52 protein-coding genes (2 of these 52 running past the window's edge) are annotated in these 57671 nt (G+C 64.8%); 28 read left to right on the top strand and 24 right to left on the bottom strand.

Features of this window, described 5'->3' with window-relative positions; all coding sequences use genetic code 11:
* On the top strand, positions 1 to 536 hold the 3' portion of the coding sequence (locus CH268_RS01375) for a 1-aminocyclopropane-1-carboxylate deaminase (protein ID WP_032381509.1). It extends 469 nt beyond the left edge of the window; only the last 536 of its 1005 coding nucleotides appear in the window; its start codon lies off the left edge, out of view; its stop codon occupies positions 534 to 536.
* Between the two features lie 108 nt (positions 537 to 644).
* Positions 645 to 1634, top strand: a complete 990-nt coding sequence (locus tag CH268_RS01370; protein WP_037219067.1) for an Lrp/AsnC family transcriptional regulator — start codon at positions 645 to 647, stop codon at positions 1632 to 1634.
* A 27-nt stretch (positions 1635 to 1661) separates the two neighbouring features.
* Here the strand turns inward: CH268_RS01370 and CH268_RS01365 are convergent, their stop codons facing one another.
* A complete protein-coding gene (locus CH268_RS01365; RefSeq protein WP_080729091.1) occupies positions 1662 to 3236 on the bottom strand; it encodes an AbgT family transporter in 1575 nt (524 codons plus the stop codon).
* A gap of 251 nt (positions 3237 to 3487) precedes the next feature.
* Here CH268_RS01365 and CH268_RS01360 point away from each other — a divergent pair, with 251 nt between their 5' ends.
* Positions 3488 to 4912: an amidase gene (locus CH268_RS01360; protein WP_094662098.1), complete on the top strand. Its 1425-nt coding sequence runs from the start codon at positions 3488 to 3490 to the stop codon at positions 4910 to 4912.
* A 19-nt stretch (positions 4913 to 4931) separates the two neighbouring features.
* On the opposite strand, the gene CH268_RS01355 is transcribed toward CH268_RS01360, so the two are convergent.
* Entirely contained in the window at positions 4932 to 5507 is a 576-nt protein-coding gene (locus tag CH268_RS01355) for a TetR/AcrR family transcriptional regulator (RefSeq protein ID WP_032381506.1), read from the bottom strand.
* Between the two features lie 79 nt (positions 5508 to 5586).
* On the opposite strand from CH268_RS01355, the gene CH268_RS01350 reads away from it, so the two are divergent.
* Entirely contained in the window at positions 5587 to 6192 is a 606-nt protein-coding gene (locus CH268_RS01350; protein ID WP_094662096.1) for an NAD(P)H-dependent oxidoreductase, read from the top strand.
* A gap of 29 nt (positions 6193 to 6221) precedes the next feature.
* On the opposite strand, the gene CH268_RS01345 is transcribed toward CH268_RS01350, so the two are convergent.
* Entirely contained in the window at positions 6222 to 7400 is a 1179-nt protein-coding gene (locus tag CH268_RS01345) for an acyl-CoA dehydrogenase family protein (protein WP_032386445.1), read from the bottom strand.
* Positions 7401 to 7551: 151 nt separating this feature from the next.
* On the opposite strand from CH268_RS01345, the gene wrbA reads away from it, so the two are divergent.
* Positions 7552 to 8151 (top strand): NAD(P)H:quinone oxidoreductase, encoded by a 600-nt coding sequence (gene wrbA, locus CH268_RS01340; protein ID WP_027495694.1) that lies wholly within the window; start codon positions 7552 to 7554, stop codon positions 8149 to 8151.
* 227 nt (positions 8152 to 8378) lie between these two features.
* A complete protein-coding gene (locus tag CH268_RS01335; RefSeq protein ID WP_094662094.1) occupies positions 8379 to 10589 on the top strand; it encodes a sensor domain-containing protein in 2211 nt (736 codons plus the stop codon).
* A 24-nt stretch (positions 10590 to 10613) separates the two neighbouring features.
* Here CH268_RS01335 and CH268_RS01330 read toward each other — a convergent pair whose 3' ends face one another.
* On the bottom strand, positions 10614 to 11237 hold the full coding sequence (locus tag CH268_RS01330) for a TetR/AcrR family transcriptional regulator (RefSeq protein ID WP_032367318.1): 624 nt from the start codon (positions 11235 to 11237) through the stop codon (positions 10614 to 10616).
* A 105-nt stretch (positions 11238 to 11342) separates the two neighbouring features.
* On the opposite strand from CH268_RS01330, the gene CH268_RS01325 reads away from it, so the two are divergent.
* The 9 genes from CH268_RS01325 (at position 11343) to CH268_RS01285 (ending at position 25298) form a co-directional block, all read left to right on the top strand.
* A complete protein-coding gene (locus CH268_RS01325) occupies positions 11343 to 13367 on the top strand; it encodes an amidase (RefSeq protein ID WP_048317438.1) in 2025 nt (674 codons plus the stop codon).
* Positions 13368 to 13369: 2 nt separating this feature from the next.
* Positions 13370 to 14611, top strand: coding sequence for an MFS transporter (locus tag CH268_RS01320; RefSeq protein WP_094662092.1), 1242 nt, complete (start codon positions 13370 to 13372; stop codon positions 14609 to 14611).
* On the top strand, positions 14608 to 16269 hold the full coding sequence (locus CH268_RS01315; protein WP_094662090.1) for an amidohydrolase: 1662 nt from the start codon (positions 14608 to 14610) through the stop codon (positions 16267 to 16269). The genes CH268_RS01320 and CH268_RS01315 overlap by 4 nt, the downstream gene beginning before the upstream one ends.
* Positions 16262 to 19147 (top strand): aminotransferase, encoded by a 2886-nt coding sequence (locus tag CH268_RS01310; RefSeq protein ID WP_094662088.1) that lies wholly within the window; start codon positions 16262 to 16264, stop codon positions 19145 to 19147. The genes CH268_RS01315 and CH268_RS01310 overlap by 8 nt, the downstream gene beginning before the upstream one ends.
* A 67-nt stretch (positions 19148 to 19214) precedes the next feature.
* Positions 19215 to 20144 carry an aldo/keto reductase gene (locus tag CH268_RS01305; protein WP_094662086.1) on the top strand — a complete coding sequence of 310 codons (930 nt, stop codon included), beginning with the start codon at positions 19215 to 19217 and terminating at the stop codon, positions 20142 to 20144.
* 327 nt (positions 20145 to 20471) lie between these two features.
* Positions 20472 to 21512 carry an ABC transporter substrate-binding protein gene (locus CH268_RS01300; protein WP_370878652.1) on the top strand — a complete coding sequence of 347 codons (1041 nt, stop codon included), beginning with the start codon at positions 20472 to 20474 and terminating at the stop codon, positions 21510 to 21512.
* Between the two features lie 140 nt (positions 21513 to 21652).
* On the top strand, positions 21653 to 22813 hold the full coding sequence (locus CH268_RS01295) for an ABC transporter ATP-binding protein (protein ID WP_094662084.1): 1161 nt from the start codon (positions 21653 to 21655) through the stop codon (positions 22811 to 22813).
* Positions 22813 to 24537, top strand: coding sequence for an ABC transporter permease (locus CH268_RS01290; RefSeq protein ID WP_094662082.1), 1725 nt, complete (start codon positions 22813 to 22815; stop codon positions 24535 to 24537). Before CH268_RS01295 ends, CH268_RS01290 begins: the two co-directional genes overlap by 1 nt.
* The gene (locus CH268_RS01285; RefSeq protein ID WP_217900890.1) at positions 24534 to 25298 is read left to right on the top strand and encodes an SDR family NAD(P)-dependent oxidoreductase; all 765 of its coding nucleotides are present in this window, start codon (positions 24534 to 24536) and stop codon (positions 25296 to 25298) included. The genes CH268_RS01290 and CH268_RS01285 overlap by 4 nt, the downstream gene beginning before the upstream one ends.
* Positions 25299 to 25328: 30 nt before the next feature.
* Here the strand turns inward: CH268_RS01285 and CH268_RS01280 are convergent, their stop codons facing one another.
* From CH268_RS01280 to CH268_RS01215, 14 genes are all read right to left on the bottom strand, one after another.
* Positions 25329 to 26345: an MBL fold metallo-hydrolase gene (locus tag CH268_RS01280; RefSeq protein WP_094662080.1), complete on the bottom strand. Its 1017-nt coding sequence runs from the start codon at positions 26343 to 26345 to the stop codon at positions 25329 to 25331.
* A complete protein-coding gene (locus CH268_RS01275) occupies positions 26342 to 26677 on the bottom strand; it encodes an EthD family reductase (protein WP_032386456.1) in 336 nt (111 codons plus the stop codon). Before CH268_RS01275 ends, CH268_RS01280 begins: the two co-directional genes overlap by 4 nt.
* Before the next feature lie 71 nt (positions 26678 to 26748).
* Positions 26749 to 27372: a TetR/AcrR family transcriptional regulator gene (locus CH268_RS01270; RefSeq protein ID WP_032366851.1), complete on the bottom strand. Its 624-nt coding sequence runs from the start codon at positions 27370 to 27372 to the stop codon at positions 26749 to 26751.
* A gap of 42 nt (positions 27373 to 27414) precedes the next feature.
* The gene (locus CH268_RS01265; RefSeq protein ID WP_094662078.1) at positions 27415 to 28932 is read right to left on the bottom strand and encodes a class I adenylate-forming enzyme family protein; all 1518 of its coding nucleotides are present in this window, start codon (positions 28930 to 28932) and stop codon (positions 27415 to 27417) included.
* A complete protein-coding gene (locus CH268_RS01260) occupies positions 28929 to 30005 on the bottom strand; it encodes an alcohol dehydrogenase catalytic domain-containing protein (protein ID WP_094662193.1) in 1077 nt (358 codons plus the stop codon). The genes CH268_RS01265 and CH268_RS01260 overlap by 4 nt, the downstream gene beginning before the upstream one ends.
* On the bottom strand, positions 30005 to 30763 hold the full coding sequence (locus CH268_RS01255; RefSeq protein ID WP_032366853.1) for an SDR family NAD(P)-dependent oxidoreductase: 759 nt from the start codon (positions 30761 to 30763) through the stop codon (positions 30005 to 30007). The genes CH268_RS01260 and CH268_RS01255 overlap by 1 nt, the downstream gene beginning before the upstream one ends.
* 43 nt (positions 30764 to 30806) lie before the next feature.
* Positions 30807 to 31565: an SDR family NAD(P)-dependent oxidoreductase gene (locus CH268_RS01250; RefSeq protein WP_094662076.1), complete on the bottom strand. Its 759-nt coding sequence runs from the start codon at positions 31563 to 31565 to the stop codon at positions 30807 to 30809.
* Positions 31562 to 32764, bottom strand: coding sequence for an acyl-CoA dehydrogenase family protein (locus tag CH268_RS01245; RefSeq protein ID WP_094662074.1), 1203 nt, complete (start codon positions 32762 to 32764; stop codon positions 31562 to 31564). Before CH268_RS01245 ends, CH268_RS01250 begins: the two co-directional genes overlap by 4 nt.
* A 30-nt stretch (positions 32765 to 32794) precedes the next feature.
* Entirely contained in the window at positions 32795 to 33754 is a 960-nt protein-coding gene (locus CH268_RS01240) for a phosphotransferase family protein (RefSeq protein WP_094662072.1), read from the bottom strand.
* The gene (locus CH268_RS01235; protein ID WP_255182263.1) at positions 33751 to 34959 is read right to left on the bottom strand and encodes an acyl-CoA dehydrogenase family protein; all 1209 of its coding nucleotides are present in this window, start codon (positions 34957 to 34959) and stop codon (positions 33751 to 33753) included. The genes CH268_RS01240 and CH268_RS01235 overlap by 4 nt, the downstream gene beginning before the upstream one ends.
* A 25-nt stretch (positions 34960 to 34984) precedes the next feature.
* Entirely contained in the window at positions 34985 to 36136 is a 1152-nt protein-coding gene (locus tag CH268_RS01230) for a thiolase family protein (RefSeq protein WP_057473604.1), read from the bottom strand.
* Positions 36133 to 36522, bottom strand: coding sequence for a Zn-ribbon domain-containing OB-fold protein (locus CH268_RS01225; RefSeq protein ID WP_032386462.1), 390 nt, complete (start codon positions 36520 to 36522; stop codon positions 36133 to 36135). Before CH268_RS01225 ends, CH268_RS01230 begins: the two co-directional genes overlap by 4 nt.
* 48 nt (positions 36523 to 36570) lie before the next feature.
* On the bottom strand, positions 36571 to 37359 hold the full coding sequence (locus CH268_RS01220) for an enoyl-CoA hydratase/isomerase family protein (RefSeq protein ID WP_032366859.1): 789 nt from the start codon (positions 37357 to 37359) through the stop codon (positions 36571 to 36573).
* A gap of 102 nt (positions 37360 to 37461) precedes the next feature.
* Complete coding sequence (locus CH268_RS01215) at positions 37462 to 38595, bottom strand: acyl-CoA dehydrogenase family protein (protein WP_094662070.1); 1134 nt, start codon at positions 38593 to 38595, stop codon at positions 37462 to 37464.
* A gap of 91 nt (positions 38596 to 38686) precedes the next feature.
* Between CH268_RS01215 and CH268_RS01210 the strand changes: the two genes are divergently transcribed.
* Genes CH268_RS01210 through CH268_RS01190 form a run of 5 tightly spaced genes read left to right on the top strand, consistent with a single transcriptional unit; the run spans position 38687 to position 43972 of the window.
* A complete protein-coding gene (locus CH268_RS01210) occupies positions 38687 to 39058 on the top strand; it encodes a nuclear transport factor 2 family protein (protein WP_032386464.1) in 372 nt (123 codons plus the stop codon).
* Positions 39055 to 39432, top strand: a complete 378-nt coding sequence (locus CH268_RS01205) for a hypothetical protein (RefSeq protein WP_032379296.1) — start codon at positions 39055 to 39057, stop codon at positions 39430 to 39432. The genes CH268_RS01210 and CH268_RS01205 overlap by 4 nt, the downstream gene beginning before the upstream one ends.
* 39 nt (positions 39433 to 39471) lie before the next feature.
* Complete coding sequence (locus CH268_RS01200; RefSeq protein ID WP_094662068.1) at positions 39472 to 40683, top strand: acetyl-CoA C-acetyltransferase; 1212 nt, start codon at positions 39472 to 39474, stop codon at positions 40681 to 40683.
* Positions 40684 to 40719: 36 nt separating this feature from the next.
* Positions 40720 to 42912, top strand: a complete 2193-nt coding sequence (locus tag CH268_RS01195; protein ID WP_094662066.1) for a 3-hydroxyacyl-CoA dehydrogenase NAD-binding domain-containing protein — start codon at positions 40720 to 40722, stop codon at positions 42910 to 42912.
* 40 nt (positions 42913 to 42952) lie between these two features.
* Positions 42953 to 43972, top strand: a complete 1020-nt coding sequence (locus CH268_RS01190; protein ID WP_032386767.1) for an ABC transporter substrate-binding protein — start codon at positions 42953 to 42955, stop codon at positions 43970 to 43972.
* Positions 43973 to 44003: 31 nt separating this feature from the next.
* Here the strand turns inward: CH268_RS01190 and CH268_RS01185 are convergent, their stop codons facing one another.
* Complete coding sequence (locus CH268_RS01185; protein ID WP_094662064.1) at positions 44004 to 45584, bottom strand: MFS transporter; 1581 nt, start codon at positions 45582 to 45584, stop codon at positions 44004 to 44006.
* A gap of 104 nt (positions 45585 to 45688) precedes the next feature.
* On the opposite strand from CH268_RS01185, the gene CH268_RS01180 reads away from it, so the two are divergent.
* A complete protein-coding gene (locus tag CH268_RS01180; protein ID WP_094662062.1) occupies positions 45689 to 46708 on the top strand; it encodes an NADP-dependent oxidoreductase in 1020 nt (339 codons plus the stop codon).
* Positions 46709 to 46742: 34 nt separating this feature from the next.
* Here the strand turns inward: CH268_RS01180 and CH268_RS01175 are convergent, their stop codons facing one another.
* A complete protein-coding gene (locus CH268_RS01175; protein ID WP_094662060.1) occupies positions 46743 to 48107 on the bottom strand; it encodes a DUF1254 domain-containing protein in 1365 nt (454 codons plus the stop codon).
* A 166-nt stretch (positions 48108 to 48273) separates the two neighbouring features.
* On the opposite strand from CH268_RS01175, the gene CH268_RS01170 reads away from it, so the two are divergent.
* Positions 48274 to 49320, top strand: coding sequence for an ABC transporter substrate-binding protein (locus CH268_RS01170; protein WP_094662058.1), 1047 nt, complete (start codon positions 48274 to 48276; stop codon positions 49318 to 49320).
* Between the two features lie 72 nt (positions 49321 to 49392).
* Here the strand turns inward: CH268_RS01170 and CH268_RS01165 are convergent, their stop codons facing one another.
* Positions 49393 to 49764 carry a DUF202 domain-containing protein gene (locus tag CH268_RS01165; protein WP_141215070.1) on the bottom strand — a complete coding sequence of 124 codons (372 nt, stop codon included), beginning with the start codon at positions 49762 to 49764 and terminating at the stop codon, positions 49393 to 49395.
* Complete coding sequence (locus CH268_RS01160) at positions 49761 to 50093, bottom strand: YidH family protein (RefSeq protein ID WP_255182262.1); 333 nt, start codon at positions 50091 to 50093, stop codon at positions 49761 to 49763. The genes CH268_RS01165 and CH268_RS01160 overlap by 4 nt, the downstream gene beginning before the upstream one ends.
* Before the next feature lie 157 nt (positions 50094 to 50250).
* On the opposite strand from CH268_RS01160, the gene CH268_RS01155 reads away from it, so the two are divergent.
* Complete coding sequence (locus CH268_RS01155) at positions 50251 to 51567, top strand: DUF1214 domain-containing protein (protein ID WP_094662052.1); 1317 nt, start codon at positions 50251 to 50253, stop codon at positions 51565 to 51567.
* 80 nt (positions 51568 to 51647) lie between these two features.
* Here CH268_RS01155 and CH268_RS01150 read toward each other — a convergent pair whose 3' ends face one another.
* Complete coding sequence (locus tag CH268_RS01150; RefSeq protein ID WP_094662188.1) at positions 51648 to 52508, bottom strand: methyltransferase domain-containing protein; 861 nt, start codon at positions 52506 to 52508, stop codon at positions 51648 to 51650.
* A gap of 63 nt (positions 52509 to 52571) precedes the next feature.
* Between CH268_RS01150 and CH268_RS01145 the strand changes: the two genes are divergently transcribed.
* The 3 genes from CH268_RS01145 to CH268_RS01135 are packed head-to-tail and all read left to right on the top strand — an operon-like array spanning position 52572 to position 55732.
* Entirely contained in the window at positions 52572 to 53384 is an 813-nt protein-coding gene (locus CH268_RS01145; protein ID WP_176457811.1) for a class I SAM-dependent methyltransferase, read from the top strand.
* Positions 53375 to 54361, top strand: coding sequence for a phytanoyl-CoA dioxygenase family protein (locus CH268_RS01140; protein WP_094662048.1), 987 nt, complete (start codon positions 53375 to 53377; stop codon positions 54359 to 54361). The genes CH268_RS01145 and CH268_RS01140 overlap by 10 nt, the downstream gene beginning before the upstream one ends.
* 54 nt (positions 54362 to 54415) lie before the next feature.
* The gene (locus CH268_RS01135) at positions 54416 to 55732 is read left to right on the top strand and encodes an esterase/lipase family protein (RefSeq protein WP_141215068.1); all 1317 of its coding nucleotides are present in this window, start codon (positions 54416 to 54418) and stop codon (positions 55730 to 55732) included.
* Between the two features lie 34 nt (positions 55733 to 55766).
* On the opposite strand, the gene CH268_RS01130 is transcribed toward CH268_RS01135, so the two are convergent.
* The gene (locus CH268_RS01130) at positions 55767 to 56546 is read right to left on the bottom strand and encodes an SGNH/GDSL hydrolase family protein (RefSeq protein WP_217900889.1); all 780 of its coding nucleotides are present in this window, start codon (positions 56544 to 56546) and stop codon (positions 55767 to 55769) included.
* An 89-nt stretch (positions 56547 to 56635) separates the two neighbouring features.
* Between CH268_RS01130 and CH268_RS01125 the strand changes: the two genes are divergently transcribed.
* Positions 56636 to 57196 carry a PadR family transcriptional regulator gene (locus tag CH268_RS01125; protein WP_094662044.1) on the top strand — a complete coding sequence of 187 codons (561 nt, stop codon included), beginning with the start codon at positions 56636 to 56638 and terminating at the stop codon, positions 57194 to 57196.
* Between the two features lie 95 nt (positions 57197 to 57291).
* On the top strand, positions 57292 to 57671 hold the 5' portion of the coding sequence (locus tag CH268_RS01120) for a nuclear transport factor 2 family protein (protein WP_094662042.1). It continues 31 nt past the right edge of the window; the window shows 380 of its 411 coding nt (coding positions 1–380); it begins with the start codon at positions 57292 to 57294; its stop codon lies off the right edge, out of view.

Genomic DNA, 57671 nt, shown 5'->3' with positions numbered 1-57671 from the left:
TTCCCGCAGGCGGCTCCGACCACAAGCTCGGCGGACTCGGCTTCGCCAACTGGGCGTACGAAGTACAGAAGCAGGAAGAGGAGCTCGGCGTCTTCTTCGACACGATCGTCGTGTGCAGCGTGACCGGGTCGACGCATGCCGGCATGATCGCCGGGTTCGCCGGACAGGAACGGCCACGTCGAGTGATCGGCATCGATGCGTCCGCCAAGATCGCCCAGACCCGCGATCAGGTCGCCCGAATCGCCCGTAACACTGCAGAACTCATCGAACTGGGACGCGAGCTTCGCGACGACGAGATCACCGTCCTCGAAGGCTGGGCCGGCGACTACTACGGAATTCCCGTCGACTCCACGATCGAGGCGATCAAGCTCACCGGCCGTCTCGAAGGCGTGATCATCGACCCTGTGTACGAGGGCAAGTCCATGGCCGGACTGATCGATCTGGTTCAGCAGGGCGATATCGGCAAGGACTCCACCGTTCTCTACGCACACCTGGGTGGCCAGCCCGCCCTCAACGCCTACAGCGGAATCTTCTGAGCTGGACTTCGCGGTACCGGTGCCCGAGGATCGACAGGTGATCCTCGGGCACCGAACCTGTTTCTGCACCGGCCGACCCGAGTCGGCACGACGAGCGAAGGTGTACGCATGAGGCAGCGCTCCGACGAGTTGGACTCGCTGAGTTGCCGAATCACGGCGGCGCTGCAGGTCAATCCCCGGGCGTCCTGGGTCAGCATCGCCGAGGCGCTCGGTGAACCCGAACGCACCGTCACCCGACGCGGCAAGGAACTACTCGATTCCGGAGACGTGCGCGTGGTCGGCGTCATCGGCGCGACAGGCGCGGTCGTTCTGCGAGCTCGATGTCACGTCGGTATGGCACGTGCCGTGGCAGTCGGGTTGGCGCGCCGCGACGACACGATGTTCGTGTACGCCACGTCGGGGCACGAGGAATGCGTCGCCGAAGTCCTGGTCGACGATGCCCATCTGGCGGATCTGATGCTCGACGACTTACCCGGCATCACCGGGATCAGACGCATTCGGGTAGATCCCATCACGCGGGTCTATCGCTCGGTCCGCGAGTGGCGGCCGGCGATTCTCAATTCGCACCAGATCGCGGCTCTGACGCCTCCCGTACACGAGGGCTACCAACCGGACGGCCGTGTGGGACCGGAGATCTCGACCCTGCACCGCAGCATTCTGCGCGTCCTGGCCGAGGATGCCCGGACGCCCACCTCGGACATCGCGCGCGTCGTCGGCGCTACCGAGAACACTGTCCGACGCCACATGGACACTCTGGAACAGACCAACAAATCCCGACTGCGGGTGGTCGTCGAGCCGGCGCTGCTGGGGTATTCGGCGGAAGCCCTTGCCTGGGTCAAGGTTCCGCCTCGACACCACGAAGCACTGGTCGAGCTCTTGCTCGCACATTCGGAGGTTCGATACGCGGTGGCCCTCGCGGGCTCGGACAGTCTGCTCGTCAACCTCGCGTGCCCGGACCGAATGGCGTTGCATCGCATGACAACTGCGTCGGACTGGGCCGCCCTGGCCGACGCGATCTCGGTCGTGTCGATTCTGCGGGCCACCAAACGCAGCGGCAACCGTCTGCTGGCCGCGGACTCCGCGTCGTACCTGTATTGATCCGGTACGACGCGGCAGTCACTGCGGTCAACGGATCGGTGCGCCGGGGCCGAGCGGGATGCCGAGCATGTACCAGACTGCGAACAACGCCGCCCACACGATCAGCATGCCCAGCGCGACGGGGATGGTGAACGAGGCGAGGGTACCGATGCCCGCATTCTTCTTGTAGCGCTGGATGAGTCCGAGGGTGAGCACGAAGTAGGCCGACATCGGAGTCATCGCGTTGGTGCAGGAATCGGCGATTCGGTAGACGGCCTGGGTGGTTTCGGGGTTGACGTCGATGTACATGAGCATCGGCACGAGAACCGGGGCCAACATCGACCACATCGCCGAACCGCTGGTGACGAGCAGGTTCATCACCGAGATCAGCACCAGCATCATGGCGAACACCACGAGGGGGTGTAATCCCCCGGCTTTCAACAGTTCCGCACCCTCGACTGCGACAACGTTGCCGATGCCGGTCCACTTGAAGTAGGCGAGGAACTGCGATATCGCGAAGAACAGCACCAGGATCGGAGCAAGGGTCTTGATGCCGACGGCCATCGATTCCGGAATCTCACGGAGCTGCCGAAGACTGCCGGTGGTGCGTCCGTACACCCATCCGACCAGGACGAAGGCGATCGCGATGAAGAACGCGATGTTCTGCAGCACGATCGACTGTACGAACCCGCCGTCCTCACCACGCAGCGGCGACGAGGGAGGAAGCAGTGCCGCGACGACGACGGCCACGTACACCGCCAAAGCTGCTCCGGCGCGGCGCATTCCCTTCTTCTCGATCGGCTCGAGATCGAGTGCCAGCTTCTCCGCTCCGTCCTCGACGCCCTCGTCGGCATCGAGATTCATGTGCTTGGCCATCACCAACTCCACCACCAGGGTGATGAAGATCGAAATCACCAGTGACGACGCGAGACTGAAGAAGTAGTTGTCCACGGGGGTCACGCTGTAGTCGGCGTCGACGATCTGAGCGGCGGAGGTCGTCAACGACGACATGATGGCATCGCTGGGTGTGATCAACGGTGACGCGTTGTAGCCACCGGCGATGGCCACGAACGCCACCATCATGCCCAGTACCGGACTTCGGCCCGCTGCTTTGAACGCCATTGCCGCCAGCGGAAGGACGACGATGAATGCCGCGTCGAACATGACGTGAGACATGGTCCCGGCGAAGGCAACCGAGAACGTCACCCACTTGGCGGGCAGCTTCACGATGGTGGCGCGCAGCAGCGTGGTGAGCACACCGGAATGCTCGGCGACGGACACGCCGAGGATGACGGTCACGATGATGGGGAGCGGCGCGAACCCCGCGAAGTTGTCCAGTGCCGTCCCGAAGATCATGGCTACGCCGTCACTGCTGAGCAGGCTGCGAACCATCGACACCTCACCGGTGCTGGGTAGCACCACCCCGGTGCCCAGTGCGGCCAGGATCGCGCTGACCACTGCCAGCACTGCGGCCAGAAGCCAGAACAGCAGGAAGGGGTGCGGCAGTTTGTTGCCGACGCGTTCGATGCTGGACACGAGACGGAACAGTGTCTTCAGTCCCCAGGGCATTCGTGTTTCGGGCGCATCCGCAGTTGCCGGTGGACCGTCGATCTGACTGGACATGATTGACTCTCTTTCGCATACCGTCGGATTGCGACCGAGCCCCGGGCTCGGATGTCCTGCTCACTCAAGTCGGTTCACGTTGCCGATATGTTGCATGTGTGAAATTTTCGGCCGTCTGAGCGAAACCGCCAATCCAACGGCGAAAACGCTCAATGGACGACGATAGCCCGGTGGGCTCCGCGCGGTGGTGCAGTCTTGAAACAGGCTTCCGACAACAACTCCGGACGATCCGGATCGAAGCGAGGAGTTTCATGACCGGCGACATTCAGTCACTGTCCCTGCGCGCGCTCGCGGCACACATCCGCGATCGCGAGATCTCGGCCCGCGAGGCGCTCGAGTCGCATCTGGCTCGCATCGACGACGTCAACCCTGTCGTCAACGCGATCGTGACCTTCGACATCGATGGGGCGACCGAACGTGCGAGTGCAGCAGACCGCGCAACGGTGTCCGGCGAGGCACTGCCCGTTCTGCACGGCGTCCCGATGACGCACAAGGACAATCACCTGACCGCCGGTCTGCGCACGACTTTCGGCTCGCCGATTCTGGCCGACAACGTCCCCACCGAGGACTCGGGCATCATCGCCCGCCTCAAGCGCGCAGGTGTCAACACCACCGGCAAATCCAACGTTCCCGAATTCGCTGCAGGTTCACACACTTTCAATCCGCTGTTCGGTACCACCACCAATCCGTACGATCCGACTCGCAGTGCCGGCGGCAGCAGTGGCGGTGCCGCCGCCGCCATCGCCGCCGGGATACAACCGGCGGGCGACGGGTCGGACATGGGCGGGTCGCTGCGCACTCCGGGATCGTTCTGCAACCTCGTCGGATACCGGCCGTCGTTGGGCCGAATTCCGATGCTGCCCGCCAAGAACCCGTGGGCCTGGATCGCTCGGCAGGGCGTGCTCGCGCACGACATCGAGGACGTGCGTTTTCTGATGCGCGCGCTCGCCGGTCCGGATTCGTCCAGTCCTCGTGGTCTCCCGCTCGACGACTCGTACCGCTCGGAGGAGGCCGGCTCGCTGCGTGGGCTGAAAGTAGCGTGGACAACGGATTTCGGTCTCGGCGTACCCGTCGACCGTGAGGTGACCGACGTCCTGAGCCGCCAACTGCACGTGTTCGAGCAACTCGGTGCCAGTGTGGACGTCGATTGCCCGGACCTGTCCGACGCGGACGAGGTGTTCCAGACGACGCGTGCGTTCGACTTCGCCACCGCCTACGGGCACCTGTTGGACGAACACCGGCACCGCATGAAGAGCGCCGTGCAGTGGAACGTCGACAAGGGAATGGCGCTCACGACACGAGACATGATCTCCGCCAACACCGCTCGCAAGAATCTCGATGCCGGAGTGCGGCAGTTCTTCTCGCGATACGACGTGTTGATCGCGCCTGCCGTTCAGGTACTTCCGTTCCCCGCGGACGAGGAGTACCCCGCCGTCGTCGACGGCACGCCGATGAACAATTACCTCGACTGGATGCGGGCCGCTTCGCTGATCTCGGCGACAGGCCTGCCGTCACTGTCGATGCCCGGCGGCTTCAGCTCCTCCGGCCTTCCGGTTGGATTGCAGATCGTCACCGCCGATCGCGCCGATCACCTGCTGCTTCGGGTGGCACATGCATTCGAAGCCGAGACGGCTTTCCACCGTCGTGCGCCCGAATCGGCGGCCGCCACCGTCTGACAGATCCGGCGGGCCGAGTTCAGGACCTGGCGACCGCGGCGACGATCAGATCGGTCAACTCCCCGATCGCTTCGGCCGGTGTGAGTGACCCGGATACGGCACCGTGGGACAACGCGTCTGCGGCACCGAAGACGGCGGTCAGAGATGGCGTGGACATGCCGTCGGCATCGGTGAACGGACGCAGAATCTCCCGACACCGCTCGAAGTAGGCGCGCTCGGCGGTGCGCTTGACCTGTTCGAGTTCGGGCGAACCTTCCAGTGCGGCAAGCACACCCGTCAATTCCCTCCCCTGGGCCAATGTGCACCCCACGTAGGAGTCGGCAATGGCCTTCGCCCGACCGCGGACCGTCATGGGTGCCGAGTCGAGAGATTCCTCCAGCATCGCCGCCTGCCTGGCATCGAATTCGGTGAACAGAGCGGCAAGAAGTTCGGCGCGGGAGGCGAAGTGGCTGTACACCACCGGTTTCGCGACACCGGCATGCTCTGCGAGCCGTCCGAGAGTCAACGCGTCGGCCCCCTCGGCGCGTACGAGAGCCCAGGACACCTCGATCAACTGTGCGTTTCGATCGGAGCGCGACAGCCTCGTCCGTGCCATTCCGCCACCTCCTTGCTTATGTACTAATAGTAACCTACTGTTCGTACATAGCCGATCTTCCCCAGCCGAAGGAACAGCCATGAACACGCTCGTCGTAGTCTCCCATCCCGACCCGCACTCTCTGACCCATCAGGTCGCTCACTCCGTAGTCGAGGCCATCCGATCCACGGGCACCACCGTGGAGACCGCAGATCTCGCCGCGGAGAGCTTCGATCCACGATTTTCGGCTGCAGATCTGAGCCTGTTTCGTGGAAACGGGAGCACACCGTCCGATGTAGCCGAGGAGCAGACACGGATCGACCGCGCCGAACACCTGGTTCTCGTCTTCCCGATGTACTGGTGGTCGATGCCGGCGCTACTGAAAGGCTGGATCGACCGCGTGTTCGTCGAGGGTTGGGCCTACGAATACGGCGACAGAGTATTCGTGAAGAAGCTGGACCGACTCACCATCCATCTGGTCGTCGTCGCGGGAGACGATGCAGACAGCTTCGAGCGCCATGGCGTCCACCAGGCAATTCGAACGCAGATCGAACGCGGCATCATCGAATACTGCGGTGCCACAGTGGGATCCACGAACTTCGTATACGGGTCGGACACCAGGAGTCGCGCGGAACTCGCTGCCGAGATCTCCGCTATCGGTAGCACGGTCGCAGACCGGGTCGCCGCGCAGCGCGCGCTCACCTGACCTGCGACAGCCACGCGGGATGAGTGTGGTCAACGATTCCGCTTCTGCTCGGCACGGATCAAGCCGCCGCCGACGATCAGCCGCTGAATTTCGCTGGTTCCCTCGTACAGGCGGAGAAGACGGACATCTCGATAGATTCGCTCGACGGGAACGCCGCGCATATACCCCGCGCCGCCGTGGATCTGGACGGCAAGGTCGGCAACTGTGCCGACCATCTCGGTGCAGAACAGCTTCACCGCCGACGGCGCGATCCGTCGATCGGTGTTTTCCACCCAGGCCCGGGCAGCCTCACGCACCATGGCCCGGCCTGCCATGACTCCCGTCTGCTGGTCGGCGATCATCGCCTGGACGAGTTGATGATTGCCGATGGGCTCGCCACCCTGCGTGGAAGACGCAGCGTAGGAGACGGATTCGTCCAGGGCACGCTGCGCTTGACCGACGGCGAGAGCTGCGATGTGGACGCGGCCGCGCGCCAACGACGTCATCGCTGCCCGGTATCCGATGTCACCGTTGCCACCCACCAGAGCGTCGGCGTCGACCTCGACGTCGGTGAACGTCACATCCGCGGTTCCTGCTCCCTGCTGACCCATCTTCGCGTCCTTGTCACCGACCTCGACACCCGCAGCGTCGGCGGGGACCAGAAACACCGCGATCCCGTTGCCGCTGTTCGGCTTCGGGTCCACTCGCGCGAACACGACGAACAGGTCCGCGATGGGCGCATTGGTGATGTAGCGCTTGCTTCCGCTGATGATCCAGCCAGTACCGTCCACTACTGCCGTCGTTCTCAACCCTGCCGGGTTCGAGCCGGCACCGTCCTCGGTCAACGCGAACGACGCGACGACGTCGCCGGCCGCCATGCCGGGCAACCACGTTGCCTTCTGCTCGTCGGTGCCGAACCCGACGAGCACCTGGCCCGCGATTCCGTTGTTGGTGCCGAACATCGACCGCAACGACAGTGTGGTGTAGCCGAGCTCCATGGCAATCTCGACATCCTGAACCAAGTCGAGGCCGAGACCACCGAACTCTTGCGGAATCGCGTATCCGAACAACCCCATCTCGGCGGACTGTCTCCGGAGATCGTCGGGAATCGAATCGGCGTTCATGATCTCGAGTTCACGCGGAACCACCCGCGATCGGACGAACTGGGAGACCTGCTTCTTCACGTCCGCGAAGACGTCGTCGGGTACCTCGGCATTGCGCACGGTCATGGCACCACTATCGACGCTGCCCACGGATCGGACAACCGACAACCGACAACCGACAACCGCGAGTAGTTGACACAACAATCATAGTGGGTACCATCGAATACAGTTGACATCGCAACTACTTCGGATGTCCACCCGACGAAAGGTCTCATCGATGACGAAGATCGCAATCATCTACTACTCCGCAACCGGCCACGGATCCACGATGGCGAACAAGCTCGCCGACGCAGCGACGGCAGCTGGAGCCGAAGTACGCGTGCGGCACATCGCGGAGACGCGCGACCCCAGCACCTTCGCCGAGAACCCCGCCTGGTCCGCCAACTACGAGGCAACCAAGGATCTTCCCGCTGCCAGCGGCGACGACATCGTCTGGGCCGATGGCGTCATCCTCGGATCTCCGACGCGTTTCGGTAGCACCGCAGCACCGTTCCAGAACTTCATGGACTCGCTCGGCGGCTACTGGGCCAAGGGTGAACTTGCGAACAAGGCATACGCCGCCTTCACCTCGAGCCAGACCGCGCACGGCGGCCAGGAGACCACGCTCATCGGTCTTTACACCTCGCTGATGCACTTCGGCGGCGTCCTGGTTCCGCCCGGATACACCGACGGACTGAAGTTCGCCGACGGCAACCCCTACGGCGTCAGCCACGTCACCGGCCCCGAGAACAAGAACGAACTGGACGACGCGACCACCGCAGCGCTGACCCACATGGCCACGCGCGTCGTCACCATCGCCGAGGCTCTGGCGAAGTAAAGGCCGGCTCTCGTCACCTCGAGAAGACCGACCGATTCGCGTCCGGGTCCGCACATCGCCAGTGCGGACCCGGACGTAGTACATGCGTGATGACAAACGGCGTGTTTGTCATCTCGGGCGCGCACCGCCATGCTGTGTGCAGGGAACAGCAACTCCGCTGACTTCTGCGAGCGGTCGGTGGCGTCGCCCACCGACTCGTCGCTGCGACGAGTGCGAAACGGACATCGATGAACGATCCCGGCTTCGATCCGCTCGTTCTCCGCGCCCTGTTCGACGAATCCCCCGACGTGGTGGCCCTGTCCGCGTTCTCCGGCAGCGTGATCGACGTCAATCCGGTCGGCCTCCGCCTGGTCGGCCTGGAAGAACTACCGTCGTCAGGCCTGTCCACAGCAGATTTCTTCACCGCCCGCGGGCTCGAAGTCTCCGGTGACGTCGAACATGCGTTGCAGACGACCGGTCACTGGCAGGGTCGTACCGAATTACGCCACTTCGTCTCCGGCGGGGGCATTCCCGTTGCCCTGTCCACGTTCGTCGTCCGACGTTCCGGGCGAGAACCCGACCTGATCGCCACGATCGTCCGTGACCGCACCCGTGGACACCAGCGCGATCTGGACCTGCTGGCCGCGGCTGTATCGGCGGAGAGAATCGCAGTCGAGCAACGGGCACTGGCCGAATTGAGCGCACTTGCCGTCACGGCGGACTTCGATACTGTGCTGACTGCGGCCACGAGCACGGCGGCCAAGTTGGTGGGCGTCGAGTCTGCGGCCCTGGCCCGACGTTCGGAGGACTCGACCGACCCGCTTCTGTCCGTCGACGCGATCACCCGCACGCTCCCACACGATTTCGTGCTTGCCACCGGCGACGGGTCGTTGACCGGTTATGCCTTGGCGCGAAGGGCGATCACCGTGTGTTCCGACGTCGAATCCGAAACACGATTCGACACCTCGGCCATGGCTGCCCTGGGCTTTCGCAGCGGTGCCGCCGTTCCGATCACCATCGGTGCCGGGCTGTGGGGCGTACTGATCCTGTTCGGCCGAGAACCACACGTTTTCGGCGACGGAGACATCGCATTCGTCTCCGCAGTCGCCGGAGTGCTCTCCGCTGCACTCGAACGAGTGGAACTCGACCGCGAGCTGCGCTGGCGCAGCGCGCACGATCCCTTGACCGAACTGCCGAATCGGGCGGTGGCGTACGACGCGATCGACACTGCGCTCGCACAGGTCGCGGACACCGGCGGCCGAGTGGCCCTGCTGTTGCTCGACGTCGACGATTTCAAGATCATCAACGACAGCCTCGGCCACGACGTCGGAGACCGCGCACTCGTGCACTTCTCACGCCGCCTGGCCGCGACCGCGAGACCTGGCGATACCGTGGCCAGGCTCGGCGGCGACGAATTCCTGATGATCTGCAATCACATCGACGACGTCGCACATGCCGAACGCGTCGCCGAGTGCATCCGTTCCGCTCTCGCGGCCCCTACCGCGGAAGACGAGGGCGACGACCCGATTCCGGTGAGCGCCAGCATCGGAGTTGCGGTGTCCACTGCGGGCTCGACCCGACGCGAGCTCCTTCGATCGGCCGACCTGGCGATGTACCGCGCCAAGGACACCAGGGCCGGGCACGCCGTCTTCGACTCGAGCGACCTCTACGACGCCGACCGTGTGCGCTCCATGTCGGTGGACCTGCGCCGCGCCGTGGCCTCCGGCGACCTGACACTGGACTACCAACCCGTGATCGACGTCGAGACCGGACACATCGTTTCCGTCGAAGCTCTGGCGCGTTGGCAGCACCCAAATCTCGGTCCCATCGAACCGTCCGAATTCGTTGCCGTGGCCGAACGCACGGGTGTGGCAACGCTTCTCGACGATTGGGCCCTCACCACCGCCTGTCGACAACTCGTCGACTGGCGCGGGCTGGGCTGCGTCGGCATGCGCGTCAACATCAGCGCGCTGCAACTGCGCGACCCGGCCTTTCCCGATCGAGTGGCTGCCGCCCTGCTCACCACCGGTGCGCACGCTGACGGCGTCGTTCTCGAACTCACCGAGACGGAATGGCTCGCCGACACCGGCACGGTTGCGTCCAATTTGGCGAGACTCCACGAGATGGGAGTTGCGTTGTCACTCGACGATGTCGGGAAGGGCTACAGCAGCCTGGCCTACCTCGAACGATTCCCGGTGATCGGCAGCTTCAAGATCGACCGAACGTACATCGACGCTCTCGACACCGAGCGAGGACGAGAAGTGTTGACCGCCATCGTGTCACTGGCGAAAGCCTACGGCGTGACCGTCGTGGGCGAAGGCGTCGAGACGCAGGCTCAACTCGCCGCCCTCACCGCAGCCGGATGCAATCTGGTGCAAGGGTTTCTGCTGGGTCGGCCCGCCGACGCCGAGCACACGGCGCTACTACTGTCCCGTGACAGCGCAGCGCGACAACGCTGAGCACGTCGAACACGGGCCTCGATCTCACCGCCGGGGGCGCGCCGATGCGACGAGCATCGCCAGACCCATCTCGAAGGCGCGGGTGGCAATGGGATCGTCGGCATCCTCGTGTTGGACGGTCTCGTAGGCCGCGGCCAACCGCGGGAAAGCCTCCTCCTGGCCGGCAGGATCGAATACGACACTCGGGCCGGACATGTCGAGGACACTGCCGAGGATGAACGATTCGAACGCCGTCAGCAGAGGCAACACGTCCCTGCTCGCCCAGCCCACCGCCTCTGCGGCAACAGAGAAATCCTCGTACTCCGCCAACAGCACCGGGGTCGATGCGCGTGTGGTCATGAGGAGGGGAACGGCGCGGTGATGCTCCGCGAACGCCAATCGATAGGACCTCGCCCATTCGACGAGGCCCTCCTCCCAGGGCAATTCGCGTAGCGGTGCCGAGTCGATTCGGGCCGAGACCAGAGCTCGGACGTCTTCGATCATCGCCGCGCGGTCGGCGACGTGGTTGTAGAGGGAAGTAGGGTTCACGCCCAATTTCAGCGCCACGCCCCGCATGCTCGCACCGTCGGCTCCGTGCCGATCGACCAGGGCCAATGCGGTGCGGGCGATCAGGTCACGGCTGAGAATGGCGCGAGGTGGTCGTGCCATGGTCGCCTCCTCTCGGGCGGTCGTCGAGTACGGACAGCCTTGCATGTCGGGATTTTTTTCGATTCACCCGTTCCCAAAACCGACAGTGTGTGTTTTAGTTCTGTCATGACTTCTTCTTCCTTCACCGTGGTCGAGGCCGATGTCGCCGGCGTTTCCGCCGCGCTCGCCGAGGGCACTGTGACGAGCGTCGAACTGGTAGCGCGTTACCTCAATCGAATCGGGCACTACGACCGCACCGGCATCAGCCTCAACGCCGTTCCGGTACTGAACCCCGACGCGTTCGAGGAAGCCCGCGCAGCCGACCGGCGCCGGAGCGCTGGGCAGACCCTCGGCCCGATGGACGGAATCCCCTACACCGCCAAGTCCAGCTACAAGGTGCGCGGCCTCCCTGTGACGGCCGGCTCGCCCGCATTCGAGACCCTCGTCGCGACCGACGACGCCTTCGCCGTGGCCCAGCTGCGAGCGGCAGGCGCCATCTGCCTGGGCCTGACCAACATGCCGCCGATGGCAGCGGGTGGAATGCAGCGCGGACTCTACGGACGCGCCGAAAGCCCCTACTCCGCAGAGTTTCTCACCTCGGCGTTCGGCTCGGGATCGTCGAACGGATCGGGTACTGCGACAGCTGCGAGTTTCGCTGCCTTCGGACTCGCCGAGGAAACCTGGTCCTCGGGCCGCGCACCCGCGTCGAACAATGCGCTCGTCGCCTACACGCCCTCTCGCGGGGTGATCTCGGTGCGGGGCAACTGGCCGTTGGTGCCCACGATGGATGTCGTTGTGCCGCATGCCCGTACGGTCGACGACCTACTGCACCTACTGGACGTGGTCGTGGCCGACGACGCGGTCACCGAGGGCGACCTGTGGCGCATGCAGGAGTGGGTGTCGATCCCCCCGGCCTCGGATGTTCGGCCCGCGTCCTTCACCGATCTGCCGCCACTGCCGTTGCAGGGGCTCCGGCTCGCCGTACCTCGCCTGTACGTCAACGGCGATCCCGACAGCGCATATCCGATCCATACCCGCGATTCGGTGATGACCCTGTGGCAGACCATGCGTGACGATCTGGCGGCTGCAGGCGCAGAAGTGATCGACACCGACTTCCCCGTCGTGGAGAACTACGAAGGCCTGCACCCGAACTCGCAGACCATGGTCGACCGCGGTCTCGTTCCCGCCGAGTTCCTCGACCGCGAGCTGGAAGAACTCTCCGTGTGGGCGTTCGACAGCTTCCTCGCCGCGAACGGTCAGCCAGGCCTGCGCGGCCTGGCCGAGACCGACGGGGCGCGCATCTTCCCGCATCCCACGGGCGCGCTACCCGATCGCTACGGCATTCTGCCGTTCGACACGGCCTACGATCTGGCGGACTACGTTCCCATGGCGAAAGCAGGGGTGACGCCGTTCGATCGCATTCCGTCCGTGGAGGCCGGCATGCGCGGATTGGAAGAGGTCCGCCGCGTCGACTTCGAGAAGTGGTTGCAGGACAACCGCTTCGACGCAGTCGTCTTTCCTGCCGTCGCCGATGTCGGCCCCGCCGACGCCGATGTCGACGTCGCGTCCGCCGATATCGCCTGGCGCAACGGAGTCTGGGTGGCCAACGGCAATCTCGTTCCCCGCCACCTCGGCATACCCACCGTCACCGTTCCCATGGGGTCGATGAGCGACACGTCGATGCCGGTGGGCTTGACCCTGGCCGGTGCTGCCTACTCCGATTCGACCCTGCTGCGTCTCGCCCGTTCCGTCGACGCCCTCGGGGCACGACGAATGGCTCCCGCACGCACCCCGGCACTGACCGACGAGCACGTGTTCGACGGCATCGTCGGTGCCGGTGACTCGGATGCCTCCATCGCAGTGACCGACGTGCAGATTCGGCCGGGCTCCGCGGGCGACGAACTCACCTTCGCCGTCCGGATCGACGGCGGTTCCATCGACGACGTACAGGCTTTCGTCGACGGAGTGCGGGTGCCGCTCCACACGACGGGCAGCGCCGTCACCGGGACAGTGTCGATTCCGCCGGGTTCGTACGACACCCTGCACAGTGAGTGGCGGGCACCGTACGGTCCCCTCGTCGTCGCCGTCGCCCGCTGCGCAGACGGTGGTGTCGCCGGTGCCATGGCGACCACCGACGGATCGCCTCTCTGATCATGACCATTCCACTGACGCCCGACGCCACCCGGCTTCCACTGAACACTCGACGAGCGACGTCGACATTCGGCATGTCCGTACTCGGCCTGCTGACCGCAAACCTGTTGCCGTTCATGGTGATCGCACTCCAGGACTCCCTCGGCGTCAGCGTCGCCGAGGCGGGGACCATCATGACGGGCTCGCTGCTCGCCACCGCGCTGGCCTGTATCGCGGTCACCCGACTGGCCGAGGGGTCGCGGCGGATCGCGGTAGCCCGAGTCGGTCTCGTGGTGACCGCACTCGGATTCGGTGTCGCTGCGTTCCCGCTCGGTGCCACCGTCACTGTCGTCGGCGTCATCGTCGGAGGTGCGGGAGCCGGCGGCGCACTGGCCGCGAGCGGTGCAGCTCTGGCGGCACTGCGCAATCCCAACCGGATGTCGGCCGCCAACGGACTCGTCAACCGAGCCGTCGTGACCCTCGTCCTCGCGGTGATCCCGCTGGTCGGGGTCGGCCTGGGCAGTGTCTACGGATTCGTCGCGGCTCTGGCGGTCGTTCTCCTGGTGACGTCGGGTTGGTTGCCCGCCGCACCCGTACTCGACTCACCCGACCCGGTGCGACGGGCTGTGGAGCCGCCGGCCTCGGTCGGCACGCGGCGCATCACAGTTGCCGGAGTGTCCCTGCTGGTGATGTACGCGGTGTGGGCGATCAGCGAGGATTCACTCTGGGCGATCGCAGGCACCATGGGCGCAGACAATGCGCAGCTGAGCGACGCAGCACTCGGTGTAGTTCTCAGCGCATCCAGCGCAGGGGGATTCTTCGCCGCCCTCGTGCTCATCCTGCTCGGCGACCGGGTGGGCCGCGCACTTCCGATGGCGGTCCTACTGATCGTCGGTGGTGCCCTGAAACTCGGTACGTCCCTCGCCACCGATCCCACGGTGTACGGCGTGCTCCTCGTCGCGTGGAACTCGGTGTACCTGGCGGCCTTCCTGTTCTTCATCGCCACCGCGGCCGCACTGGATGCCAACGGCAGATTCTCGGGTCCCTCGCTCGGCGTGTATCTCGTGGGTACCAGTTTCGCTCCAGCGTTCGGTGGTTGGCTCGTGGAGTCGTTCGGCTACAGCACATTCGGCTGGGTCGTAGGCGTGACCAGTTGGTTGTTGGTCGTACCGGTCGTTCTCGTCGCACGCTTGTCCACCCGCGTCGAACAGGCAGAAAACCCAGCACGGCAATCGGATTCGCTACCGCAGGAGACATCTCGATGACAACCCCGACCACCCGGACCGCACTGGTGAACGGCAGGATCCTCAGTTCCTCCGGCACTCTGGAGGCCGTCGCCGACGGTAGCTTGGCCGAGGCCGATCGTGTGGTGATCGACGGCGACCACATCGCCGAGGTGCACCTGCCCGGCACCACGCACGCGGCGTCCGCCGACGTCACGGTGGACCTCGAAGGCCGATTCGTCCTCCCCGGATTCGTCGACTCGCACGTACACCTGCTGTGGCTCGGTGCCGGGCTCAGCAGCGTAGCCCTCACCGACGCAGGCGATCTCGCGGAGATTCGACGCCGGCTGGTCGACGCACGAGAATCCCTCGGCTCCGAGGCGACCATGCTGCGCGGCCGCGGCTGGCTCTTCGATGCCATCGACGGTGAACCCACCGCAGCCATGCTCGACGAGGTCGTCTCGGACATTCCGGTGCTCCTCGACTCCAACGACATGCACTCGATCTGGGTCAACACCGCCGCACTCGAAGCGATGGGAATCGACGCGACGACAACGGATCCGGCCGGTGGCCGGATCTCGCGTCTTCCCGACGGCTCACCCGCCGGGATGCTGTACGAACGCGCCGCGCACGAATTGGGTTGGGCCTACCTGTCTTCGGTCACCTCGAACCAGGATCGAGAGCGACACATAGGGCGTGCGCTCGACGCGTTCGCGGCCGCCGGTGTCACCTCGGTCGTCGATATGGGGATGGACGAAGACGGCTGGCGCGCGCTGTGCGGTGTCGCGCAGCGCTCGGGAGGCCGGCTACCGGTCCGTGTCTCGGCGCATTGGCTCGTCGTCGATACCGGTGACGCGCAGCGCAATCTGGACCAGGTGAACCGTGTTCTCGAGCTGCGGAACGACCCGACACCGTGGCTCGAGCTCGTCGGTATCAAGCTCGTACTCGACGGTGTCATCGACGCGTGTACCGCAGCGTTGAACTACCCGTACGCCAACGGCACCAACGGAGACCTGCTGTGGAGCGCCGAGGCCCTTCTACCCGTCGTCGTCGCCGCGGATGCTGCACAACTGCGTCTGGCCATCCATGCCATCGGCGATCTGGCCAGCGACATGGCCCTCGATGTTCTCGAGGAGATGATCGACGTCAATCCGCCGTGGGATCGACGACCGCGGCTCGAGCACCTCGAAATCGTCAGCGCTCGGACACCCGACCGAATGGCTCGGCTGGGCATCACGGCATCGGTACAGCCGGTGCACTCCGACCCTGCGATCCAACCGAACTGGCGCGCCCAGTTGGGCGACGACCGCGTCGAACGCGGCTACCCGTGGACGTCGTTCACCGCTGCGGGGGCCCGCCTGGCGTTCGGCACCGATGCCCCGACCGCGCCCCACGAGGCGCTGGCGAATTTGTACATCGCCACGACGAGACGCTCGGCCACCGACCACTCGCTACCACCGAACGAGCCGCAGTTCGCGGTGCCGCTCGACGCCGCCCTACGCCACGCGACATTCGACTCCGCCGCGTCCTTCGATGCCGATTCGCGGGTCGGTCGAGTGCAACCCGGCATGTACGCCGACCTCGTCGTACTGGACGGTGACGTACTCGACGGAGGCAATCTGTTGGCTGTGTCGGTCGTGCGCACCATCGTCGGCGGCAAGACCGTGTTCGAGAAAGAGACCGAGGAAACCCATGTCTGACACCGTGTTCGACTTTTTCGCCCAGCCCGAGCTACCGACGCCGACCCTCGAGTCCGACGAGGTCCGTAGGCTGATGGACGAAAACTTCGGATTGGCATGCACCCTCACCGAACTCGGCAGCCAGCAGGACCAGAACTTCGTGGTTCGCGACATCGACAGCGGCACCCCGGTCGGCGTCCTCAAGCTGAGCAACCCGGTGTTCAGCGAGTCCGAGATCGAGTTGCAGGACCTCGCCGCAAGCATCGTTGCCGAGCGAGAGCCGACGCTGCGTACCCCGGAGGTGGTCGTCGGCCCGCGCGGACCTATGTCCGCATGGTGGAACTCGTCGCAGGGGCGCATCCACGGCCGGGTCATCGAATTCATCTCGGGCACAACGCTGATGGGCTCGAACTATCTCTCCCCCGCCGCGGCCGCGCGGATGGGTGAACTCGCAGGCAAGGTCAGCGTTGCACTCTCCGATGTCGACCACCCGGCGTCGGGCCGGGTGCTGCAATGGGATCTGCGCCATGCCGATCGCGTCATCGCGACGCTGTTGCCCGACGAGCCGGACCAGGATGTCAGCGAATTCATCACCGACGTCACCGCATCGGCCATGCGTCAGTTGCATTCGGTGTCGGCCGACCTGCCCCTTCAACTCGGTCACTTCGACATCACCGACGACAACGTTCTCGCGCCGACGGCACCCGGGTCGCTCCCCGACGCCGTCATCGACTTCGGCGATGTCAGTCGATCGTGGGCGGTCAACGAAATTGCGGTGACCTTGTCCTCGCTGCTGCACCACGACGGCTTCGCGCCGGTCGACGCACTGCCCGCCATCCGCGCCTTCCACGCCGCACGTCCGCTGAGCGAGAACGAGATCGAGGCACTCTGGCCATTGGTCACCCTGCGCGGAGTGGTCCTCGTACTCAGCGGCCGTCAGCAGGTACGCCTCGACGCCGGGAACTCGTACGCCGACTCCGCGCTGGATCGCGAATTCCGCATCCTCACCCAAGCAGCATCGGTGCCCTGCGCCGTGATGACCGAAACCATCCGTCGGGCACTGGGGTTGGACGCCCGGCCGCGACCGACCTGGCAGGGCGAACCGTTGGTCGCCGGTATGTCCGACGCCGTGACCATCGACGCGGGCACCACGTCGACCGTCAACGACGAAGGGCGCTGGCTCGACCGACACACCCTGACGGCCGCCGCGCTTGCCGCACTCGATGCAGGCGCTCCCGCCGCAGTCGTACCTGCGTGGTCTGCTCGACTCACCGGTGGACCCAGCCGCACTCCCACAGAGCCGGCCACGATCTCCACTGCGCTGACCATCTGGCTCGCCCAGGACACCACGCTCGACGTGCCTGCAGACTGCTACACCACGCACACCGACGACGGCATCACCGTCACGTCCGGTGACGACGCCGTCTACTTCGTCGGAGTGCAGTACTCGCCGAATACCCTTGTGCTGCCGGCGCGTACACCGATCGACGTTCAGCTCACGCGCGCGGACTCGGGGCCGATACCACTGCGCGTCGAGCCCTCGTATTCCCACGGTTGGTCGGTACTCGCCGGAGACCCAGCGCCGGCACTCGGGCTGCCCCCTACCGTCGTCGCCCCCGAGGACGACACCCTCGAGCGCCGCGAACGGCTGCTCGCCGAGGTCCAGGAGCACTACTACGCGGAGCCGCCCCGCATCGAGCGGGGGTGGCGTGAGTACCTGGCCGATGTCGACGGCCGGGTCTACCTCGACATGGTCAACAACGTCGCGTCCGTCGGCCATGCCCACCCGAAGGTGGTGGCGGCCGCCCATCGGCAGATGCAACTGCTCAACACCAACTCGCGCTTCAACTATCGTGCGATCACGGAATTCGCAGAACGCATCACCGCGACCCTCCCCGACGAACTCGACACCGTGTTCTTCGTCAACTCCGGTTCGGAGGCAACCGATCTCGCCATCCGGATCGCGATGGCCGCGACCGGCCGTACCGACATCGTGGCCATGAAGGAGGCCTACCACGGGTGGACCTTCGCCAGCGACGCCGTCTCGACCTCGATAGCCGACAATCCCAATGCCCTTGCCACCCGGCCGGACTGGGTACACACCGTCGATGCCGCGAACTCCTACCGAGGAAAGCACCGCGGTGACGACGCCTCGAGGTACGCACCCGAGGCCGTGCAGTTCATCGACGACCTGGCTGCGGCAGGCACTCTCCCCGCCGGGTTCATCTGCGAGTCCTACTACGGCAACGCCGGAGGAGTCGCACTTCCCGACGGCTACCTCCAGCAGGTCTACGCCGCCGTCCGCAAGCACGGTGGCGTCGCGATCTCCGACGAAGTACAGGTCGGTTACGGCCGACTCGGCGAGTGGTTCTGGGGCTTTCAGCAGCAGCAGGCGATTCCCGACGTCATCGCGGTCGCGAAATCCATCGGTACCGGTCAACCCGTCGGCGTCGTTGTCACGACCCGAAAGATCGCCGACCGCTATCGCACCGGTGGCTACTTCTTCTCCTCCACGGGCGGATCGCCGGTGTCGTCGATGATCGGTCTCGCCGTGCTCGACGTCATCCAACAAGAGGGGTTGCAGGAGAACGCGCGCGTCGTCGGTGGCCACCTGAAGTCTCGACTCCAGGCCCTCGCGACCGAGCACCCCATCGTGGGCACGGTGCACGGCTCGGGGTTGTACCTGGGACTCGAATTCATCCGCGACCACTCCACCCTCGAGCCCGCCACCGAGGAAACCGAGGCCATCTGCAATCGACTCCTCGAACTGGGAGTGATCATGCAACCGACCGGCGACCACCAGAACGTGCTCAAGATCAAACCGCCCCTGTGCGTCTCGAAGGAATCGGTCGACTACTTCGTCGACTCGTTGAACAGAGTCCTGACCACCGGCTGGTAGGCGGCAAATCGGCTCCTCGGTTTCGCGGAGAGGCTCCACGGGCGGCAGTGATGAGAGTATTCAGGGCATGACGCAACTCGGTCTCGGACTTGCCGCACTCGGACGCCCGGAGTATCTGACCATCGGGCATTCGCGTGCGGTGGACGGGCGGTTCGACCCGGCTGCGCTCGAGCAACATTGCCACGCAGTACTGGACGCCGCCTGGGACAGTGGCATTCGGCACTTCGACGTCGCCCGCTCCTACGGTCTGGCCGAGCAGTTCCTCGGCAGCTGGTTGTCTGCCCGTCCGAACCGGCGCGAGGAACTCGTGATCGGCTCGAAGTGGGGCTACGCCTATGTCGCCGACTTCCAGCGGGGCGCGGAGGTACACGAGGTCAAGGAACACTCGGTCGCACGCCTGGCCGAACAGTGGCCGCAGACCGTGCGCGATCTCGGCGGAAAGCCCGACCACTACCTGATTCACAGCGTCACCCCGGACAGCCCTGCCCTTCGCGACGCAGCCCTGCTCGACGATCTACGCGCGCTGGCAGCCGGTGGCACGCGCATCGGCATCAGCACCAGCGGGCCGCACCAGGCCGACGTCGTGCGTGCCGCGCTCGAGATCGGGGTGTTCGGCTCGGTGCAGTCGACGTGGAATCCCCTCGAACCGTCCGTCGCCCCCGCCCTGGCGGAGGCGCACGAGGCCGGCTGGTTCGTCGTCGTCAAAGAGGCGATGGCGAACGGTCGACTCGTCGCCGAGAACTCCGAACTCTCCGCGCTCGCCGACTCGGCCGGAGTCGGCCGCGACGCGCTCGCACTGGCCGTCGCCCTCGCGCAACCGTGGGCCGATGTGGTGCTGTCCGGTGCCGCCACGGTGGCGCAACTCGAACAGAACATCGCTGCGCTCTCCGTCGACCACGACGTGATCGCGGCCGGCGACCTGAACATTGCCGACCTGGACATTGCCGAGTCGCCGCAGAGTTACTGGGACAACCGCTCCCGCATGGCCTGGACCTGACCTCTGCCCACCTTCCTGAATCGGCTCCTCCCATCCGAATGTCGGACGCCGATCGGTGTCGCATATTCGAAACCGAGGAGCCGAACCGGCTCGGCATACGAGCATGTCGAGGTAGAGCGGCCCGTCACCCCTGCCCCCACCTGGTGATTGACATCACACGCACCGGCGGCTATCTTTCAAACTGACATCAGTTCAGTTTGATGGAATATTGCAGCCACCTCGAGCACGTGGGTCGAGTCTGCGATCGGATGTCGACACGACTCCACGTCTTACGACGACTCGCCGAGTCCGCGGGAAGTTATCGACGTGCCCGAAAGGAACGCAGGCATGAACAAGTTCAGGACGACGATGGTTGCCGTGGCAGCGACTGCTGCGTTGGTGGGCCTCACCGCATGCGGGGGATCGTCTTCCTCCGCATCTGCTCCGGTCGAGGGCGATTGGGACGCAGTGGTCGCGGCCGCGAAGGAGGAGGGCAGCGTCATGCTCTACTCGAGCCAGAAGCCGGCCAACCTCGATGCCCTGACGGCGGCCTTCGAGGCGAAGTATCCGGAAATCTCGATGGAGTACGTGCGCGGCACCGACTCCGAAATCAACCCCCGCGTCGAGACCGAGAATCGGACGGGAACCGGCATCGCCGACGTCCACATGACGACCGACGCGTCGTGGATCCAGAACGCCTCCGAGTCCGGGAAGTTCTCGACCGAACTGGTCGGTCCCGATCTCGATGCGGCAGCGTTCGATCCGGCGAAGAGCGTGATGAACGATCGCTTCTTCTTGACCAGTGCTGCGGTATTCGGTCTGGGCTGGAACACTGCGGCCGTTCCGGACGGCGTCAGTGCGCCCGAAGACCTGATCGACCCGAAGTTCCAAGGCAAGATCGGCATCGTGAACCCCACCGGATTCGCGTCGTACGTGGATCTGTACAAGTTCTACGCCAAGAACTTCGGTGAGGACTACTGGAACCAGATGGCCGAACTCTCGCCGCGGGTCTACCCCAGCGCACTCGCTGTGGCGCAAGCCCTCACCTCCGGTGAAGTGACGGTCAGTCCCATGGTGCAGCCGCTCGTCACCGAGGTTGCCGCAGGCGCACCGGTCGATTGGGCTCTGCCCGACAAGCCATGGGGAACACCCTGGTACTCGGAGGTTCTCAGCGCCTCGCAGCACCCCAACGCAGCACAGGTGCTCGCGAACTTCATGGTGACGGCCGAGGGGCAGCAGGCGTTGAACGGCGGATATGCAGCCGTCCTTCCCGACATCGAGGGAGCGGTCGCGCGAGCTCAGGACATCGCATCTCCCGACATCGACGAACTGACTCCCGAGAAGGTCGACCAGTACTCCCAGGAATGGCAGACCCTGTTCCAGGGCTGACTCTCCGCAGACAGCACGAGAACGCAGACCGTCGCCTTGTGCGCGGAAAGCGAAATGATTTGTGACAGAGACGAACACCGACGGTCGACGTACAGCGGCCGTCGGTGCACGCACACCGATGCTCCGAAAGCGAGTATGCAATGACCTCTCGATTCGCGGTCTCCGGACTGACGAAGACCTATGGTGCCAACGTCGTCGTCGACAGTCTCGACCTCGAGATCGAGCAGGGCGAATTCCTGGTCCTGCTCGGACCGAGCGGGTGCGGCAAGACCACGACCCTGCGGTGCCTCGCCGGGCTGGAGACGCCGCAGGGTGGTTCGATCTCGTTCGCGGGTCGGACCGTGTTCGATGCGGCGTCGAAAGTCCATGTCCCGGCGCACAAGCGAAACATCGGCATGGTGTTCCAGTCGTATGCACTGTGGCCACACATGACGGTCGCCGAGAACATTCGGTACCCGCTGACGGTGCGCAAACTGAAGAAGGCAATCGCCGACGGCGCGGTCGAGACGGCCGCGAACATGGTCGACTGCGGTGCGTTGCTCGACCGGTACCCCTCGCAGCTCAGTGGTGGCCAACAGCAACGTGTCGCGGTCGCACGCGGGCTCGTGGCGCAACCGGATCTGGTGTTGTTCGACGAGCCCCTGAGCAATCTCGATGCGCGCCTGCGAGATCAGGTTCGATCGCAGATTCACCAGTTGCACCAACAGCTCGGTTTCACCGCGGTGTTCGTCACGCACGACCAGTCCGAGGCGTTCGCGCTCGGTGACCGTCTCGCGATCATGAAGGCCGGAAAGATCGAGCAGTACGACGAGCCCGAGCACGTTTTCGAGAATCCGGCTTCGGAGTACGTCGCCGCATTCATCGGGATGGGTAATCGGCTCGAACTGCAGCGCGGCCACGACGGCTGGGTCACCAGTGGCTCGGACGTCATCGACCTACAGACGGCCACGGTGCGTGAGCGTGCCGACGAGGGCACTCGTGCCGTCGCGCGGTTCCGACCGGACGACGTGCTGTTGCACGACACTGCCGACCAGGTGCCGCCCGGAAACATTGCCCTGCACGCAGAACTCGTGACGTACGAGTACGGCGGTCGGTACTTCGACGTGGCGGTCAAGACCGGCGACGAGCAGTTGACGCTGCGAGCCTCGGCCACCGAACACAGTGCGGCACTGCGGCGTAGCAGTCCCGGACAACCCGTACTCGTCAGCTTCGCGCCGTCGTGTCTGCGGGTGTACGCGCTGCCCGACGCGTCGTCGGCCGCGAGCTCCGAGCTCGTCGGCTCCGCTGGAAAGACCTCGTGATGGCCACCGCAGTCGACGTCGAACGGCCCCAGACCGCCGAGACGCCCGCCAAGCGCTCACTGACGATCTCGCCGAATTGGCGCGCGCGAATCGGGTACGCCGCCGTCCTCGCTGTGTTGGCCTACCTGGTCGTGCTCCCGATGGTGCGTCTGCAGATGCTCGCGTTCGAGGACGGAGCTGCCGGATACCGAAGTCAGTACGGCCGCTTCGACATCGGCGTCACCCTTCGAACCACGGTGGCGTTGGCGTTGGGTTCGTTGGTCATCGCGATGGTGCTGGGAACGCTGCTCGCCTTCGCTGCGAGCAGGCTTCCCGCCAAGCTCGGTTGGCTGCGTGTCATTCCCATCCTGCCGATCGTGATGCCGGCGGTGGCCAGTGTGGTGGGGTGGGCATTCCTCCTCTCCCCCGGGCCCGGTTACCTCAATGTGCTCCTTCGACTGTTGCCGTGGTGGAGCGGATCGGACAGTGGCCCGATCGACGTGTACACCGTCCCGTGGATCATCGTTCTCACGGGCTTCGGTCTGACGTCGTTCGTCTACCTGTTCGTCAGTTCCGGCATGCAGAACATCAGCTCCGAGCACCTCGAAGCCGCTCAGGTCAGTGGATCGCCCACGGTCGGAATCTTTTTCAAGATCGTCCTCCCGCTGCTTCGACCGTCCCTCATCTACGGCGGCGGCATCGCGCTGCTCCTCGGACTCGGCCAGTTCACCGGACCCCTGCTGTTGGGTGCGAACACCGGCGTCAAGGTGCTGACCACCGAGATGTACCGCCGGGTGTCGGAGTCCCCGTCGGACTTCGCGGCGGCAGCGGCCGCCGGCTCTCCGCTGGTGATCTTCGGACTGGTACTGGTCCTGGCACAGAAGGCGTTGCTGGGCAACCAGACTCGCTTCGTCACGCACGGCGGCAAGGCATTCGCTCCCTCCACCGGTAAGGCCACGTGGGCCACGGTCACCATCGTCGTGTTCGCGCTCTTCGCCTTGGTCATCCCGCTGGTGGGTCTGATCATCGTCTCGTTGACGCCGTACTGGTCGGGATCGTTGTCGCTGAGTCTGTTGACGCTGGACAACTTTCGGGCACTGATGGATACGACGGCGGTGGTGGAGTCGGTACTGACCAGTGTGCTGACTGCACTGGGTGCGGTCGCGATCTGCATTCCGCTCGGCTACCTGATGGCAAACCTTCTCGTCCGCGGTCGCCGGTTCAGAATTCTCGCGCTGATGGCAGACCTCATGACCGCACTGCCACTGGGCATCCCGGCCGTGATATTCGGCGTCGGGTTCCTGCTCACGTACACCGAGCCGCCGCTGATCCTCTACGGAACCAGAACGGTGATCATCCTCGTGTACATCGTGCTGATGCTGCCCTTCTCGACGAGGATGCAGATGACGGCCATGCTGTCGCTCGGCAACACGTACACCGAGGCGTCGGCCACCAGTGGTGCGTCCCCGTTCGTGACGAATCTCCGAATCATGTTGCCGCTGATGCGTCCGACGATCCTCAGTGCCGTCGCGCTCATGTTCATTCTGCTGACCCACGAATTCGCTGCATCGCTTCTCGTGCGAGCGTCGACGACCCAGGTGATGGGCACGTTGCTGTTCGACATGTGGCAGAACGGCTCTTATCCGCTCGTGGCCGCGATGGCCTTGCTCATGACTGCCGTCACCACGATCGGTGTCGCCGCGGCGATGCTCGTCGGCGGCCGCAACGTACTCAGCAAGCTGTGACGGGCGTGCAGTCCCGGCTCCAGGACAAGGTCGTTCTCGTCACCGGAGCAACCGGAGGGATCGGTACCGCGATCGTCGAGCGGCTGGCCTCGGAAGGTGCAGTGCTCGTGGTGACCGACGTCGACGGGGCCGCGTGCGGTGCACTCGTGGCGGACCGGGCCGACAGCGAACGCCATCTCCCGATCGCCCTCGACATCACGCGAGAAGATCAGTGGCACAGCGCTGTCGAGGCCGTGGCCGCACAGTACGGCCGGCTCGACGCCGTGGTGAACAACGGTGCCATCGGCAGCCTCGGAACCGTCGTCGACGAGGATCTCGACCGCTACAACCGAGTTGTCGAAGTCAGTCAGACCGGGACGTGGCTCGGAATGAAGCATGCCGGCGCATACGTCGAGCGCTCCGGCGGAGGATCCATCGTCAACATCTGTTCCATCCTCGGCAGCGTCGGCGGCCTCGGCAACAGCTTCGCCTACGCCGCAGCCAAAGGCGCTGTGCGCACCATGACCAAGAACGCAGCCCTGCACTGGGCCACCAAAGGTGTCCGAGTCAACTCCATCCACCCGGGTTTCATCGGCACCAAGCAGCTGCTCGAACGCTACGAGGGCTCCGAACGACACAGCGCCATGATCGCGCACACCCCGATGGGTCGACTGGGAACCGGGGCCGAAGTGGCTGCCGCCGTTGCCTTTCTGGCCGGAGACGACTCCTCGTTCGTCACCGGGACCGAGCTGTACGTCGACGGCGGCTGGACCTGCGACTGACCGCTCGGGCGGGCTGTCGGGGCGGATGCTTCAGCAGGTGACGAAAAAGTCCACCCCGTTGGAGGTCCGCACCGACAGTCTGCCGCGCTGGACCAGAACATCGAGGTGCGCCAGCGTCTCGCAAGTCGCCACCATCTGATTGAAGCTGTCCAGGGTGGCGAACGACCGATCGTGCCGAGTCCACGTCAGACCGGCAGCCACGTCCAACCCGGTTGCGCGAGCAGCCGATTCGACGACGCTCTCGGTAGCGGCGAGACGGCGATCGTGGTGTTCGAGCAGCTGCCGGCAGCGCTCGTGCACGCCGGCACCCGGATGGCCGTGCGACGGCAACATCGTCCGGTCGGGTTCGTCGAGCATCACCGACAGAGACGTCAAATACTTGGCCAGCGGGAGATCCCACTCGCCGAGCTCGAACCCGATCGACGGCGTGATCGTGGGCAGAACGTGGTCTCCGGTGTAGCACAGATTCCGGTCGGTGTCGTGAAACACCATGTGGCCCTTCGTGTGTCCGGGAGTGTGTGCAGCGACTACCGCATGGCCGGGAACGTCGAGGGGACCGGGTTGCAACCACGCGTCCGGTAGCTCCCAGTCCGCGGCGTCGAAGGGTTCGACCTTCCCGCTCTCCGCTGCGATGCGAGCGATCTCGAACGCGCCCGCGCGCTCGAGTTCACGAATCGAGCTGACCGGGACGTTGCTGCGCAATCGACCGATCGCTTCGATGCCCGGTGCCTCTGCGGCACCGAGGTGCACCCGCGTCCCGTATCGACGACGCAGCTCGACGGCGAACGTGTAGTGATCACGATGGACGTGAGTGACGTACACGTCGTGAATCTCCGACGGTCGACGCCCGATGCGACGCAACGCGTCGACGAGCTCGTCGTGCGTGGATGGCCGGTGCCAGCCGCCGTCGATCAGCGCCAGTCCCGTGTGAGTCTCCAGCACATAGACATTGATCGCACGCAGACCGTCCTGAGGCATCTGCAGAGGGACGCGATGAACGCCGTCTGCCACTGCGAAACAGCCCGGGTCGGCCCACGACGACGTCATCCGGCGTCGCTCGCGAGGGGCACCATCGTCTTCTCGTCGCCGTACCACATCATCCGTCGGCCACCCATGGTCCCGACGTGGTCGACGGCGGCCTTCCACTCGTCACTGGCCAGGGCCGCTTCGAGTGCGTCGCGCGACTCGAAGCTGAGCACCGACAAGCCGTCCCAACCTTGGGATTTGCTCCCGAATGCTTCGAGTAATTCGGTGTGCTGCCAGCGGAGCAAGCCGGGCAGGGGATACGTGACGTCGGCGTGCTCGCCGCGCCACCACGTGATGAACTGCTCGTGGGTCCACTCTTCCGGACGAGCGGCGACGAGTACCAGGTTGTACATATTTTCTCCTAAGTGAATTCTGTTCAGGTTCAGTGACCGCGGCGAGCCGGTGCCGACTCCGCTCGCGGGCGCTACTTGCGTACGACGCGGATGGCCGCGTCCGTGACCACGTCGGTGATCTCGTCGATCGTCAGGCGACCGTCGGGGCGGTACCACCGCCATACGCTGACCACCAGGGCGAGTACCAGCCGCGCGGACATCGTCGGATTCGACTCGGCGAACTGCCCCGCCTCGATTCCCCGGCCGACCAGGGCGGTCCAATCCCGCTCGATACGTTGGACCAGGGCGCGGCACTCGACTCGTTCGGCCTCTTCCTTCGCGGACTGACGTTCCGTCGCCAGGAGGTCCATGTGGTTGTGCAGAATGCGACGCGCCAAGGCGTCCTGAGGCGATGCGGCCAACGATGCGGCGATCGCCGCACGCAGTGCGTCCTCGGCATGCGTGACCCCCTCGGTGGCCGCGACGAACCGGGCGGCGGAGTCCGCGAGTTCGATACGCATGATCGTCAACAGGCAATGCGCTTTGGACTCGAAGTAGTGGTACAGCGCAGTCTGACCGATACCGACCTCGTCGGCGATGGACGCCCACTTGGTGTGCTCGTATCCCACTTTGCCGAAGTGGTCGATAGCCGCCGACAGAATCCGCGTTCGCTTGGACCGCGGGCTCTCGCGTCGAACGTCGGTTCCTACGGTCATGATTGCCCCTACTGATAGAACGTATGCAGCCTCGGTCGGAGTTTACATTTTTCGATGTGAATTCGAGTCAGTTGCGGCCGCGAGCTGCCTGGCCAGCGCCGTCGCATCGGGACGGGACAGTTTTCCGACGCGATTCTGCGGTAGGTCGTCGACAGTGAAGACGAATTCCGGCCACTTCGACTTGGGAAAGTCGTCCTTGGCCAACTGCGCGGTGACGTCCTCGAGTTCGAGCTCCTCACCACCGGTGACCACGAGCGCTGCTGCGCGCTCCCCCAGCAGGTCGTCCGGTACCGGTACGACACAGACCTGCACGACGGACTGCAGCGAGGCGATCGCCGACTCGACCTCGTTGATGTCGATGTTGCGTCCACCGCGAATGATGATCTGCTTCTGCCGACCCATGACGCGAATCGAGCCGTCCGATGCGACCTCCACCAGATCACCGGTCGGAAGAAAACCGTCGGGCGTCAGCTCGGGCGGGACCGGAGTGCCGGCCCGGGCGTACCCGACGAACAGCGACGGGCCCTTGACCTGGGCGGCACCGATATCGTCCGCGGGGAGCGGACGGCCGTCCGAATCGACGGCTCGCACGGTGGTGCCGGGAAACGGCCGACCGTCGCGTCCGAGGCGGATCGACACCGGGTCGTCGAGAGCGGGTGTCGTGTGGCCCAAGCACTCGGACATTCCGAACACTCGGAGGAACGTGGTGTGCAACCACTGTTCGGCCTTGGCGAGCGCGCGCTCGTTCATCGGTCCGCCGCCGACCGTCATGGCGCGCATCGTGTCCAGTGCGCCTTCGGAGTTCGGTGCGACCGACAGCTGCAGCGCCATGGTCGGTACCAGCATCGTCCAGGCAATCCGGTGTTCCTTCGCTGCCCGCAGAGCCACCTCCGGGGACCACTTCCCGATGGCGACCATCGGACCTCCCAGTAGCGCAGGCAGATACATTCCGAAGCAGAATGCGGCAACCGACGACAGCGGAACGAAGGCACCGATCGCCTCGCCCGGGCGGAGACCGATTGCATCGATGGTGGATCGAGACGCATATCTGATCGCGTCCTCGGATTGCACCACGCACTTGGGCCGGCCGGTCGAACCCGAGGTCATCGCAATCGCATCGCCTCCGTTCCATCGCGCGACAGAGGCAAACGCACCACTCGTCGCTCGTACGCGGTACGAGCCGAAGGCGGGCTTGTCCACGGGAAAGTGCTCGTCGGGCACACCCCAATGACGAAGGGCCTCGGGCGTTCCCACGACGACGTCCGGTCTGATGTCCTCGAGGGCCAGCGCGAACTCCGACTCCGTTGCGTGCGGGCTGACCACCGCGACCACACCGCCTGCGAGACCGACACCGAGGGCAGCCGCCACGGTGCCCCAGGTGTTGTCGGCCTGAATCACCACGGTCGGCGGACTGGGGTCGATACCGCCGAACACGTCGGCGAGGGATGTCGCCGCCTCGACCACGGTCCGGATCGAGTGGCTGCCGTCCTCGTCGACGACGGCGATGGCATCGGGGGTTTGTTCGGCGCGGATGACCATCTCGCGGGCAAGCCGTTTCACTGGTGTGACTCTTTCCTGGTACGTGATGCGCTCATGTCGAGAATTGCTCGGCCGGTGACGGATCCGTCCCGCAGACGGTCGTATGCAGAGATTGCCTCGGTGAAGGGGAAGGTGGTGATTTCGGCGCGCAGCAGGCCGTCCTGCGCTAGTGCGACGACGGCTTCGAGATCGGCACGCGTACCCCAGAACGGTGCATCCACCGTCCATCCTGCGGCCAGACCGACATCCTTCCCGACTGTCAGTCGCCCGCCGGCGCTGCCTACCACCACGACAGAACCCCCGGAGCGCAGCAGGGCGGCCGCCGGGGCGGTCGTGGTCGGCGCGCCGACGAAGTCGAGGACGAGATCTGCCCCGTCCAGTGCCGTGAGCCGTTGCGTCGCAGCGGAAACGGACTCGTAGAACTCGTGCGCTCCCGAGGACTCGGCCAGGGCAGCAGCGTCGGCCTTGGAGTCGATTGCGATGATGTGCGGCACGCCCATGGTGCGCAGGATCTGTAGGGCGAGGTGGCCGAGACCGCCGACTCCGATCACGACCACGTTGCTTCGGTCGTCGATCACGGCGGAATTGGTGCGAATGGCGTGATACGCGGTCAGTGCCGCGTCCGCCAGAGGCGCGGCTCCGAGAGGATCGAGATCACCGATCGGAACCAGTACGCGCTCGGACGGCACCAGCATCAGTTCTGCGATGCCGCCCGGGTACCCCAGACCGTTTCCGATGGGGGCCAGCCGGCCGTCGGGACGCCGAGCGAGGCTGCGACAGTAGTTCTCTCGGCCCCGCAGACAGTTCGGGCACGTTCCGCAGCTCCAGATTCCGTGTACGACCACGGCGCGACCGATCCAGGAACGGTCTGCCGACGGTCCCGCCGAGACGACCGTTCCGGCCACTTCGTGCCCCAGCGTCAGCGGCAGGTCGTAGTCGAAAGTCTCTGCGCTCGAGTTCATCACGTGCAGATCGGATCCGCACAGTCCGGCTGCGTCCACCTGGATCAGAAATTGGTGCCCGGTCGGCACCGGGTCCGGCACCTCCTGGAACTCCGGTGCGCTCCCCCACTGATGGACCTGCACGGCCAACATCAGCGAGCAGTCCATCCGCCGTCGACCACCAGGGTCTGACCGGTCATGTAGGAGCTGGCGTCCGAGGCCAGAAACAGCACGGCACCGTCGATCTCGCCGTCGACGCCTCCGCGTCCGAGCATGGTGTTCCGCCGCACCCATCCTGCGGACTTGTCGTTGGTGAACAGGCCATCGGTCATCTCGGTATCGAACCACCCCGGCACCACGGCGTTGACGCGAATGCCTCGTCGACCCCACTGACCGGCCAGTTCACGAGTGAGGCCGAGCGTGCCTGCCTTCGACGCCGCGTAACTGGCACCGCCGATCGGTGCTGTGGACACCAGTCCGATCACCGAGGAGATGTTGATGATCGACGCTGTTGCCTCGATCGGCATCTTGCCGACCGCATAGGTGGCCAGATGGAACCCGGCGATCAGGTTGACGTCGAGGATGGACTGGAAACCGTCCAGTGTCTCGTCCTCGGCGTTGGGCGGACCGGGCTTGCCCGCGTTGTTGATCACGACGTCGAGCCGGCCGTGTTCGTCGAAGCATCGGTCGACGAGAGCTCGCCGGTCGCTGTCGTCGGTGACGTCGCACCGCACGGGCACGATGGCCGGGATCTCGGCCGACAACGCTTCGAGCCGGTCGAGCCGTCGCGCGGCGGCGTACACCGTGGCACCTGCCGCGGCGAGAGCCCGGGCGAAACCGAGGCCGAGCCCCGACGAGGCACCGGTGACCACAGCGACGCGACCGGTCAGCGAGAACATGTCCTGGGTCATGTGTCCACTTCCAAACTGATTGTCGGACAATAGGAGTGATCGGTCAGTAGACGGCGGTACGGCCGCCGTCGACCGGGATGATCGCGCCCGTCGTGTACCCGGCGTCGTCCGAGGCAAGATGGGTGATCAAGCCGGCGAGCTCGTCGGGCCGCCCCAGCCGCCCGGCCGGGAGCCGGTCGACGATCTTGCCGATGAACTCCTCGTCCCAGTTCTCCGACATGTCGGTGGCGAAACCGCCGGGCATCACACAGTTGACGCGCACCGTGGGCGCGTACTCCTGGGCGAACGCGCGGGTCAGTGCATTGAGCCCGTTCTTGGCTGCTGCATACATCGCCTCGGGTGGGCTGGGTCGCTCGGCACCGATGCTCGAAATATTGATGATGGACCCACCGCCCGCAGAGACCATTCGGTCCCCGGCGACGGCCATCAACCGGAACGGTCCCTTGAGATTGACCTCGATCGTCTTGTCCCACAGCCCCTCTGTGACCGACACGAGATTCTCCGCCAGCGGCGCGATCCCGGCGTTGTTGACGACGATGTCGAGGCTCCCGAATCGCGCGATGATGTCGTCGACGGCCGGTTCGATGCTGTCCCAGTGCCCGACGTGCAGTGCGTACGGATGTGCGCTGCCCGGGCCCGCGTCACCCAGGCTCGAGACCGCGCTCTCGCAGGCGTCGAGCTTTCGGCTCGACACGATGACCGTCGCGCCCGCGTCCTTCAGTCCGCGTGCGATCGCCAGACCGAGCCCACGGCTCGCTCCCGTCACCAGAGCGACCTTGCCGTCCAATTTCGGTGTACTCATGCGTACCTCTTGACCTCGAGTCGGGCGATGGTCCGCAGATGGACCTCGTTGGGGCCGTCGGCAATCTGCAGAGCTCGGGTGATGGCATAGAGCCGAGCGAGAATGGTGTCGTTGCTGACTCCGGCCGCGCCGTAGGTCTGCACCGCTCGGTCGACGACCTTGTGTGCCACCTCCATCGCAGCCACCTTGATGGCCGCCACTTCCGAACGAGCCGAGGCATTTCCGGCGGTATCCATCAACCAGGCCGACTTGAGCACCAACAACCGGATCTGGTCGATCTCCATGCGGCTGCGGGCAATCCACTCACGCACCACACCTTGATCGGACAATGGTCCGCCGAAAGCCTGCCGCACGAGCGAGCGCCGACACATCATCTCCAGAGCACGCTCGGCCATGCCGATCGCCCGCATGGCGTAGTGCATGCGGCCGGGCCCGAGTCGCCCCTGGGCGATGGCGAATCCGTCGCCTTCCTCTCCCAGCATGTTGGCGGCGGGCACGCGCACGTCGGTGAACTGAACTTCGCCGTGGCCCAGACGATCCTGGAACCCGAACATGGGCAGGTCGCGCACCACCTCTACGCCGGGGGCGTCGGCCGGAACCAGAATCATGCTTTGCCGGCGGTAGGTGGAACTGTCCGGATCCGACTTCCCCATGAAGATCATGAGTTTGCAGTCGGGATCGAGAACGCCCGAGGTGTACCACTTTCGGCCGTTGACGACGTACTCGTCCCCGTCACGAGTGATGGTCGAGGTGATGTTGGTGGCGTCCGAGCTGGCGACATCGGGTTCGGTCATGGCGAACGCAGAGCGAATGGTGCAGTCCAACAACGGCTTCAGCCATTGTTCCTTCTGCTCCTCCGTGCCGTACATGGCCAGAATCTCCATGTTGCCGGTATCGGGTGCCGAGCAGTTGATCGCCTCGTTCCCGATGATGGAACGGCCGACGATCTCGGCGAGTGGCGCATATTCGAGATTGGTCAGTCCCGCACCGAGGTCGTCGTGGGTCATGAACAGGTTCCACAGCCCCAGATCACGAGCGCGTGCCTGCAGATCCCGCATGATCTGCGGTTGCTCGTGCGGGTTATCGTTCGCGGCGATCTGAGCGTCGTAGACACTCTCGGCCGGATAGACGTGGTCGTTCATGAATGTCTCGAGCGTGGCCGACAATTCGGCCGTCCGCTGTGAGTAGGAAAAGTCCACTTCCGTGTGCTCCTGTCGAGTGATGGTGCGTCAGCGCGCGAGCAGTGCGGTGCCGGTGTCGATCAACCTGCGGATGGTCGCGGGCAGCTTTTCCTGATCCGGGTCGATGTGGCGCCCCTCGCGGTGCCGACGCAGGTTGTGGCCCATGATCGCCGCCATCTTGAGCCGTCCCAGGGCGTCGAACCATGTCATGTCCGGCAGCGCCGGACCGCTCCCGGTGTAGCAGGAGATCAGTTCGTCGGTACTGGGCAGACCGGGAACGTCGCGGCCCACCCCGGGAAAGTTGGTGCCGTCGGCGAATACCAGGAACCACCCGAGTTCGACGCGTGGATCACCTGCGCTCCAGATCTCCCAGTCGATCAGAGCCGCCGGCTCGAGACCGTCGGAGATGATGTTTCCCAACCGGTAGTCCCCGTGGACGAGTGTGGGTGTGATCGCCGCCGGAATGTCCCTGCGAAGCAGTCGAACCAACTCGTCGGCACCCTCCACGAGTTCCACCGGAACAGCTGCGAGCGTCTTGGACCACCGGTCCAATTCGTCTGCCGGCGAGAGGATGTCGCCTGCGTTCGGGATGGTCTCGAGCGGGACTGCGTGCAACGACGGCAATACCTCCGCCGCGCGCCGCATCCGAGCGGCCGCGATACTCGGTTCCACCTCGGGGTCGTCGAGCACCGGTTCGAGCGACTCGCCGACGACGAGCTCCATGGCGAACCACGCCGGTTCCTGCTCGTCGACCGCCACTATTGCCGGTACCGGCACCGCTGTATCCGCCAACGCGCGCAGAATCGAAGCCTGCCGGAGCATGTCGTGCCGCCCGACCGAGCGCTGCCCTTCGGGGACCGCCTTGACGACGAAGTCGCCGCCGGACGTTCCCACCCGATAGGTCAATCCGGAATGGCCACCGAGGAGCGGTTCGAATGTGCTCACGGTGACGCCGAGCTCGGCGTCCAGCGCGGCGGACACGCGTGTGCGGAGGGAGGATTCGGTCATGGTCGTGGCTCTCTCGGCAGACCGAGCACGCGCTCGGCGATGATGTTGTGCTGAATCTCGTCGGTACCACCGGCAATTCGATAGCCCGGGGCTCCGAGTAGATGCTCGGACCACGCGAACGTGCCCCACCCTCCCGAGTCGGACGTCAGTTCACGCCCGAGCAGCAAGCGCGCGACTTCGGAGGTCCTGGCCATCGTGTCGGTGGCCAGCAGCTTTCCCAGTGACGCTTCCGGACCTGGATCGTTGCCCGCGATGACGGCACCGGCCACTCTCATGTTGCCGATTCGCTGCACGAAACTACGCGTCACCAGATCGGCTACGGCGTCGCGCTCGATCTCGGTCAGCTCGCGGCCGAGGTTCTGGGCAAGGGCCACAGCACGATCCGCGTTCGCCAGGCCGAGGTTTCCGCCGTCGAGGCGTTCGGCCGCCAGCACTGTCAGGGCAACCTGCCAACCCTTCCCGACCGGGCCCAGCCGAAGGTCGTCGCTCAGGTGCACCCCGTCGAGGTACACCTCGTTGAAGGAGCTGCCCCCCGTCATCTGGCGAATGGGACGTACGTCAACCCCCGGCGCGTCCATCGGGATCAGGAACATGGTCAGACCGGCGTGCTTGGCGACGGTGGAGTCGGTGCGGCACAAAGCGACTCCGTAGTGTGCGACCCGCGCCCCCGACGTCCACACCTTGTGCCCGTCGATCGTCCACGAGCCGTCCTCGGCCTGGGTTGCGCGCGTCCGGACCGCGGCCAAGTCGGAACCCGCCTCGGTCTCGGAGAACAACTGACATGCGATGACGTCGGCCCGAAGCATGGCACGAACGAACCTGACCCGCTGCTCTTCGGTTCCCCACTGCGCAATGGTGGGCGCAACCAACTGTTGAGTGACAGAGAACATCTCGGTCCTCTTGGGGACGTCGAACGTGTCCTCGACGCGCCGGAAGGCGAGTACGTACGACAGCGGTAGGTCGCGGCCACCGTACTCGACGAGGGAATTCAACGCGCCCCACCCCGCGTCGAACTTCGCCTGCTCGTACGCGGCGATCTCGTCGGTGTGCGCCTGCTCTTCCTCTGCGGTCCAATTCTCGAAGACAGCGACCGTATCCGGCCCGTCGCCCCACACGGAGTCGGTGCGCGGCGCGGCCACGGTTGTCAGCCACGCGGTCGCCTGCTGGCCGAACTCGGCGATGTCCGGAATCGTTCGTTGTGTCACTGCATTACCTCTGGTTCGTCTCGGGTCAGACCGTCAGCACGGTGCAGGCACTGATGCCCGGCGCGCCGTACACGTGGGTGAAGCCGACACGCGGATCGCCCGGCACTTGGCGTTCGCCGGCTTCGCCACGTAGCTGAGTCACGATCTCGTGCACCTGGCGCAGACCGGAGGCTCCGATGGGTTCTCCGTTCGCGATGCAACCGCCGTCGGTGTTGATCGGCAGGCGCCCGCCGATGTCGGTTTCTCCGGCCGCGATCATGGCTTCTTGCTCTCCGGGCTCACAGAAACCGCATTCGGCCATGTGCATGATTTCGGCACCGCTCTCGGTGTCCTGCAGCTGCGCGACGTCGACGTCACCCGGAGCGATACCGGCCTGCTCGAAGGCCGCACGTGCCGCGTCGGCGCTGACACTGGTCGGTTCGCCGGCCCCCTGAACGGAGGGGCTGAAGACCTCGAAGGACCCGAATCGGCGGGTCCGGTGGGTGATAGCGGCAATCTTGATCGGCCGACCGGTAGCTCGCGCGACGTAGTCCTCGCCGGCGACGACGATCGCGGCTGCTCCCTCACCGGGTGAACAGAACATGTACCGCGTGAGTGGATCGTTGACCATGTCGGCTTCGGCGATCGTCGTGGCATCCATGGCCTCGCGACGCCAGGCGTTGGGGTTGAGAACTCCGTTACGGTAGGCCTTTTCGGCGACCAGGGCCAGCGTCCGACTCGAGATGTCGTGCTGACGCATGTAGCGAGAGATCTTGGCACCGAAGAACTGGGTGGTCACCATCAGACCGGCCTCGCCGTAGCCGTCGGGTAGTCCCCACTCCGCCGGTCGTGGGTCGAACGCGCCACGCGGATGTTTGTCGAATCCGACTGCGAGCGCGACGTCCGCGGAGCCCGAGCGCACAGCGTTGACGGCCGAGAACAACGCGCTTCCGCCTGTTGCGCAACCGTTCTTGACGTTGGTGAACGGAATTCCGGTGAAACCCAGTTCGGCAACGAGAGTATCGGCCAGGCCCGAGCCGTCACTGCCACCGAACGCGACCTGAACGTCCGGCCAGGCCAGACCGGCATCGCGCAACGCGTTGCCGATCGCGGTGACGGCCATCTGGCGGCCGGACACTCCTGGCTGGCGGCCGAACTTGGAGAGACCGGCACCGATGATCGAAACATTCTGTGTCACTGCGTGATTCCTGTCGATTCCGGTTGCGTGCCGAGCGCGTCGACAGCGAATCGGGGCACCGGCGCGGTGGACGTCAGACGCACCGGTGCCCCATCCAGTTCGTCGAAGCTCTCACAGTCGATGATTGCTTCGATCTTGATGCCCTCGGGCAGTTCCACGTAGCCGACTGCGAAGGGAACGAACCCGCCGACCGGTGGCACGTAAGGAGGAGACTTGGGCGAGAAACGCTGAATCGTATAGGCCCACAGGGTGCCTCGCGTACTCAACGTGATGTTCTCCGCAGTGGGTGTGGCGCACCTGCTGCACATCGCACTCGCGGGGAAAGCCACGGTACTGCACACAGTGCACCTGCTGCCCTCGAGTGCGACGGCCGTTGCCTGCTCCATTGATGCTGCCTTTCGGGCTGTTCGGTCAGAACGCGGACGTGGTGCGGATCAGCGCCCGACCCACTTGGGCTCACGCTTCTCGAGGAATGCGGTGACGCCCTCCTTGCCGTCCTCGGACTGGAGCGCATTGCCGACTGCGAGATGCTCCATGACCATGAGCGACTGGATGTCTGCATCCAGACCGCGGTCGATGCACATCTTGGTCAGCTTCATCATGAACGGGCTCTTGTCAGTGAGGTTCCCGATGAACTCGTCGACGGTCTTGTCGAGGTCCTCGGCCGGCGCGGACGCATTGATCAGGTCGAAGTCGACGGCCTCGGTGCCCGAGAGCAGCTTGCCGGTGAGCATCAGTTCCTTGGTCTTCCGGATGCCGATCATGCGGGGCAGGCGGTAGATGGGGCCGGCACCACCGAACAATGCACGGCGGATGTGGAAGTCGCCAATTCTTGCGTCGTCGGCCGCGATAGCGAAGTCGCACGAGATCATCAGTTCGAAGCCACCGGCGGTGACGTAACCCTCGAGCACCGCAACGGAGGGAGTGTTCATGGAGTACAGACGATCGCACACCTTCGCCGACAGGACGGCGACGTCCATGGCGGTGGTGGTGCCGATGAAGTCCGACAGCAATTCGTCGAGGTCGAAGCCCGAGCAGAAGGTGTTGTTGACTCCGCGAAGCACGAGAACCTTAAGGTTCGGATCGTTGTCCACCTCGACGATGATCTCGTCCAGACGATGCAGCAGCTCTACCGTGACAGCGTTCTTCTTGTGCGGGCGGTTGAGCCAGACGCGAGCGACGTCGCCGTCCTTCTCCAACAGAATGTGGTCGGTGTCGATCATGTGACAGCCTTTCGAGAGTGCAAGTTGAACTGGATTCACTTCAGTATTGATCATCGAGGCGATGGCGTCAATAGCCGATCCCCGGCGACCGCATCAATCGGTCTACACGGCAAGCAAATCGGCGATCCGCGCCCGATGAGCCCGCGAATCACCCTGCAGCGCTTCGTTTCCGAGAACTCGACGGAAGTAGCTGTGCGCCGAGTGCTCCCACGTGAAACCCACTCCCCCGTGCAACTGCACGGCCTCGTGGGCCGCGTGTACCGCGGCATCGCTGCACACCGCACCCGCGACGGCAATCGCCAGCCGGGCCTCGTCGGGATCCTCGTCGTGCACCGCTGCGGCATACCGGGCGGCCGATCTGGCCCGCTCGAGTTCGACCAGCATGTCGGCCAACCGGTGTTTGATCGCCTGGAACGAACCGATGGGACGGCCGAACTGATGACGCGTCTTGACGTGCTCGAGAGTCATCTGCAGCAGGGCATCGGCGATACCGGTGTTCTCGCACGCGAGAGCCAGCGTTGCCACGTCCTGTATCCGCGCGATCGCGTCGCCGGCTCCGTCCACCGACACCAACAGCGTCGCGGGGGCACGATCGAACGAGATGTCCGCTTGTCGCCTGGTGGAGTCGACGACGCGTCGATCATGCAGTGCGGAAAAATTGCTAGCGGACACTCCGAAGAGTGCGATGCCGTCCGGGCCGCGGGCACTGACGACCACAAGATCGGCTGCTCCACCTCCGACGACGAACCGCACCTGTCCGCTCAGAACCCACCCGTCGTCGGTCCGGTCGGCATCGACGTCGTCGGACTCGGCGGACAATGCGCTCACTGCCGCAACCGTGGTACCGCCGAGGATGTCCTCGAGCAGGTCCGAGTTGCCCGCCTCCATCATGGCGCGAACGCCGACGGCCGCATGCTGATAGACGGGTTCGACCACCAGAGCGCGACCGCATTCTTCGACGATGATGCCGAGCTCGACCATGCCGTAGCCGAGCCCACCCAGCTCCTCCGGCACAGCCATGGCGGTCACCGACATGTCGTCGACCAGGCGTTTCCACAGTTCGACCGAGTAGCCAGGGTCAGAGTCCGCAGACGCGCGCACCTGCTCGATCGTGGAGTACTTGGCGAGGACTCCGCGGATGGCCTCGCGTATCTCGGCTTGTTCGCTGCCGGGCGTCAGCGCCGACGGCTCCGAACGAGGCCAGGGGGCTTGTGCGTCGCGGTGAGATGATGACATGTCGCTCCACTCGAGTTGAATTCAGTTCTTTCTCGAACCATAACCGCTAGAACCCTCGACAAACAGGGTTTACCTGAACTAAGTTCACTTCATGTCATTGAAGATTGTGGAGTACTACGCCACCTTGGATGCCGGGCACCTGGACGACGCGGTGGCGATGCTGTCCGAGGATGTCGAATATTCGATGGTCTTGCCGAGCGGGGCGAGTCGAAAGACCGGACGAGCCGCGATGCTCGAATACCTGTCCGGCAGACCCCCCGTCGACCGCAAGCACCGAGTTCTCCGATCCGCCGTCGACCAGGACCTGCAGTTCGCACACGGTGCAGTGACCGAAGGCGACCGGACCACGGGCTACTTCGTCGGAACCATGCACGTGCGCTCGGACGGCCTGATCGACCGCTACCAGGTCTCGTTCGACACCGAATTCGACCTACTGGTCACCGATGCAGGAGAAGGCCGATGAACTCCGACACGCACCCGACCCCCACTCTGCTCCGCTGGTTCGAATACATGGATTCCGACGACCCGGATCGGGTCCTGACCATGATCTCGGCGGACTTCCGTATGTCCGTGCAGTTTTCCAAGGGACACGGCGAGGCAGCCGAGTTCGTGGGCGACCGCGACGGGCTCGTCGCCTACCTCCAGCAGCGCGAGAAGAGCACCCTGATTCATCATCTCGATCGCGGTGCCTCGGTCGACGGCACCGAGATGGTGCTGGGACGGACCACCCGCGACGGAGCCTTCGAGGCGTCGTTCAACGCCTCGGCCCAACTCGACGACAACGGGCACGTCCGACGGTTGCTCATCGCCCGCACGCCGGAATTGGCGTTCGACTAGGAGCCGATCGGCTCGCGAAACAGAGAAGAAAAGAGCGAGATGCCTGAACAAGCACTGATTTTCGAGGCCATCCGTACCCCGAGAGGCAAGGGGCGCAAAGGATCGCTGCACGGCACCAAGCCGGTGGACCTCGTCGCGGGGTTGATCACCGAACTGCGGGCTCGATTCCCCGATATGGATCCGGCCGACATCGACGACGTCATCCTCGGCGTCGTCTCACCGGTCGGAGAACAGGGCGCGGTCATCTCGCGCGCAGCCGCATTGGTGGCGGGCCTCCCGGAATCGGTCCCCGGCACCCAGATTAATCGTTTCTGCGCGTCCGGGCTCGAAGCGACCAACCTGGCCGCCCAGAAGATCGCGTCCGGCTGGGACGATCTGGTGATCGCCGGCGGCGTCGAGTCGATGTCTCGGGTACCGATGGGCAGCGACGGCGGTGCCTTGTTCACAGACCCGGCCACCGCATACGACCTCTACATCGTTCCGCAGGGAATCGGTGCCGACCTGATCGCCACGGTCGAGGGCTTCTCCCGCCACGACGTCGACACCTACGCGGCGGAGTCCCAGCGACGCGCCGAGGCAGCCTGGAGTGCAGGCTATTTCAAGAAATCCGTCGTTCCGGTCGAGGACTTCAACGGCGTCACCCTGCTCGACCACGACGAGCACCGGCGCCCGGGAACCACCACGGACAGCCTGGGCACATTGAAGCCGGCGTTCGCCGCGCTGGGCAAAGCCGCGGGTTTCGACGACGTAGCGCTGCAGAAGTACGTCGACGTCGAACGCATCGATCATGTTCACACCGGCGGTAATTCGTCGGGGATCGTCGACGGTGCCGCCCTGGTTCTCATCGGTAGCGCCGCGGCCGGAGCACGCGCAGGCCTGGTTCCCCGTGGCCGCATCGTGGCCACGGCTCAGGTCGGCAGCGAACCGACGATCATGCTCACCGGTCCGACCCCGGCCACCGTCGCGGTGTTGAAGCGAGCGGGCCTGACCGTGGACGACATCGACGTGTTCGAGCTGAACGAGGCCTTCGCCTCCGTCGTGCTCAAGTGGATGAAGGACCTCGACATCCCGCACGAGAAGACCAACGTCAACGGCGGAGCAATCGCGATGGGCCACCCGCTCGGGGCCACCGGCGCGATTCTGGTGGGCACCGTGCTGGACGAACTGGAACGAACCGGTGGCCGCTACGGCCTGATCACCCTGTGCATCGGCGGCGGAATGGGCGTCGCCACCGTCATCGAACGCCTCTGAACCGCCCATCGTCGACACATAGAAATACGAGAAAACATGAGCGAGAACATGATCGGATGGGAACGCGGTGCCGACGGCATCGTCGTACTCACGATGGACGACGCAGGCAAGAGCGCGAACACGATGAACGATACGTACATCGCGTCGATGGCCGCCACGGTCGAGCGGCTCGAAGCCGAGAAGGACGACATCACCGGTGTCGTGATCACCTCGGCCAAGAAGTCGTTCTTCGCGGGCGGCGACCTCGACGACATGACGCAGGACCCGGGCGCTGTCGACGAGCGGGACGTTGCGCGCGCCTTGACCGAGCGGATCGACGGCATCAAGAGTGTTCTCCGACGGCTCGAAACCCTCGGCCGCCCAGTGGTGGCCGCGATCAACGGCGCGGCCCTCGGCGGCGGCTTCGAGATTGCGTTGCACACCCACCACCGCATCGCAGCGGATGTGCCGGGCACCCGAATCGGCCTCCCCGAGGCCACGCTCGGATTGTTGCCCGGTGGCGGCGGGATCGTCAGAACGGTCCGATTGATGGGACTCGACGCCGCCCTGTCGAAGGTGTTGACGAAGGGCCAGCAGCACTCGGTGGCCGATGCGAAAAAGCTCGGGCTGATCGACGCCACCGTTGCCGGTGTGGACGAGCTGATTCCGGCCGCGAAGGCGTGGATCGCCGAGAACCCGTCGGCTGTGCAGCCGTGGGACGTCAAGGGTTTCGAGATACCCGGTGGCGGACCGACCGATCCTGCCGTCGCTCAGAATCTTCTGGCCGCAACGGCGTTGCTACGCAAGCAGCTCAAGGGCGCACCCGCCCCGGCACCGCGGGCGATCCTCGCCGCTGCGGCGGAGTGCGCGTCGGTCGACGTCGACACTGCGGATCGCATCGAAACCCGTTACTTCGTCTCTCTGATGACCGATCGAGTGGCGCAGAACATGATTCGTGCGTTCTTCTTCGACATGCAGACCATCCGACGCGGCACTTCCCGCCCGGCCGGCCACGATACGTTCACAGCCCGTTCGGTGGCAGTCATCGGAGCCGGAATGATGGGTGCCGCGATCGCCTACGTGTGCGCCAAGGCCGGTATCGAGGTCGTATTGAAAGACCTCGACCAGAACGCTGCTGACCGCGGAAAACTCTACGCCGAAAAACTCGAAGCGAAAGCTCTCGAGCGGGGCTCGACGACAGCCGAGAGGTCGGCGGCACTGCTCGACCGGATCCGGCCGACCGCGGACGCGACCGAGTGCACCGCAGTCGATCTCGTGATCGAAGCCGCATTCGAGTCCGTGGAGGTCAAGACTGCGGTGTTCGGGGAACTCGACGGGATCGTTCCCGCCGATATCGTCCTCGGCTCCAACACCTCTCAGCTTCCCATTTCTATCCTGGCCGACGGCGTGAGCCGACCCGAGAATTTCATCGGAATCCACTTCTTCTCCCCCGCCGACAAGATGCCCCTCGTCGAAATCGTCCGTGGCCGGCAGACTTCCGACGCGACCGTGGCGAAGGTCGTCGACTTCGTGTTCCAGATCGGTAAGACGCCCATCGTCGTCAACGACAGTCGAGGCTTCTTCACCTCGCGAGTGATCGGCGCGTTCCTCGACGAAGCGATGGCCGCGGTCGGCGAGGGCGTCAACCCGGTCTTCATCGAACAGGCAGGAGCGCAGGCCGGCTACCCCGTCCCGCCGCTGCAATTGATGGACCAGGTGACCTTGTCCCTGTCGCAGAAGATCCGCAAGGAGAACGAACGCGCGCTGGTGAGCGAAGGCAGCCCGCCTCGCCGACACGGCTCCGATGCGGTGATGGACAGGATGGTCGATGAACTCGACCGCCTCGGTCGCGCCGGCGGCGGCGGTTTCTACAGCTACGACGAATCGGGTGCGAGAACCGGGATCTGGCCGGGCGTGCGCACGTCTTTCGACTCGGGCTCGACTCGAATTCCTTTCGTGGACATGCAGGAACGGATGCTGTTCGCCGAGGCGATCGAGGCGGTCAAGTGCCTCGACGAAGGTGTGTTGACGAGCGTGGCCGACGCGAACATCGGGTCCTTGCTGGGCATCGGCTTCCCGCCGTGGACCGGGGGCGTGATCCAGTACATCGACCAGTACGACGGCGGGCTGTCCGGCTTCGTCGACCGAGCACGCGAGTTGGCATCGAAGTACGGGGCTCACTTCGAGCCGCCGCAGTCGTTGGTGAACAAAGCACTACGCGGAGAACGCGTCCATACACTCGTGTCCTGAACGAAAAGAGAATGCTGTGAATGCAGTACGTCGATCGGTGATGTCCGTCGGGATCGCAGCGGTGACCGTCGTCGCTGCGGCGTGCGGGCAATCCTCGCAGGAAGCCGGATCCGCACCGGTGCAGGGCACATGGGACGACGTCGTGGCTGCGGCCGACGAGGAAGGAACCGTGTACCTGTACTCCAGTCAGCATCCCGAGAACCTCGCGCTACTCGAGACCGCCTTCGAGTCGAAGTATCCCGACATCGATCTCGAGTTCACGCGAGGCAGTGACGTCGAGCTCAACCCGCGCGTGGAGACCGAAGCCCGCACCGGCCGTGGAACTGCCGACGTACACATGTCGACCGATGCCGCATGGATCACGAATGCGTCCGAATCGGGAACCTACTCGACGCCGGTGGTCGGGCCGGCCTTCGACGACCCGGCGTACGCTCGGTCGACGAGCATGCTGAACGACACGTTCTTCCTCACGAGCGCAGCGATATTCGCACTCGGGTGGAACACCGATGCCGTTCCTGCCGGGCTGTCGTCCCCGCAGGATCTGTTGGATCCGAAGTTGAAAGGCCGACTGGGCGTCGTGAATCCTGCGGGGTTCGCCGCCGTCGTCGACGAGTATCGCTTCTTCGACGAGAACTGGACCGGTGGCGGCTTTCTGGACAAGCTCGCCGCGCAGGAACCGCGGGTGTACCCGGGCACGTTGGCCGTGGCGCAGGCATTGAGCTCCGGCGAGATCGCCGCGTCGCCGATGGTTCCCCCACTGGTGCGGGAGAAGGACGCAGGTGCACCGGTCGACTGGACACTTCCCGATCCGGCGTGGGGTGCGCCGTACTACTCCCACGTGCTGTCGTCGGCTCCGCATCCCAACGCCGCGCAAGTGCTGGCCGACTTCATGGTGTCGGCCGAGGGGCAACGCGCCCTGTCGAAGGGGTACGGCAGCGCACTGCCCGATGTCGAGAACTCGGTCGGGTCGGCACAAGACATTTCGCTGCCCGATTCGGATTCACTGACGCCCGAGAAGGTCTCGCAGTTCCAACAGGAATGGGAAAGCAAGTTCAACTGAACGTCGGTGGATGTGGTGGCCGGGTTCGCCACTATCGCGGTGCCACATCCACCAGCACTCGCACCTGCGGTTCGGCCGTCAGATGGGAGGCGATCGCGGTCCTGATGCGATGCTCGGGCACCGTCAGCCTCTCCGTCTCCTGGGCGGCATACTCCGACCAGTTCTCGAAGGTGCACAGCTCGACGAATGTCGCTCTGGTGCTGGACATTTGCGCACAGGACCACCGTACGGCCCCGAGTCGGAGTCTGGACGATCGCAGGCGTCCGACATCGTCGACGAACTGTGCAAGCTTTTCCGGATCGACGACATACGTCGTTTCGACGGTTATCCGGCGGCCGTCGAATTCGGTCGAGAGTACCGGCGGACCTGCCCCTCCTGACAGATCCGGTGCTATCGATTCGCTCGGCAGAATTCCCCGTCGGAGAATCTCTACTGCGGAGACGGACATGATCGCCGCCGAGACGATGACTGCGGCAACGAGACCGACTGCGTCGGCCAGAAACCCCCACAGGAGGGCACCTACTGCCTGACTGCCCTGAAAGGTCAGCATCACGAATGCGATGACACGCGACTTGATCCACTTCGGCATCACAGCGTGGGTGGCGATCATCCAGGTGCTCTGGATCGCGACCCACGCCGCACCCACGATGACCAGCAGCACGAAGACCACACTCACCGACGGCACGAGCACGATGCCCGCGAGGACCGCCGCATACGCAATCGAACCGATCGCTACGAATGTGTTCCAGCTCAACCGTGCACGGAGAGGCATCAGTGCGACGGTCCCGGCCACCGCACCGATCCCGATGGCACCCGAGAGAACACCGAACTGAACCGACGATGCATGTAGTCGTTCGTATGCCACCACCGGTAGCAACGCCCACAGGGCACTGGCCGGAATTCCGAACGTGATGACGCGCAACAACAGTCGCCGAGTCCACCGCGAATGGCGAATGAACCGCACACTCACCCCGACAGCGCGGTGCACGGATTCGGTCTTGGGCTTCTTACCGGACTCGGGCGGCACCTGAGTGAGCGCCACGATGACACAGACTGCGAACAGCGCGGCGACGGTCGCAAATGCACCGCTCGAACCCCACCATGCGAGTATCGCGCCTCCGATCACCGGTCCGACTGCGCGCGCCCCGTTGAAAATGGCACCGTCGATTGCAGGAACGACTGCCATCATGTCGGCAGGGACCAGATGAGGGAGCAGGGCCTGCCACACGATTGCCACCGACGCGAGCCCGCACCCGGCGAGAAACACCGCGGTCATCAACGCCGGTGTGGAGGACAGGCCGAGGAGTTGCAACGCCGTCATGACGATCGACGCCACCAGCAGGACGATAGCGGTGCCCGCGAGCAACAACCGATGACCGGCGAACTCCGCGATGGCCCCGATCGGTAGAGCGAGAAGAAAGAACGGCACACTGGCGGCGAACTGGACCGAGGAGACCACCAGCGCGGACTCCCCCGACTCGGTGAGCGTCCACTGTGCAGCGAGAACCAGGATCCACACGCCCACACTGGCGCTCAGCTCGAAGCCCAACATCCGGCGCAACTTCGGAATACGCATCGGCGCAAAGAAACTGATGTGATTCGACGATTTCACCTGTGTCACCTTTCGGACGCGGCCTACACTTGAACCTAATTCAGTTGTGGAAAGATTGTTGCGTTTTCCGCATCACCCGATTCGAAGGGACGTCATCGAAGACCATGATCAGTCGAGTACTCTGCCTCGCCGCCCGTCCCAGCGGAAAACTCACGACCGAGCATCTGGAGCTGGCGGACATCCCGCTCGCCCCACTGCTCGATGGCGAAGTGCTGGTACGAAATACGTGGCTGTCGATCGATCCGTCGATTCGACTGCGCCTCGGCGACTCGGCACCGTCGGGATATCTGCCACCGCTCCGAATCGGAGATGCTTTGGTGGGGTTGGCACTCGGCGTCGTCGTCGAATCACGGGACGAGAACTTTCGGCCGGGAGATCTGGTGTCGCACATGTACGGCTATCGCGACTTCGCAGTGGTCTCTGCCACCGCCGGCGGATTGGGTGGCGCGGGCACCCTCACCAGAATCGATACCCAGGACTGGCCCCCACAGTGGTTCCTGGGTCCGCTGGGCAGTTCCGGGCTCACGGCCTATGTCGGCCTCTTCGAGGTGATGGACATTCGATCGTCCGATACCGTCTGGATCTCGGCCGCGGCAGGAGCAGTCGGCAGTATCGCCACCCAACTCGCCGCCCACCACGGCTGCACGGTGATCGCTTCCGCAGGCAGCCGGCGCAAGGCCGATCATCTCGTCGATGCCTTAGGAGCCTCCCGCTCGTTCGACTACCACGACGGCGACATGGACAGCCTTCTCGCGAGCGCTGCCCCGGACGGAATCGACGCATACTTCGACAACGTCGGCGGTTCTCACTTCACCGCTGCACTCGACGCACTTCGACCCGAGGGACGCGTCGCGATGTGTGGGGCGATCTCCACCTACGAAACATCGAACACGTTGCCGTCGAACCTGTTTCAGATCACGGCCAAGAGCTTGTCGGTACGAGGATTTCGAGCCGGTTCGTACGGCCATCTCTACGACACGATGCGATCCACCGTCGGAAGCCGACTGGCCGACGGAACCATGATCTACGAGGAATCCGTCTACGACGGCCTCGAGCAGGCCTCCACCGCACTGGTCGATCTACTCAACGGGCGAACGAGCGGAAAGACGCTGTGCCGACTGTAAATCCCTGCCGGTTGTGAGCCTTTGACGCATCGGTTCAGAGCGGTCCTGCGTTCGACCGCACGACGCGCGGCGGCGTCCATTGCTCGCTCAGGGCATCCTCGGTCGGTTGATAGATCCTCAGGACCAAAAAGAACGGATGCTGGGGTGCCGGAAGCCAGGCGTGGTCGGGACTGTCGGTCGTGGCCGGCGATGCGCTCACCCTGATCGTCGACGGTCCCACGGCTCCGTCGCCTCCGTTGACCGCCGATCCCGCCGAGTGCTTCTTCTCGGGCGCGTCGTACAACCAGCCGGTTTCTGCGTCGTACAACGTGATGCTCCAAAAGGCCTGCGCTGGCGGGGAAGTGACGAACTCGATGCGGTATTCGTCGCCGCCTCCGCACGTCAGTCGCTGTCCGTCGTCGTCGACATAGGTGTTGTACGAGCAGTTCTCCTCGACAACGTTCGCGCCGAGACCGACGTAGTTCATGACCGCACGTGCAAAGAAGTTGTGCCCGTGGGCACCTTTGCCGAGCACCCGGGTCCAGCCGGATTCGGTGCGACGCCCCAGCAGCGATCGAGACCGGGACAACATCGTCATCGCGGTTCCGAAGCCCTGTTCCATGCCTTTCCGTGTGGCCTCATCGAGGTCGTGCACAGAGAAAGTGCCAGTACCCACACCGAGCTGTCGGAATTGGTGCACGTGGGCTACGTCGGTGAACGGCACTCCGTTCACCGCCAGCGACGCATCGAGGGCCGTGAAGAACGCTGCCGAGGAGACTTCGACCGCACGAGGATCGACCACCGGCCACGCCGGCACCGACGCGATCGGTGCATCGATCGTGACCGCATCCTGCAGCCTGTGCACGGCCGGCAGGTCCGAGTCTCCGAACGCCTGTATCCGCATCAACAGCCACATGATCGGTGTGGCGACTCTGAACACCTCGATACCTTCGGGAATCGAACCGGTCCAGTCCGAACACGCCAGGAACAACGCGCGCGGCTGTTCGGGGTGCGTACGCCGACTGACATTGCTGGCGTTGCTGTAGGCGTCCAGGAAATTCAGCGTGTAGTACCGGCTACCGAAATCGGGAAGAACGACGACGATCGGCCCATCCGAAAGGTCGAGCCAGGCATTGGAATACAGCGTGTCGACATTGGGGACCCGGAAGGCCTGGAACTCCGCACCGGCAATCGTCCGTTCGTGGACGAGCGAATTGGTCGCCCACCGTTCGCCGTCTGCAGCCGGGGCACACGCGTCACACATGCCGGCGTATTGGTACACCGACGGCAGACCGTAGACCACCGCGTGCATTGCCAGTGATTGTGCCCGGTGCTGCCGGTCCAGTGCGTCCGACGGGTGTACATCCGCCGCATCGGTTGCAGCGATCTGATCGGCCGAACTCGGGTCGTACGTTCGCATCGGTCAAAAGTCCCTTCTCGCAGACGCTGTCGCTGATCCGAACGCCCGTCGCGTTCTTTATTTGCGGCCTCTCGGCGCGTCGAAGCCGTGGACAGCCACTGGAAAGTGATTGACATCACGCAGCATAGCTGCTGAACTGAGGTCAGTTCAAACAGGAGGACGATACATGCGACATCCGGTCCGGACGAAACACATGATCATCGCGATACTCGTCGCCACATCGACCGTCGCGCTCAGCGCGTGCGGATCGTCGGGCGGAGACACTGCATCGGTGGAAGGAAACTGGGAAGACGTAATGTCGGCGGCCGAAGAGGAAGGCTCGGTGACGCTCTATTCGAGCCAGAACACCACCATCCTCGACAGCGTCAAAGCCGCGTGGAATGCGAAGTATCCCAACATCGCTCTCGAATACGTGCGGGGTACCGACGCGGATCTCAACCCACGCGTCGAGGTCGAGAACAAGACCAAGAAGGGGATTGCCGACGTCCATGTCGTGACCGATACCGCGTGGATCGCCTCCGCTGCGGAGTCGGGCAATTACTCCCAGGAATTACGCGGCCCTGGTTTCGACAACCCCGATTACGACCGGGACTCCAGCATCAAGAACAACCGCCTGTTCCTGAACGTCGCGGCTACCTTCGGAATGGGCTGGAACACCGATGCGGCCCCGAACGGCCTGACCGATCCTCGTGATGTTCTCGACCCCGAATACAAAGGGCGCGTGGGCGTTGTCAGCCCTGTGGGCATTGCATCCTACGTCGATCTCTACAGCTTCTACCGACAGAATTTCGGCGACGATTTTCAGGAACGGCTCGCCGCACAAGAGCCGAGAATTTACCCCAGCGCCCTCGTGCTCGCGCAGGCACTGACCTCCGGCGAAGTTGTCGTGGCCCCGATGGTGCAGCCACTGGTTCAAGAGGTGGCGAGCGGCGCACCGGTTAACTGGGCTCTTCCTGAACCTTCATGGGGAACCCCTTACTACGGGCACGTCACTGCAGTCGCGCCACATCCGAATGCGGCTCAGCTTCTGGCCGACTTCCTGGTCAGCACAGAGGGACAGACCGCGCAGGCCATCGGAGTAGCAACAGCACTGCCCGGCATTGCCGGGGCGACCGCCGACGCACACGACGTCCAGGCTCCCGACCCCGAACAATTGACCAAGCAGTACGTCGACCAACAGTCTGCGGAGTGGGAACAGCAGTTCGTGAGCTAGCGCCCTGCAGCCCAGTAGAACCGAGCGCAGGCCGTGACGGGATCACACCGTCACGGCCTGCACTCTTTCCCATCACGGCGCTGAGGCAGACCAGACGACAAAACTCAGGGCGAGCAGCCCGAGGCTCGGAATCAACACTGCAATGACGTGAGCACGTAAGGGGAACACCACCCTGTTGTCCTCCGCGGTATGTCCGGCCCTCACTCGCGCGATCCAACCCGAGGCCAGCAAAGCCGCCGCGCCGAAGCCGACGAGGACTGCCAGCGCTATCAACGCAGGCTGGCGCGTGTGCGAGCTCAGGCGTATGCCGATCACTGCACACACGGCCACGGCCGATTCCGTACGGACCCAGGCCAACTGGGTTCTCTCTACTTGGAGGCCTCCGTCTCCCAGTTCCCCACCCGGCCGCGAAGTTGGGGGCTCGCCCCGACGTCGACGGGTCATCGCAGGACGGACCACAGCACCAGAACCCCGACCGCCGCAAGGACGAAAGCCAACGGCAGGGCAATACGAGGAGAAGGAAGAGCCTCGGACTTACGCATACTCTGCTCGGTGCGCGCCCAGCCCCACCATGCGTGCAACGGAACTCCGATCGACGACACGATCAGCATCACCGAGGCCACCACACTCGGCACGGACCCGCCACCGATATCGAATACTTGCAGAGCTACCCCCGCTGCCATCAATGCCAGCGACGTTCGAATCCACGCCAGGTAGGTTCTCTCGTTCGCGAGACTGAAGCGCGGATCGGGCTCGGCTCCAACGGAATACACCGAACGAGGAAACCGTGCAGGCCTGTCGTTTGTCACATCGACCTCTCGAACTCCACTGCAATCGCAGCATCGCCGTGTCCGAACCTCTGCGTATCACGCCCTCCGATACACACACCAGGCTACAGTCAAGGTGAATTCAGTTCACATAAGGGGTCCTATGCCGAACCGCACCCAGCCGGAACAAACCGACCTGCGCGACGATGCGAGCGCGCTCCAGGTCTGGGGATTCCCGGTGATCTTTGCCCAACGCCTCCGGCTGCGGTTCACTGATCCAGCGAATCCGCACGCGCAGCGACCTCCCGCGTCGGCCGGCGCTCCTCTGAATACCGTTGGACACCAAAGAGAATTGTCGAATCCCGCGCTGACCGCGGGTGTCGCCCCGAATGTCGACACCCTGTACTCGTTGGCCTTCGTCGACCTCGATTCCGGGACCTTCGAGCTCCGGCTGCCGGACTTCGCCGATCGCTACTACAGCGTGCAGATCGGTGAGGCGGACTCGTCCACGAGCACGGTCATCGGTCGGAGGACTCATGGGTCCCGCATCCCTCCGCTCACGTTGTACCGACAGACATCGAAGCCTGCGAACACGGGTACTGCGGACGGATGGGTTGCATGTCGGTCGAGATTCGTGATGATCGCGATTCGGATTCTGGTCGATCCATCCCGGCCCGGAGACGTACTCGCGGTCAACGGATTACAACAGCACATCGTTCTGACCGGTCCGCCTGCACCACCGACTGCGCGTGCGGAGCTCGCCCTCTGCACTGTCGAACGTTCTGACGAACTGCAGCGGCCTCGCGAATTTCTCGGTGCCCTCGATCACGCGATCGGAAGCCTCGGCGATTCGGACGTACCGCGCTGGGTCGGGCAGACGCACCGCCGTCTGATGGACGCACTCGACGCGGCAGCCGGCCGTGATGCCGCCGAACGTGAGATCGCAGACGGTCTGCGATCCGGCTCGGAAGACATTGCTGCACAGGTCAAATCGATGGGTCGCTCCGTCAACGGCTGGGCGATCAATGATGCAGGTGCCGACTTCGGTGCGAACCATCTCCTGCGAGCCGCCGTCGCCTATTCCCAGATCTACATCAACCCCGCCGCCGAGGCGTCCTACCCGGTATGCGAACAGGACGAAGAAGGCCGTCCACTCGACGGGGCGAACGACTATGCCTTCACTTTCCGGGCCGGCGAATTTCCTCCTGCCGAGTTCTTCTGGTCGATGACCGTCTACCACGCACGCGGACTGCTGTACGCGAACGAACTCGACCGCTACGCCATCACCGACCGCACACCGAATCTGCACTACGATGCGGACGGCTCACTCACCGTCAGGGTGCAAAATAGTTGCCCGACAAACGGAAACACGGCCAATTGGCTGCCGTGCCCACCCGGTGCCTTCCGGCTGATGCTCAGGCTCTACGGCCCGAAACCGGACAGCCGTTGGTCTCCCCCGCCGGTGGTTCGCCAGCGGTGATCTCACGTCCTGCCCACACAGCTCGAAAAGTGCTGCGAGACAACCACCTACGTTCTGACGGGGAATCGTCGAGAACGATGTCAGCGACGGGTCGCTCTGAATACATCGACCGGGTGGGGCACCCGAGGGACGCCGTCGGCACCCGGCACCGATACCGCCGCGAGGTAGGCCCGCACCGGCTCGTGCAGTTCGGGCGTCAACCGGGCTTGCACCGCGAAGTCCAGCACGTCGTCGCTCGCGGCGGAAAGATCGACCAGCGCATCGAGAGTCACCGTGTCGTCGAGGACGATCTCGGCGTCGACGAATGCTTTCTCGATATCTGCGCTGAACCATTGCCGATGGCCCTCCAGCGGAGGGGCGAGTACTTCGACGAGTGCATTGAGCGCCGCCGTCGGCGCAATCGCCACCCACAGTTCGCCGCCGGGTCGCAGCAGGGCGAGCGCGGCACGCAACGTAGCTCGTAAGTCTGCGACGTAGTACATCGAGTGCACGAACATCACGACGTCGAAAGTCTCGTCGACGGGTGCGTCGTCGAACGATGCAGCGTACGCGTGGGCGTCGAGTTCGGCGGCCTCGAGCGCCGCCATCGTGGCGGCGAAGAGCTCGGTACTGCCGATCCAGGGGTCGATGCCGACGTACCGGACCGTACGGCCGGGTGCTCGCAGCACCAGGCCTGCTGCGAGCCTGGCATCGAGTGAGCCGTCTCCGCAGCCCACCGACAGCACCGAGAGCGGTCCATTCCCCATCCCGGCCAGCCGATCTGCGAAGTGCTGGGCGATCAGACCGCGCTGATCGGAGAGCATCTCGAAGGCGGCATGGTGCTCGGCGTAGGACTCGGGCGGGAGGCCGGCCAGCGCCTCTGCCCCACGCCGCATCGCCCGCAATCCGTCGATGAGCACGACGGCAGTGTCGGTCGGCGAATTCGGAGCTATGTTGGACATTGGACCGAGTCAACCACGACGCCCCGTCCGGTGCGTCGTAGTTGGCTTCCTAGGAGGAATCTCGTGAGCAGCGGAGACACAGCCGAACGCAGTCTCGAGCACTGGAGCGAGGCGGGCCGCACGGGTATGGAGGCGTTCTACGCTCTGGCCACCGAGGACTATCACCAGCTGGCGTTGGCAACCGATTGGCCGACGCTGCTCGCCGGCCGGGCTCACGAGGGCTGGTCGCTACTCGACGTGGCTTGCGGCAGCGGTAAATTCCCCACTGCGCTCCGCCGGTACACCGACCTGTCCGCGGTACCCGAGGTCGCCTACGACCTGCTCGACCCATCCGAATTCTCGGTGGCCGAGGCACGCGGAGCTTTGGCCGCGCCTTTCGTCGCGCGGCACGATCTGGTGATGACGCTGCAGGATCTGCCCGCCGATCACGCAGGCTACGACGTCGTGTGGGCCACTCACGCGCTCTACGCCCTTCCGCCCGCCGAGTTGGATGCCGCGGCCGAAAGATTCGTGGCCGCACTGGCTCCCGGTGGTCTCGGTCTGGTCGCGCAGGCAACGGAGGCATCCCACTACATCGCCTTCTACGATGCCTTCCGCGCCGGCGTGCGCGAAGCAACGCCGTACACGACGGCCGAGCAGGTGCGCGACGCGCTGATCCGCGCGGGTGCGGACGTGCGCGAGCAGCGCGTTTCCTACACCACCGGAACGTCCGATCGCGCTGTCGCCGAAGGCTTTCTGCAGCGGTGCGCCTTCGACGACTCCGTGTCACTCGACGAGATGGAGGCGGCCCCCGTGCTCGGCGACTACCTCGCTTCGTGCCGCGACGCGTCCGGTTCCTACACCTTCTCGCACGAGGCGGCCCTGCTGTGGCTCTGAACAACCCTGCCACCAACGAGCTTCTGCCCGAACGCAATCGCGAGGGCGGTATCGACCAGGACTGGGCGGGCAACGATCAGGACTGGTGGGACTGGTACGTCACGCTGGCCGCCAACGACGCCGCACCCGCAGAACTCGTCGATGGCCCTGGACTGCCGGATGTCGAGGCCGCCACGGACGAACAAGTCGAGCACGAACTCGCCGAGCCCTACGATCTCGACCCGGCTGCCGTCGACGCATTCGCGCGACACGCCTTCGTGCGGCTGCCCGCGGTGTTCTCGCCTGCCGTCGTACGTCGACTCGCCGAGCGCCTCGAGGAGTTACTGCGAGCCGAGCACGGCGACGACGTTGCGGGCCGGTTCACCGCGCTCGAGCAGATGTGGCTCCACGACGACCTGATGCGTGCCGTAGCACTGTCACCCCGGATCGGCGGCCTGGCCGCGGCACTGCTCGACGTGCCCGGCGTTCGGCTGTACCACGACAATGCGCTGTCCAAGGAACCCGGCTGCGGACGCACACCGTGGCACCACGACGCCGAGCACTTCCCGTTGCAGACCACCGACGCTGTCACCGCCTGGATGCCGATGTCGGCCATTCCGGGCCCGATGGGCCCACTGTCGTTCGCGCGCGGCCGGGACGTTCTCGGCGAAGTCGCCGACCTGGAATTCGACAAGGTCGGCACCTCCTACGACGAGGCCGTCACCCAGCGCTTCCGCACGCGCAACGTGGCGGTGGAGTCCGAGCCGTTCGCCGTGGGAGACGTATCGTTCCACTCCGCGCTGTGCTTCCACACCGCAGGCCCGAACCGGACGACACAGCCGCGTCGCGCACTGGCCACCACCTACTTCGCCGACGGCACCCGCGTCGTCGAGTCGCCGACCCTGATCAGCGGCACGTGGCGCGAATTCCTCCCCGGCATCGAGCCCGGTGGCCTCGCGAACTCCGAGCTCAACCCGCTGGTCGGCCGCCGGGACTGAGACGCCGATTCTGCGGGGCCAGCAGTTTCAGTGGACGTGCGTACACTGAATCCGGTGGGGACGAAACCTGGACCGGGGAAGAAATCTCGGCGCACACAGGAGTGGGGTGAGCTCGGCGAGCTCACACTTCGCGAGTTGGCGTCGGCTGCGGGTGGCGTTCGCGCGGTCCACTCGGCAATTGCACGACGCACGTTTGCTGCCGTGAAGCTCGGTATCGGTCCCGCCGCCCTGCCGACCCAACTGATGCACGACGCGATCGCCGCCGGCACGTACGCGAGCATCGCGGCCGCCTGCACCGGCGCAGCCAAGATCGTCGGTTCCCTGACCGACGGCTCCCTGGCTGACGGCTCCCTGGCCGACGGCGACGACGTGGCCGAGGACGACTCGCGGCCGTCACCGTCGCACACCAGCCGTGGCGCGCAGACCATCGCCGTTCTGAACGGTCTCATCGGCGACGACATGGAGAGAACAGCCCGAGTACTGGCCCATCCGATGTCGATTCGAGTCGACGGACGCCCCGTACCGCCGGAGTACCGAGCGTTGGCCGCGGGGTTTCCCACTGCGGGAGCGCACCTCGTGGTGTTCGTCCATGGGCTGGTCGAAACGGAATACGCATGGCGGCTCGGTGGGCGGCCCACATACGGAGAGCGGCTGGACGCCGAAGCCGGGACGACCTCGATCTTTCTGCGCTACAACACCGGACGCCGAATTGCAGCCAATGGTGCCGACCTGTCGGACTTGTTGGAGCAGCTCGTACCGGCGTGGCCCGTCCGGGTACACCGGATCACGTTGGTCGGACATTCCATGGGCGGGCTGGTCTCACGCAGCGCTGCTCACCACGCTGCCGAAGGCGGTCGCCAATGGGTGGATCTGCTGACGGACGTATTCACTCTGGGGACACCACATCTGGGCGCGCCACTTGCTCACGGCGTCCACGTCGCCGCGGCCGCAATGGCACTCGTACCCGAGACCCGGCCGTTCGCGAACCTACTGGCGCGTCGAAGTGCCGGTATCCGTGATCTGATCCACGGAGCAATCACCGACGAGGACGGTCATGCTCGGTACACCGACAGCTTCGATGTCGGTGCCGCCATCGACATCTCGGCCCCGGAACGGGTGCGTCATCATCACGCGTCCGCGGTCGTCACCGGAAGTCCGCGCAACCCGGTCGGAGTCTTCGTGGGCGACGGTCTGGTCCGTACCGACAGCGCCGGAGGTCGAAACAAGCTCCGCAACATAGGACTTCGACCGGACGACGGTCTCGCGATCTACAGTGCTCACCATTTCACCCTCCTCAACGACGAGAGGGTGTACAGCTGGATGCGGCGCAGCCTGGTCGATAACACTGCAGATCTCGGCCCGGGATTCTGATTCACCAGGTCTGCTCGCGTCGGTTCGCCCGGCTCTACCCGAGTACCGAGGTCAGCTCCGGCCGCTTCGCCATACGACGGTCGCCCGAGGATCGTCTGCGGATTCGACGAGTCAACCACGGCGCGAGGAACATTCCAGCCCAGGTGAGGTCGGCGCGAACTCGGGAGTGCAGGCGCGGTCTGGCAAGCGGTGCCAACGGAAGATTCCATGCGTCGGTGGCACCCGGTAGACCGAGGGCGTAGGCGGCGGCCGCAGCGAGCCGCGCATGTCCCGTCTCGTTCAGATGCAGTCGGTCCCAACTCCACAGCCGTGGATCAGAGGCCACGTCGTGCTTCTCGAGGTCGATGACCACGACATCGGATTCGGCTGCGACTCTGCGAATCTCGGCGTTCAGCTCGGTCATACGCCTGGCGATGACGGTCCTTCCGGGGACCGGGTGAGCGAGGCGGGGGAACGTCATGGTGATCACGGTGCAGTCGGCCGCTCGGAGCGCGGCGAACATTGCGCCCACCTCACCTGCCACGGTCCGCGCATCGAACTGCGGACGCAAGATGTCGTTGACACCGGCAGCGACGGACGCGACCGTCGGCTTCAACGCCAACGCAGCCGGCAACTGCTCGGCCTTGACCTGCGCGGCTTTACGGCCACGCACTGCGAGGTTGGCATAGACGACGTCGTCTGCGCCCTCAACCATGTGCTGGGCGAGCCGGTCGGCCCAACCACGAAACCCCGTTTCGTCGTTGCCGTCGTTCAGCCCTTCCGTCTGGCTGTCGCCCAGGGCTACGTATCGCAACCGTTTCGTCTGATCCACCACGTCACCGCTCTTTCACTCACCAGCAATATACAACAAGTTGTCTAATACCTGGACGTCTGGCCGCCGTGCGACGGGTACTGTGCTGGATCATGTCGCTACGTGATGCCGTGCTCGCAGCACTGGTCGACGGGGAGATGTCGGGTTATGACCTGTCCAAGGCGTTCGACGCAACCGTCGCCAACTTCTGGACTGCCACTCCCCAACAGCTCTATCGCGAACTCGACCGAATGGATCGAGACGAGGTGATCTCGGCGCGACTGGTCGAACAGGACGGTCGACCCAACAAACGCCTGTTCAGCCTCACCGACAAGGGACGCGCAGCGCTGCGCCAGGTGAGCCATCGGCAACCGAAGCTTCCTGCCATTCGCGACGAGCACCTGGTTGCGATCCACGCTCTCGAAGCCGGGGACCTCGAGCCGATGACCGATGCGATCCGAGAACGAATGCAGCTCTCACGAGACAAGCTGGCTCGGTACGACCGGATGGCGCACCGCCTGCTCGACGGACGTACCGAGACCGAGTTCCTGGCCACCGCCGATCGCATCGGCCCGTATCTCACCCTGATGCGGGGACGGATGTTCGAGGAGGAATCGCTTCGCTGGGGTGCCCGCGTCCTCGAAGTGCTCGACGCTCGCGCTGGACGCGGATGATCCCGCCGAACACCCGTTCATAGTCGCAAAGTTGTGTACTGTTCGGTCACCAGCCGAGGGTGTCTCAGGCCCTGGCCCCACCCAGGAGATGACGCGTGCAACAGTTCCGACAGGCCGTCGAGGCCAACGATCACGACGCCATGGCCGCCACCCTGGCCGATGACGTCGTCTTCAGCTCCCCCGTCGCATTCAAGCCGTACCGCGGCAAGGAGCTGACCGCGGCGATACTGCGAGCCGTCACCCGCGTCTTCGAGGACCTTCGCTACGTGAAAACCGTCGAGGACATCGGCGGCCGTGATCACGTCCTGTTCTTCGAGACCCGCATCGACGACGTGACCGTGCACGGCTGCGACATCCTCCACCTGAACTCCGACGGCCTGATCGACAATTTCACCGTGATGGTGCGTCCGCTGTCGGCTGCGCAGGCACTCTCCAAGGCCATGGCGACAGAATTTGCCGCCGAAATGGGCTCGAT

Origin of the sequence: Rhodococcus sp. 06-1460-1B, from assembly GCF_002258475.1 — a bacterium.
Taxonomy (GTDB): domain Bacteria; phylum Actinomycetota; class Actinomycetes; order Mycobacteriales; family Mycobacteriaceae; genus Rhodococcoides; species Rhodococcoides fascians.
Note: the sequence above shows the minus strand (reverse complement) of the source record. Positions and strands in the feature narration are given on the sequence as shown.

What these genes read in the sequence shown, in the direction of transcription:
- CH268_RS01370 (WP_037219067.1), top strand. Translation starts at nt 645, where the DNA reads ATGAGGCAGCGCTCCGACGAGTTGGACTCGCTGAGTTGCCGAATCACG.
- CH268_RS01365 (WP_080729091.1), bottom strand. Translation starts at nt 3,236, where the DNA reads ATGTCCAGTCAGATCGACGGTCCACCGGCAACTGCGGATGCGCCCGAA.
- CH268_RS01360 (WP_094662098.1), top strand. Translation starts at nt 3,488, where the DNA reads ATGACCGGCGACATTCAGTCACTGTCCCTGCGCGCGCTCGCGGCACAC.
- CH268_RS01355 (WP_032381506.1), bottom strand. Translation starts at nt 5,507, where the DNA reads ATGGCACGGACGAGGCTGTCGCGCTCCGATCGAAACGCACAGTTGATC.
- CH268_RS01350 (WP_094662096.1), top strand. Translation starts at nt 5,587, where the DNA reads ATGAACACGCTCGTCGTAGTCTCCCATCCCGACCCGCACTCTCTGACC.
- CH268_RS01345 (WP_032386445.1), bottom strand. Translation starts at nt 7,400, where the DNA reads ATGACCGTGCGCAATGCCGAGGTACCCGACGACGTCTTCGCGGACGTG.
- wrbA (WP_027495694.1), top strand. Translation starts at nt 7,552, where the DNA reads ATGACGAAGATCGCAATCATCTACTACTCCGCAACCGGCCACGGATCC.
- CH268_RS01335 (WP_094662094.1), top strand. Translation starts at nt 8,379, where the DNA reads ATGAACGATCCCGGCTTCGATCCGCTCGTTCTCCGCGCCCTGTTCGAC.
- CH268_RS01330 (WP_032367318.1), bottom strand. Translation starts at nt 11,237, where the DNA reads ATGGCACGACCACCTCGCGCCATTCTCAGCCGTGACCTGATCGCCCGC.
- CH268_RS01325 (WP_048317438.1), top strand. Translation starts at nt 11,343, where the DNA reads ATGACTTCTTCTTCCTTCACCGTGGTCGAGGCCGATGTCGCCGGCGTT.
- CH268_RS01320 (WP_094662092.1), top strand. Translation starts at nt 13,370, where the DNA reads ATGACCATTCCACTGACGCCCGACGCCACCCGGCTTCCACTGAACACT.
- CH268_RS01315 (WP_094662090.1), top strand. Translation starts at nt 14,608, where the DNA reads ATGACAACCCCGACCACCCGGACCGCACTGGTGAACGGCAGGATCCTC.
- CH268_RS01310 (WP_094662088.1), top strand. Translation starts at nt 16,262, where the DNA reads ATGTCTGACACCGTGTTCGACTTTTTCGCCCAGCCCGAGCTACCGACG.
- CH268_RS01305 (WP_094662086.1), top strand. Translation starts at nt 19,215, where the DNA reads ATGACGCAACTCGGTCTCGGACTTGCCGCACTCGGACGCCCGGAGTAT.
- CH268_RS01300 (WP_370878652.1), top strand. Translation starts at nt 20,472, where the DNA reads ATGAACAAGTTCAGGACGACGATGGTTGCCGTGGCAGCGACTGCTGCG.
- CH268_RS01295 (WP_094662084.1), top strand. Translation starts at nt 21,653, where the DNA reads ATGACCTCTCGATTCGCGGTCTCCGGACTGACGAAGACCTATGGTGCC.
- CH268_RS01290 (WP_094662082.1), top strand. Translation starts at nt 22,813, where the DNA reads ATGGCCACCGCAGTCGACGTCGAACGGCCCCAGACCGCCGAGACGCCC.
- CH268_RS01280 (WP_094662080.1), bottom strand. Translation starts at nt 26,345, where the DNA reads ATGACGTCGTCGTGGGCCGACCCGGGCTGTTTCGCAGTGGCAGACGGC.
- CH268_RS01275 (WP_032386456.1), bottom strand. Translation starts at nt 26,677, where the DNA reads ATGTACAACCTGGTACTCGTCGCCGCTCGTCCGGAAGAGTGGACCCAC.
- CH268_RS01270 (WP_032366851.1), bottom strand. Translation starts at nt 27,372, where the DNA reads ATGACCGTAGGAACCGACGTTCGACGCGAGAGCCCGCGGTCCAAGCGA.
- CH268_RS01260 (WP_094662193.1), bottom strand. Translation starts at nt 30,005, where the DNA reads ATGTTGGCCGTGCAGGTCCATCAGTGGGGGAGCGCACCGGAGTTCCAG.
- CH268_RS01255 (WP_032366853.1), bottom strand. Translation starts at nt 30,763, where the DNA reads ATGACCCAGGACATGTTCTCGCTGACCGGTCGCGTCGCTGTGGTCACC.
- CH268_RS01250 (WP_094662076.1), bottom strand. Translation starts at nt 31,565, where the DNA reads ATGAGTACACCGAAATTGGACGGCAAGGTCGCTCTGGTGACGGGAGCG.
- CH268_RS01240 (WP_094662072.1), bottom strand. Translation starts at nt 33,754, where the DNA reads ATGACCGAATCCTCCCTCCGCACACGCGTGTCCGCCGCGCTGGACGCC.
- CH268_RS01225 (WP_032386462.1), bottom strand. Translation starts at nt 36,522, where the DNA reads ATGGAGCAGGCAACGGCCGTCGCACTCGAGGGCAGCAGGTGCACTGTG.
- CH268_RS01220 (WP_032366859.1), bottom strand. Translation starts at nt 37,359, where the DNA reads ATGATCGACACCGACCACATTCTGTTGGAGAAGGACGGCGACGTCGCT.
- CH268_RS01215 (WP_094662070.1), bottom strand. Translation starts at nt 38,595, where the DNA reads ATGTCATCATCTCACCGCGACGCACAAGCCCCCTGGCCTCGTTCGGAG.
- CH268_RS01210 (WP_032386464.1), top strand. Translation starts at nt 38,687, where the DNA reads ATGTCATTGAAGATTGTGGAGTACTACGCCACCTTGGATGCCGGGCAC.
- CH268_RS01205 (WP_032379296.1), top strand. Translation starts at nt 39,055, where the DNA reads ATGAACTCCGACACGCACCCGACCCCCACTCTGCTCCGCTGGTTCGAA.
- CH268_RS01200 (WP_094662068.1), top strand. Translation starts at nt 39,472, where the DNA reads ATGCCTGAACAAGCACTGATTTTCGAGGCCATCCGTACCCCGAGAGGC.
- CH268_RS01195 (WP_094662066.1), top strand. Translation starts at nt 40,720, where the DNA reads ATGAGCGAGAACATGATCGGATGGGAACGCGGTGCCGACGGCATCGTC.
- CH268_RS01190 (WP_032386767.1), top strand. Translation starts at nt 42,953, where the DNA reads ATGTCCGTCGGGATCGCAGCGGTGACCGTCGTCGCTGCGGCGTGCGGG.
- CH268_RS01180 (WP_094662062.1), top strand. Translation starts at nt 45,689, where the DNA reads ATGATCAGTCGAGTACTCTGCCTCGCCGCCCGTCCCAGCGGAAAACTC.
- CH268_RS01175 (WP_094662060.1), bottom strand. Translation starts at nt 48,107, where the DNA reads ATGCGAACGTACGACCCGAGTTCGGCCGATCAGATCGCTGCAACCGAT.
- CH268_RS01170 (WP_094662058.1), top strand. Translation starts at nt 48,274, where the DNA reads ATGCGACATCCGGTCCGGACGAAACACATGATCATCGCGATACTCGTC.
- CH268_RS01165 (WP_141215070.1), bottom strand. Translation starts at nt 49,764, where the DNA reads ATGACCCGTCGACGTCGGGGCGAGCCCCCAACTTCGCGGCCGGGTGGG.
- CH268_RS01155 (WP_094662052.1), top strand. Translation starts at nt 50,251, where the DNA reads ATGCCGAACCGCACCCAGCCGGAACAAACCGACCTGCGCGACGATGCG.
- CH268_RS01150 (WP_094662188.1), bottom strand. Translation starts at nt 52,508, where the DNA reads ATGTCCAACATAGCTCCGAATTCGCCGACCGACACTGCCGTCGTGCTC.
- CH268_RS01125 (WP_094662044.1), top strand. Translation starts at nt 56,636, where the DNA reads ATGTCGCTACGTGATGCCGTGCTCGCAGCACTGGTCGACGGGGAGATG.